We start from the raw sequence: 57,671 nt of genomic DNA, 5'->3' as shown, positions 1-57,671 counted from the left end.
GGGACGGCAGGACGCGGTGAGGGGAATCCCATCATTTACGACGCCTCCCGGCTCGAGCTGCTGGACTGGGAGCAGTTCGCGCTGTCAAAGAGACCGCGGAAGGCGGGATCCAGATCCTGGGGGAGCGTCTACCCCAGGATTATGGTGTCCGCCACCTTCCGCGACCTCTCTACTGGCCGAAGCTTCTTGGCCATCAATACGCACCTGGACCATATCTCTGCACCCGCGCGGCTGAGGGCGGCCCGGATGCTGCGCAAGGCCGTCACCGGCTCCGGACTGCCAGTGATCATCACCGGGGACTTCAACGCCGCAGCTGAGGCTCCACCGTTGCGCGAGCTGCAGTCCGGTGAGCTGCTGCTCGACACATGGGCTGCGGCCCGCCGCCACCTCAGTCCGGAGTGGGACACCCTGGCCCGGTATCACCCGCCCACGGTGAGCGGGGCGCGCATCGACTGGATCCTGTGCTCGCCGTCGTTCCAGGTCTCTAGTGCGGCGATCAACGCCGTACGGCACTGCGGCGGCTGGGCTTCCGACCACCTGCCGGTTCAGGCGGTGCTGCGCCTAGCTGGCTGGCCTCGCGGATCTCGCAGCGGCTGTTCGAGGTCCTGGTGCTGATCCGCACTGCCGTGGGAGCGTTGCACCTGGTGGTCCCGGGTGCCTCGTAGAGTGGAGGCCATGACAGACCCGAGGCCCCAGCCCACGCGGTGGATGACGGAGACCGCCGCTGGCCACTCCCAGCGGTACGTTGACCGTTTCCGCACTATGGCCGCCCAGGGCGAGGACCTGGTGGGGGAGGCGCGGCTTGTCGACGCCATGCTGCCGCGCCGGGCGCGCGTGCTCGACGCCGGATGCGGCACCGGCCGTATTGCCGGGGAGCTGCACCAACGCGGACACACCGTCTACGGGGTGGACGCCGACCCGGTGCTCCTTGCCGCCGCAGCGCAAGACCACCCCGGCCCGCACTACGCGGTGGCCGATCTGACCGAGCTGGAACTGGCCAAAATGGGAGCCGATCACCCCGTCGACGCTGCGCTGCTGGCCGGCAATGTCATGGTCTTTCTCGCGCCCGGTACCGAAACTCAGGTACTGCGGCGGATCCGTGCGTGCGTGCGGTCCGAGGGGTTCATCATCGTCGGGTTCCACACCAACCGACACCTGTCGCTGACAGAATTCGACCAGCAGGTGGCCCAGGCGGGTCTGCGCCTTGAGCACCGGTTCGCTACGTGGGACCTTCGACCGTGGGAGGCTGAGGCGGATTTTGCGGTCTCGGTCCTGCGGCGAACAGGCGAGCCCGGCGCAGCCGGGGAATGAGCCGCAGTGAGGCAATAACAGCACCCGGTGTCGTCGATACTAGGGCCAGCACCCCGTAGCCCACCGCGACTCGGACTCCCTCGGCGGCGGAGAGACCGCTCAGGGTGAAGCTCCAGGCTGCCGCCATCTCCCGCGCGCCCCACCCGCCCACACCCACCGGCACCGACATCCCGGCCAGGGCCACGGCGGCGGAGGTCGGAAGCACCGCCGTGGGAGTGGTGGGGGCCAGCACCATCACACAGAGCATGAAGAGACTGGCGAAGCACATCCACCCCAGTACCGACAGCATCACCACCCGCAGAATCTCTGCTGCGGCCAGCCGCCTCAGCCACCGGCTGGCTATACCCGCAGCGATCAGCGCGGCACCAAGGCAGCCCAGCCCGGCCATCGGCACATAGGGCAGCAGCGCGATGCCCCCGGCGCTGAAGACCACCGCGGTGCCGGCCAGCCGCTCAGCCGCCATGGAGGCGAACCCCCTGGCCAGAGCCCGGCGCCGTGTGGGCACTGAGGCATCTGTGCTGTCATCTGCGGCCCGCAGCGCATCCCCGGCCAAGCCTCCGGGCAGCACACTGTTGAGAAAGGCCGCCTGCCAGCACCGGGCGACCGCGGCGCCGAAGCGCACCTCAATAGCGTGATGCCGAGCCACGATCCGCCAGCGCTGAGCCTGCACCAGCACCCCCGAGCCGCCCAGCGCGCCGGCTGCCAGAAAGGTCCACCAGGGAAGCCCCCGCAGCGCGGAGCTGAACGTCTCCATCCCCCACCACGCTGCGATGAGCCCCAGCAACGACACAGTGACGAGCACCTGCAGCGCTCCCACCGCCAGGCTCCGCCACGGCACGCTGCGGTCCGGCCCGGATCCGGCAGGGGCACAACCGCTCACCGGTCAGCCTGCGGGTTCAGGGGATGCAGCCTGTGGCACACACACCAGGTCCAGGTGACCCACCCGGACCCTCAGTTCGCCCGTCTCCAGCTGGTCCAGGCGCCGTCGTACCCACTGCTCAGCTGGCTGCCGCAGCGCCTCATCCTGTTCCACCGCGGCTGCAGCACGGTCAGTCAGATACCGTGCCAGCAGCTGCGGCTGGGAGCTGTCCAGCACCCAATCGGTGGGCACCACCTCCACCGCTGTGCGGTGCTCGCGCAGTCGAGCAGCCACCGCCTCCGCGGCGTCCGGGCCCAGTAACTCGTCCCGGCGCTGATGGGCGTCGAAGGCTGCGGCAATCTGGTCATCCAGCGGGTCAGCGGGGTCCAGCGCCACCTCTCCGGTGACGGTCAGGCTCAGCAGGGCTGCGGAGCCCCTTGCAGCGACCGTGGCCGCGATGAGCGAGGCCTCGCGTGGGGAGAGCAGATCCAGCAGGGCGGCACACGTCACGACCGTCGGGGAGTCTGCGGAGATCAACTCCGGCAGCTGATCCACTGAGCCGACGCTGCGCTCAGTGTCCACCACCTGCTCGACCTCGGTAGAAGTGCTGACCTCAAGCAGCTGCGCATCGTGGTCCAGCAGCAGCCACCGCTGCGGGAGGCTCAGCCGGGGAGCCAGCCAGGCCTGATTCGATCCTGTGCCCGCCCCCAGATCGATGACCTGAACAGCTTGGCCAGGCCCCAATTGGGCGCCCGCCCAGGCCTCGATGCGCTGGATTCCCGCCATGGTGCTCTGCCGCGCCTGGTGATCCGCCTCCCGGCGCAGGCCCAGCCAGTCAGCGGCCACCGGGCGGGTCACCAGCGCAGTGCCCTCCGGAGAGTCGTCGCGGTCTCGCTCCATGGTCGGAGTCTATCCCGGTCGGTGACCGCATTGCTGCGCCAACGGCGGCGCAGCGTCTGGTCACTGAGCCACTCTCGCAGCACAGCGGTCCAGGCCGGGACATGGTGGGGATCCACCGCGGTCCCTGGCAGCTGCTGGGGGCCCACGCGGTCCGGGGGCCGGTGGGCTGCGGCCAATGCTTCGGCGGCCCCGGTACCGGCCCCCACCACTGCGGGGATGCCCCGTGCCACGGCTTCAGTCACCACCATCCCGTACGTCTCCGCCAGCGAGGGCAGCACCAACAGGTCCGTGCGCTCCCACAGCCGTTCCAGTGCGTCCCCGGTGAGCGGACCAGGCAGCTCCACACGGCCGGGGAACAGGTCGGCTGCGGCTGTGACCGTCTCCACGTACTGCGGGTCTGGCCCTGCAGGGCCGGCGAGGGTCAGGCTCCACTGCATGTTGCTCACCGGCTCCAGGGCCTTCAGCAGCAACAGGGGGTTCTTCCGCTCCGAGACGGCCCCCAGGAACAGCAGCTGCGGGGGAACGGACCCGGCAGCCAGAGGTGCGGGATCGGCACCGGGCGGCGCTACGGCGGTTCGCATGGCGCCGTAGCGGCGGATGATGTCCCGGCGGGCCCATTCGCTGGTGCAGATCACCCGGTGAGCGTGTTTCAGGGCGCGGCCCTCACCAGTGGCCAGCTTCCGCTGCTGGGCCGGGCCCAGACCAGCCTCAGCAGGCAGCGGAAGATGCATCAGCACCGAGATCTCCACCCCGGCAGCCTTCGCCTGGGCTAGTTCATCAGCGGCAGCGGAGGCGATGATCCCGTCAACCAGCGCCGAGCGGCAGCTGCCCAGGCGCTGGACCAGTTCCCGGCGAGCCTGGGGGTCCGGAGTCGGCCAGGTGCCCCCGACCGGCACCTCGGCGACCACCAGGTCCTGAGCGTGCCAGCTCTCCAACACACGGCGGTTGTACTGCAGTCCTCCGCTGGGGCCCGGCAGATCTCTTGGCACCACGAACGCGCGCTCGGCTGCGGGTCCCATCAGGGGTCCTGCCTCCAATCCTGGGTCTGTTCCAGCCACACCACGTCGCGGCCGAACGACCACAGCAGCACTGCCAATGCGACCGCCGCCGACCCCGCCGCCAGCGGCACGGGCACCACCGGTCCCAGCCCAACCACCACCACCGCGGCCTGAACGCCGGCCACCACCCTGCGCGCACCGCTGTAGGGCAGCTGCTGCCGCCAGGCCCGCCGTAGGCGAGTCCCCAGGGCGAAGGCGTACCGCAGCAGACCGATCAGCAGGACCCACCAGCCGACGGTGAACGCCAGCAGCGCCGAGAGCACCAGCAGCGCCGCAGCATCGGCCTCTGCGTCCAGCCGGGCTCCGGCGCCGCTGCCTCCATTGGAGCGCCGGGCGACCCAGCCATCTGCGGCATCCAGCACAGCGGCACATGCGGCGATCACCAGTACCGTCCAGGTGCGGGCGGGCATGGCTCCGGCGAAGACCAGCACCACAGCGGCAGTGAGCACGCCGATCAGTACCACCCGCACCAATGTCACCCGGTCAGCTGGGGTGATCAGCCGCGGGCGACGGCGGGCAACGGACCATCCGGCGATGCCCGGAACAATGCCCGACGCCGCCACACTGATCCCGCTCACCACTGCCCCTGCGGGAAAGGCCACATTCAGCGCAGCTGCGGCGCCCAGCGCGGCAGTCACCGTCACCGCAGCATCCCACCGGCCGGTGGCTGCTCCTGGGCGGTTCATCAGTCAGGGAGTCTCTCAAGAGGGGATCCCAATGCCACCAGGGCGGCGAAGGTCACCGCCACCCCGGTCAGCAGCACCAGGCTGCTCACGATGGGTCGTCTCAGCACCAGGCGGAAGAGTCTGTCATGCCAGAGCTGATCGCGCGGATCGCTGGTGGGGGTATGCCTCCAGTCGCCGGTCAGGCGCCCGGTGCGGTTCAGCCACACATCTGCCGGGATCGTCGCATAGGGGATAACGGCGCTGATGACTGCCACTGCCGCCGGCCAGCGCGGCATCCGCTGATTCTTCGCCACCAGCACCGCGGTGACGGCATAGGCCAGAAACACGAACCCGTGGATGCCTCCGCCGACGGTGACCGCGATGTCCATTCCGGCCGTGGCGCGCAGGACAATCCCGCCCAGCAGCAGCGTCCACGACACTGCCTCAGCGATGCCCATGACGCGGAACAGCAGGTGCGGACTCATCAGTGGCGGCACTCCTTGGAACGGTGGCTTTTCAAGCGACAGTTCAGTCTACCGACCCCCGCGGCCCACCTTGTTGACTTCTCCGGGGCAGCAGCTCAATCGGCAGACGGTGCAGGGATTGGCTACTGTAGGACCTTATGTTCCAGTGCACCTTCGCAGCGCCGTGCGCCTGGGTTGGTTATGCCCACCATGCCTGGAAGCGGACCGCCATGGGCTGGTCCGGACGCGAGCCTTAGCGCCGCTTCGCCTTCGCCGCACCGCACTGGAGCTGACTCCAGAAAGCCATGCTCTCCACGCAGCGCCACGAGACTGCCCGCAGCAGTACAGGCACGTGGAGGCCGCACCAGACTTGAAGGGATCCCACACGTTATGACCGAGACCAGCGAACCGCCCAGCCGGAGGACTGTCGGAGGTGAGGCCCGACGGGCCGGCCGCCGAGCGGGCGAAGCTTTCGAAACACTCGACTACCGCCGGCCGAAGTACCCACACAATATGCACCCGGCGCTCGTCCCGGGCATCGGAATCGACGAGCAGCGCCGGCGCTATGGCATCGACAAGGTCGTCTTCTTCGTCGCCGGGACTCTGACAGTCGCTTTCGTGCTGTGGGGTGTCACCAGGCCTGCCCAGGTCTCGGCGGCCGCCGATGCAGCGTTCACCTGGGTGACGTACAACATCTCATGGCTGTTCATCATCACCGCCGCGGTCATCTTGATCGCCATGCTGACGCTGGCGGTCTCCCGTTACGGCCGAATCCCGCTCGGCACTGACGGGGAGACCCCGGAGTTTTCGACTTTCGCCTGGATCTCCATGCTGTTCGCCGCCGGTCTGGGGATCGGGGTGCTGTTCTTCGGCCCCTCGGAGCCGCTGACCCACTTCACCGCGCCGCCGCCACTGACCCATGAGGCAGAGTCCACCGAGGCGCTGCACTATTCACTGGGTCAGACCTATTTCCATTGGGGATTCCACGCCTGGGCGATCTACGCCCTGGTCGGAGGGGCTGTGGCATATGCGGCCTACCGGCGCGGACGGGTGCTGCTGATGTCTTCCATCTTCCGGTCGCTGTTCGGCAAACGCCACTCTGAGGGTCTCGCCGGCCAACTCATCGATGTTTTCGCCATTATCGCCACCCTCTTCGGCACCGCAGCCACCGTCGGTATCGCCGCGATGCAGGTGGGGCAAGGGGTCACTATCGTCGCTGGGTGGGATGACCTCGGCAACACGGCTTTGGTAATCATCATGGCTCTACTGACCGTCGGGTTCATCATCTCGGCAGTCTCCGGGGTGGCCCGAGGCATCCGTTACCTGTCCAATGTGAACATCGTGATGACCCTGGGCATTGTGGGCATCATATTCCTCGCCGGCCCGACCCTGTTCCTGGCCAACCTCGTGCCCTCGGGTCTGCTGGAATACGCGGGCAACATGTTCGACATGATGTCCCGGTCCGCCTCCTGGGGCGAGGAGACTCAGCAGTTCCAATCCTGGTGGACGGTGTACTACTGGGCGTGGTGGATCTCCTGGTCGCCCTTCGTCGGGATCTTCATTGCCCGCATTTCGCGCGGCCGGACAATCCGCCAGTTCGTGCTGGGGGTGACCATCGTTCCGACTGCCCTACTGGTCCTCTCCTTCGGTGTGATGGGCGGCACCGCGATGTGGATGTACCGCGAGGGGTACCCCGGATTCAGCGCTGACATGGCACCCCCCGAGGTGTTCTTCGCCATTGTGGAGAACATTCCACTTCTGGCCACGTGGGTTCCCTTCGTGGCGATTGCCGTCCTCGCGGTCTTCGCGATCACGGCATTGGACTCGGCCTCCACCGTGATGGGAATCCTCAGTTCCCGGGGCAGTCAGTCCCCCAAAGCCGGCGTCGTCGTCTTCTGGGGCCTGGTGATGACGGGTATTGCCGTGGTGATGCTGCTGCTGGGCGACGCCGTGGCGCTGGAAGGCCTGCAGCAGCTGGTGATCATCACGGCGGTGCCGTTCGCGATCATTATGCTGCTGATCATCGTGGCGTGGTTCAAGGAACTGCGCACCGATCCGCTCACACTGCGCCACAAGTACGCTGACACGGCCGTCAGCAACGCCGTGCTCCGAGGCGTGGAACAGTACGGCGACAACTTCGCCCTCGGGGTGGTGGATGCCGGGCCCGGTGATGGTGCCGGCGCAGATGTGGACTCTGCGCACTCGGACTACACCGACTGGTACCAGCGGACTAACGCGGACGGTGAGCCGGTCGGCTACGACTTTGAGACCGGCCAGTGGGCGGACAACTATGACCCCGAAACGGGTGAGATCAGCACGGTGGACGCCGCATCAGCTGATGAGAAGCCCTCCGGCTGAGCCAGTGTCACTAAGTGCTCAGCGCCACCCGGAAACCCGTGTGCCCCAGCGAGGTTTCCGCGGTGGTGGCGCTGCGGGCAGAAGTGGTGTAGCGCCGGCAGTACGAGTCGTGGCAGAGGTAGGAGCCTCCGCGCATGACCGGGCGAGCGTCGCTGACACTGAAGGCCCCGGAGGTCCACTCCCATACGTTGCCGGTCATATTGTGCAGGCCGAAGCCATTGGGGGCGTAGGCGTCCACCGCTACCGGTCCTACTGGCCCCGCGGGGTGGTGCGGGAACTCTCCGTCGAACGTGTTCATCATCGGCACACCCCTGGGTTCGCGGTTTTCACCCCATGGGTAGGGCTGCTGCTGCAGTCCGCCCCGGGCGGCGAACTCCCACTCGTCTTCGGCAGGCAGCCGGGCACCAAGCCACAGGGTGTAAGCCACGGCGTCACGATGCGAGATATGAGTGACCGGGTGCTCAGGCTGCAACGTCCTGCTACTGCCGGGGCCCGCGGGGGCGCACCATGCGGCTCCAGCGACCTGGAGCCACCACGGGGTCGCCGCTACGGCGGGCGAGGTTCGCCGCAGTCGGCTGGGCGCAAGTTCCTGAAAGACCAGCGAGTTGCCATAGCGTTCGGCGTCGGTGCGGTAGCCGGTGCTGAGCACGAACGCAGCGAACTCTGCGACAGTCACCGCAGTGGCCGAGATGGCAAAGGGGGCCACCTCCACCGACCGGACGGGCCCCTCCCTGTCCTCCGGATAGGCCTGCTGGCTGTCACTGCCCATGAGGAAGCGGCCCCCGCGCAGCCCCACCAGGTGAAGGTCGTCTGCGGCGGCTCCCGCCAGGCACCTCAGCGCCTCCGGGTCGATCCCGGCGGCGGGGCCCGGCGTGCCGTCCGCAGCTCGTGCGGGACCGCAACACGATGCCATCCCCGGGCTCCTCTCCGCAACGATTGATGAAAGGTACTCCACGCGCTATGAAACCTCCCAACATCGTAGTGATCCAAGCTGACCAGTTGGCCGCCCAAGCTGTGGGCGCCTACGGGGCCAGTGCGGCACGCACGCCCGAGATGGACCAACTTGCCGAGCAGGGAGCAGTATTCGACCGCGCGTACTGCAATTCACCGTTGTGCGCGCCGTCCCGGGCGTCCATGATGACCGGCAGAATGCCCTCCGAAATCGACTGCTTCGACAACGGCGATGATTTTCCTGCCTCGGTGCCGACGTTCGCGCATCGTCTCCGTCAGGCGGGGTACCACACGGCACTGATCGGTCGGATGCATTTCATCGGCCCCGATCAGCACCACGGTTTCGAGGAGCGGCTCACCACCGATGTCTACCCCGCCGACCTCGACATGATTCCGGACTGGGAGCGGCCGCTGGCAGAGCCGCTGCAGTGGTATCACGACGCGGAGACGGTCTTCACCGCCGGGGTGGCGAAGACCTCGGTACAGCAGGATTTCGACAACGAGGTCTGTTGGCGCACGCTGCGCCACCTCAATGACAGGGCTCGGGTCAACCAAGCCGCAGGGGAGCCGCTGCCGTTCCTGATGGTCACCAGTTTCATTCATCCCCATGATCCATATGAGCCGCCGCGGGAGCACTGGGACCGATTCGCCGAGGTGCCGATTCCGCAGCCCAGCCATCCCGAGCCCCCACACCCCGCCGACGACCCACATACCCACCGACTCCGCACCATGAGCGGATTCGACCGGAAGTCACCTACCCCCGATCAGGTCAGCCGCGCCCGACGGGCGTACTACGCGGCGGTCAGCTACATCGACGACGGCATCGGCAGGATCCGCACCCGGCTGGAGGAACTGGACCTGGCGGACAACACGGTGATCATCGTCACCAGCGACCACGGAGACATGCTGGGCGAAAAGGGCCTCTGGTACAAGATGTCCCCGTATGAGGAATCCTCGCGGGTGCCCTTGATCCTCTCCGGCCCCCCAGCCGCGGTCCCACACGGACGCTGGGCCAATCCGGTCTCCCTGGTGGACCTGATGCCGACGCTGCTGGAGCTGGCCGGGGTGACCTCGCCGGGAGAAACCATTCCGGAGGCCGCAGGCATCTCTTTGCTGGAGAGTGCGCGTCGGGAAAAGTCGGGGCAGGCCGGACCCCGGGACCGGGATGTGATCATCGAGTATCTGGCCGAGGGCACCTACGCTCCGCAGCTGACCCTTGTCCGGGGCGAGCACAAGTTCATCCTCTGCCCCGGCGACCCGGATCAGCTGTTCGATCTCAAGGCTGATCCGTACGAGCTGCATAATCTGGCTGCCGATCCGGCACACGCGGCGCTCGTCCGGCGTCTGCGCCGCGCCATACTGGCTGAATACTCCCTGGAGGACCTGGATGACCAGGTGCGCAAGAGCCAACGACGCCGCCAGCTGGTCAGCAGCGCCCTGGCACGCGGCAAGCCCAGGCCGTGGGACTTCACTCCGGACCCAGAACAGCGTTATGTGCGCGGTGACTTCTGGAACGCGCTGCGCTACGGCACTGTCCCTGACACCTCCCGCTGACGCTGTGCCAGTTGCGGCACCCGGGAGCTCGAGGTGAATCAGTGGTTGACCGCCGAACCCCTAGCGGTGAATGCCGAGACGTCGAGGTGGAGGAGCTCAGCGTGCTGAAGCGGCCAAGGCTCGTGATGGTTCCGGCAATAGAGGGTGTGTCCTCGACGGCGTTCGTGGAACCCCCACCGGGCTGTCAGGAAGGTCGAGATCGGATCGGGGAGGGTCTCTGCGCTGTGTGCTGCCTCGGCTCCGGTTTGGATAATGAAGTGTGAACGTGCCTCGGCCTGGCCGTGGCGCCTGGTGAGATAGGCGACCTGATTGCCTCGCTTGTCCAACTTCATGGAGGCCCACTGGTACCTCAGCCCGAAAGCTGCCCGTGCCGTCAGTACAGGTATCAGATGTGAGGCTTCCAGGCTGCGGAAGACCACGCCACGCTGGCCCTGGTCGTCAATGGAATACAACCGAACGTTCACTTCCGGGAAGTTTCCCAGCCAGGGGATGTTTGGGCTGCCGAAGAATGAACTCTGCGACATCTGAAAACCGATGAGCCCGATCCACGAGCTTCCGTCTATCACGTCAGGGGAGCAGCCGAGGGGCATATAGGGCTCTGCGGCGCTGGGGTCGATCCTCCAGTGGAGGAACGCCACGTCGCTCCAGCGTTGCCGGAGGATGGGCTTGCTGCTCAACGCAGGAGCTTCATCCGGCGCGTGCGCCGAGTGAGGCGGTGCCTGCGCCGGTGCATACCGTGGTGAATGACGTCTACGAAGAATTTTCACGCAACCGGTTTCCCGTCCTCCAGCAGCTTCCTCTTAGGAGACACAATCATAGGCGGAAAAGCTGGCCGGGCCCACTAGTGTCTTGGCCTCAGCGGTGGGGCGCAGTTCCACGGATGAGCTGTGCGCACCGCTCGCCGATCATCATGGTGGTGATGTTGGGGTTGACCGTGGTCAGCTCGGGCATCACCGAGGCATCAGCGACGCGAAGACCCTCCACACCTTTGACGCGCAGCTGCGCATCCACCGGTGACATGGGGTCCTCAGGTGCGCCCATCCGCATTGTGCCCGCCGGGTGGTAGACGGTGTTGTGCGTGCGGCTCACATACTGCGCCAGTTCCTGGTCAGTGTGAACGTCCCGTCCGGGGAAGAGCTCTTCGCCTGCCCACTGCGCCATCGCTGGCTGCGCCACGATCTGCCGGGCGAGCTTGATGCCCTCCACCGCCACGCGCATGTCGTGGCCCTCAGGGTCTGTGAAGTAGCGGGGGTCCACCCGCGGTTTGTCCCGATAGTCACGCGAGCGCAGCCGCACCGTGCCCCGAGACTTCGCGTGGGTGACATTGGGCGTCAGACAAAAGGTGTTCTCGGCGGTGGGGTAGCCGTGGCGCAAGGTGTGCATATCGAACGGCACCGAACCGTAGTGCATCATCAGGTCCGGTCGGTCCAAGCCATCCCGGGTGGTGGCGAAGATCCCGATCTCCCACCACTGATAGGAGTCTTCCACCATGGGCTGTTTGGCCTCCCAGGCGATGACCGCCTCCGGGTGATCCTGAAGGTGCTCGCCCACGCCGGGGGAGTCGACGCGGACCTCGATGCCGTGCTCGGCCAGGTGCGCCGCCGGCCCGATCCCGGAGAGCATCAGCAGCTTGGGGGAGTCGATAGCACCGGCAGAGACAATGATTTCCGCAGTCGCGCGGAGGCGCTGGGCGCGGCCGAAGGCGTTATTGACCGCATCCACACCCACGGCCCGGTCCCCATCAAACACGATCTCCCGCACCCAGTGGTCGGTGAGGATCGTCAGATTCTGCCGGTGCAGCACCGGGTGCAGGTACGCCACGGAGGAGGAGGACCGGGTCCCGTCCGCCTTGCGGTTGATCTGGAAAAAGTTCGCCCCCGTCAGGACCGTCTGGCCGGTGTTGAACTCCACCCGCGGGATGCCTTGTTGCTCGCAGGCGTCCAGCAGGGCTACCCCGCAGGGGTCATGGGGCGGGATGGTCATCAGGTGCACTGGCCCGCTGCGGCCGTGGTGATCCCCTGGGGCATCGTTGGTCTCCAGTTTCTTGAACAGTGGGTAGGTGCTCTCGGCGTTCCACCCGGCTGCTCCCATGGCCTCCCACTCGTCCATATCCTCACGCGGGGCCCAGAAGGCGATGCACGAATTGTGGGAGGAGCATCCTCCGAGCACTTTGGCGCGGGCCTGACGCATAAAGGAGTTGCCATGTGTCTGCGGTTCGATGGGGTAGTCCCAGTCATAACCGGATTCCAGCAGTTCCATCCACCGGTTCAGCTGCAGGATCTCGTCCTTGTCAACATCGGTGGGACCGGCCTCCAGCAGGGCGACACTCACCTCGGGATCCTCCGAGAGCCGGGCGGCTACGGCGGCGCCGGCGGAGCCGCCGCCGATGACCAGATAGTCGAAAGTCGTCTTCTCCACAGAGCTCCTTATTCCTCGGGCATGCTGAACCAGCCGGTGACGGCAGGTTCGGTGTTTTCATAGATGTGCTTGGCTTCGCGGTACTCCTCGAAGCCCATGTGTCCCAGTTCCCGGCCGATGCCTGACTGTTTGAACCCGCCCCACTCCGCCTGCGGGAGATAGGGATGGTAGTCATTGATCCAGATCGTGCCGTGGCGCAGCCGGGAGGAAACCCGACGGGCAGTACCGGCATCGGAGGTCCACACCGCACCCGCCAGGCCGTAGATGGTGTCGTTGGCGGTCTCGATGGCTTCCTGTTCGGTGGTGAAGGTCTCCACCGTGATGACCGGACCGAAAGACTCTTCGGTGACTGCGTGCATGCCGCGTGCTGCGCCGTCGAGCACGGTGGGCGCGTAGAAGAATCCTCGCTCGTGCTCGGGGCCGCCGAAGTGCCCCCCGGTGCGCAGGGTGCACCCTTCCCTGATGCTCTGCTGGACATAGGCGTGAACTTTCTCCCGGTGCTCCGCGGAGATCAGCGGACCGGTCTCCGCGTGGTCATCGAACGGACCGCCCATGCGGATGTGCTCGGCGCGGCGGACCAGCTCGTCGACGAACTTCTCCTTGATCCGCTGCTCCACAATGAGTCTCACCCCAGCAGAGCAGACTTGTCCGGAGTCGGTGAACCCGGCGTTGAGGGCGTTGTCGACTGCGGCGTCGAAGTCGGCGTCGGCGAAGACCACATTGGGATTCTTCCCCCCGAGCTCCAGGGCGATCTTCTTCACCGTGGTTGAGGCGGCGGCGGCGATCTTCCGTCCGGTCACCACCCCTCCGGTGAACGAGATCAGATCCACATCGGGGTGCTCGGACAGGGGCGCGCCGGCGCTCACGCCGGGTCCGGTCACCAGGTTGGCCACACCGGCAGGCAGCCCGAGCGAGTCGAAGACGTCCATGATGAGGATCGCGGTGTGCGGGGTCAGCTCGGCCGGTTTCAGGATGAGCGAATTTCCTGCCGCCAGGGCGGGGGCAAGTTTCCAGGCGGCTTGGAGCAGCGGGAAGTTCCAGGGCGTGATCATCCCGCACACCCCCACCGGCTCGTAGACCACTTCGGAGCGGACTCGGGGATCTCCGGCGTCGACCACGCGGCCGGGGTTGGCATCGGCGAGCTTCGCGAAGTGCTGGAAGCAGGCGATGATGTCATCCATGTCGATCTCGGCTTCGACAAGTCGCTTGCCTGTGTCGAGAGCTTCGGCGCGCGCGAACTCTGCCTTGCGTGCCGTGAGTTGAGCAGCCACCTGGCTCAGGAACTCGCCCCGGTCTGAGGCCGAGGTGTCCGCCCACACGCGGGACTCGAAGGCCCGCTTCGCCGCTGCGATGGCTGCCAGAGTGTCCGCCTCGGCCGCTTCGGAGACCCGCCCGACGTCGCTACCGTCAGCGGGACAGGTGATGAGCCGTGTCTGGCCGCTCTGACTGGGAACCCAGGCGCCGTCGATGAACAGCGTGGCGGTCTGCTGGGCGGTGGTGGTCTCGCTCATGAGTCTCCTTCAGTGGGTCGGGACGTCTCGCCGGGGCGCGTGCGGTCGTGATCCCACTGGTCGGGGACCTCCCCGACCTCCATGGTGACCGGGCTGCCGGCTTCCTCATTCATGGTCAGTACTGCCAAGTGCCGTTCGTAGGCGTCGATCACGTCGGTGATGATCTGTTCCCGGGTGTAGCCAAAGATGTCATGTCCCAACGATCCGGTGGCGGAGAAGATTTCCACTTGGTAGCAGATCTCATCTCGGGGCCGCAGCCGCGGCGCGAAGCTGGGCACCGAATGGGCGATCGGGTAGGCCTGGTACTTGAACTCGGGCTGGTCACCGAAGTACACGTGCAGGTCCATGTGCGGGATTTCTGTGCCCGGCACGGTCCCACGACTGCAGCGCACCTCAGCGCCTTGGCTGTCCAGCTCGGCAGCCACCTCCTCAATGGCTGGGGCGGCCACAGTGTTCATGAACTCGGTCACCTCGGCCTCGGTGGGGTAGTGCATATGCCGGGCCAGGCGCCGGCGCCATTGGCCCCGGACTCCCTCGCCGCTGGCCACGATTCGCTCCGAGAGCGCAGAGGAGAGCGTGAACTGGTGGGAGTCAGCGGCATAGTTCTCCAGACGCAGCGCTCGCCAGACTCCGGCCATCAGCAGGTACAGAATGATTGACAGCGGCAGCCCCACAATGACGGTGCCCATCTGCAGGGTATAAATGCCGTCCAGCAGCAGCATCACCAGGGTCAGCCCACCGATGATGAAGCTCCATACGATGCGCAGCCAGGGCGGACCGTCCGAGGTGGTGTCCCGGGTCTTGGAGGTGAAGTTGGCCAGCACCAGGGCACCGGAGTCGGCGCTGGTGACGTAGAACAGCAGACCCACCAGGACAGAGACACCGATGATGAAGGTCGCACCTGGGTATTCGGCCATCAGCGCGAAGTAGCCCGAGCCTTCGAAGTCCTCTGCCTGATCTGCGAAGTCGGTATCTCCACCACGGATCCTCGACACGGTGGCGTTTCCAAAAATGGAGATCCACACGGCGATGAAACCGAAGGGCACCACCAGGACCCCGATGATGAACTGCCGCAGGGTCCGCCCCCGGGAGATCCGGGCGAGGAACAGCCCCACGAATGGCGCCCACGCCATCCACCAGGCCCAGAAGAAGATAGTCCACCACTCGACCCATCCCTCGTCCAGCCATGCCTCAGAAGTGTCATAGGCAAAGGTCTCTGTCAGCATGCCGGGGAAGCGAGCGACGAAGTCACCGAAGTTCTTCACCAGAGCGTTGAGCAGCTGGACGGTTTGCCCCGAGATCAGCACGTAGAGCATCAGCAGGATCGCCACCAAGACGTTGAGCTCTGAGAGCCGGCGGATGCCTCGGTCCACACCGGAGACGGTGGAGAACGTCACCACAACTGCCGCGAGAATGATCAGTGCTACTTGCGTTCCGGTCCCGGCCTCGACGTCGAAGACCCACCCGATGCCGAAGCTGAGGAAGACCACCCCGATGCCCAGACTGGTGGCGATGCCGAAGACGGTGCCGATCACCGCCGTCGTTTCAATCACGTCACCGGTGGCGCCGCGGGCGCGACGCCCAATGATAGGAAGCAGGGCGCTTCGAATGCTCAGTGGGAGGTGGTAGCGGTAGGCAAAGAGTCCGAATGCCATGCCCATCAGGGCATACATGGCCCAGCCGGGTATGCCGTAGTGGAACATGGTCCATAGGGCAGCCTCTTCGGCGGCCTGCAGCGTGCCCTCCGCCGCGCCCGGTCCCACGCGCAGGTTGGTCGCCGGTCCCACCACGGCGAAGAACATCAGGTCCACACCGATTCCAGCGGCGAAGAGCATCGCGGTCCAGGTGAAGAGGTTGAATCGCGGTTTGGAATGGTCAGGGCCCAATTTCACCCGACCGGATCGGGAGAACGCCACGATGAGAACGAAGATGACGACGATGGCGGCGGTGAGGATGAAGTACCAGCCAAGCGTGCCGCTGATCCAGGTGAAGGCTCCCTCAAGGACCTCGTAGGCCGGTCCGGGAGCGGCCGCGGCCCATGCGGTGAAGGCCACAATGATCGCGGCGGAGATTGTGAAGACCGGCCAGTTGACTTTCGATGCGGCCCCGGCAGGTGGTGCTGCGGTCATTGAGTCCCTCACTCAGGTCAGTAAACGTGTCAGTGATCCAAGCTCTGCCGCAGCATCACACACGCAGCGGCCTCCTTACTGTGCCACATACTGACCACCACTGTCTGGTTCTCCCGGCCAAGATAAGACGTCGAGATCTCCCATCCAACACGCCGTGGGCGCCGAACTCTCAGTACGAAGGACGCTCCCACCCCCCCCCGGAACAGGCCTAGGCAACTCGTGATCAGCACCACTCCATGGCAAGCTGGGACCATGCCCCGTCCCAGACCTGCTGCTGAGCGCCTCCCGGACTCGGGGCAGTCGGAAACCTCCGGCGACGCCTGTGCCGCCCTGCTGGTGAGGATTCAACACCATGACGAACAGGCTTTCGAAACTCTCTACCGGGAACAGAGCAGCATTCTGTTGGCGACCATTCTGCGCCTGGTGCGGAACAGGTCCCTCGCCGAGGAGGTGCTGCAGGAGGTGTTCCTTGAAGTGTGGACCAGGGCCGAATCTTTCCGCCCCGACGCGGGGTCAGGCAGGGCCTGGCTGATCACTATGTGCAGACGCAGAGCCATCGACCGGATCCGTTCGGTTCAGGCGCAGCAGAACCGAGACTTCACGGAGGGTCTGAAGAGCGCCCACGGGACGGAGCCGGATACACAGACTGAGGTGCTGCGCCAGGTGGAGGCGGTTCGGCTGAACACGGCGCTGCGTCAGCTTCCCGCCGAACAAGCGACCGCCATCGCGATGGCCTACTATCAGGATTTGTCCCACAGGCAGATCGCCTCGGTGCTGGATACACCTCTCGGAACTATCAAGTCCAGAATCCGCGATGGGATGAGACGCTTGCGAGCTCAGTTGGAGGTGAACGATGCACGCTGATCACGAGTACTTGGCAGCCGGTTACGTGCTCGGCGGCCTCGCCCCTGACGAGAGTGAGCTGGCAGAGTCCCTGTACGAGACGGATCCGGATTTTCGCGCTGAGGTCGCATCGTTTGCCGAAACCATGGCCGCCGTGGCGGAGGCTGATGAGCCGGTGACGCCATCTGCCCAGACGGAAGCGGCGATCTTGGGGATCCCTCACGCCTCCCGTCACGCCGCTGTCGGCGAGTCCCACAGCCCTGCGGGGAGGGGCGAAGCCGCGCCGCGCCGCGCCCGTCCCGGCCGTGGGCGTCTCACGCAGACGATGTTGGCGCTAGCCGCCTCCACATTGCTCATTGTGGCGGCAGTCTTGGGAACCTTATTGCTCCATCAGGTGCAGCAGGTCCATGAGATAGAAGCGTCATTGACGGCCGCGGAGCAGGAGCGTGAACAGCTGGCGCAGCTGCTCGGCGCACCCGATCTGGCCGCCGCGCACGTGGAATCGGCCGCCGGGGGAAGCGTGACCGTCACCTACTCCATGAACGCGCAAATGATGCACGTGGTGCCTCACGACGTGCCGTCGCCCTCGTCGGAGGAGTCGATGCAGATGTGGCTGATCGACGAGGAGGGCCCACACAGCCTCGGCCTCATGAGCGCAGAGGAGCCCGAGATGCTCTCAGCGGTGGGGCTGGCTGAGGGCGTAGCCTTCGGAGTGACGATCGAGCCTTCCGGCGGATCTCCGGAGCCCACTGATGACCCCATCATCGTTGCCGAGCTCTGATGCTCGCTGCTCAGCCCTCCTGGGCGGTGTCTCCTGCAGTGGTCGACTCCAGAGCGGCGCTCCAACTGCCATAGAAATTACGGATGGCCGGACCGGAGGGAATGTCTGTGCGGCCGCGTTTCAGCAGATGCTTTCTCCACTCCACATAGTGCTGAAGTTTGGTGGAGTAGTTGCCTCGAGCGGCGTCGGAGGTGAATGACCGCATTGCTGCGGCGAATTGTTCCGGGCTGAACTTGGCGGAGCCGAACCCCTGCGGCACCTGATGTTTTGAGGTGGAGAACCCGGCTGTGCGCAGGGCCTCGTTCCAGGATCCGCCAGCGCGTTTGAGGATGGTGGTGGCGCCTACCGGCCAAATCTGCTTGCCTTTGCTGGAGCGGATGTGATGGGCGGCGATGAACTCGTTTCTGATCTCGGCGTATCTCTTGGCAGAGATGGTCAGCTCCGGGTCCCGCTGCAGGCTCTGCGCTCCGGCCTGTAGCGCTTCCTGGACCTGGGGGATCAGGTGCGCACTGCCCTGGTTGCTGAGCATCGTACTGACAGCCTCCACCATCTCGGAGTCCAGCTCCGGAGCCGGTTCCGTAGGCCGCTTCCCCTGCCCCACCGCGAAGAGCAGACTGGCGTGGAGGGCACTGTCGGGGACTAAGGGGGCAACCATCGCTCTACCGTCCGAACTCGTTGGGATGCGGACCGCGCCGGCCGGCTTCACCACGGTCCAGGGAGTCCAGTTCAGCCATCTCCTGGTCGGAAAGCTCAAATCCCCATACGTCGAAGTTCTCCTGCATCCGGGCCGGGGAGTCAGTCTTGGGGATTACCACGTCACCGCGCTGCAGGTGCCAGCGCAGCACCACTTGGGCCGGGGTTCTGCCCAGCCGTTGTGCGATAACGCTCAGCACCGGATCGCTCAGTTCGTCGCCTTTGCCCAAGGGGCTCCACGCTTCCACCGCGATGCCCTGTGCCTTGCTGTAGGCGCGGAGCTCATTATTGGCGAAGTACGGGTGGACCTCAATCTGGTTGACCGCCGGAACCACCGCAGTGGCGTCAATGATGCGCTCGAGATGTTCCTGCTGAAAGTTCGACACACCGATGGCCGAGGCGCGCCCGGCATCCCGGAGCTCAATCATCGCCTTCCACGTGTCCACATAATCGACCTCGAGCGAGGGGACAGGCCAATGGATCAGGAACAGGTCTACTGTTTCCAACCCCAACCGGTCCAGCGATTCGGCAAAGGTGCGGTGGACCTCGGCTGGCGCGTGGAACTGGTTGTTGAGCTTAGTGGTGATGAAGACTTCTTCACGCGGTACCGCTGAGGCGCGCAGTCCCTGACCCACCGCTTCCTCATTGCGGTACATCTGAGCGGTGTCCACCGCCCGGTAACCAGACTGCAGAGCCGCGGCCACGGCTTCCGCCGGGTCGTGCAACGCTGAGGTCCCGAACCCGACACGAGGGATCTCGTGCCCAGAATTCAGCTCAAAAGTGGATGTCATAGTGACTACTCTAAAGCCAGTCCTGCAGTGCGCGGAGGTGGGTCCCAGCGGAGCCTGCCGTAGGTATGGACGTCGATGCGCTGCCCATCGATCAGCAGTTTGCGCCGTTCGGTGCCCTCCCGGAGGAATCCGGCCGCTCGGGCCACGGCCCCGGAGGCCGGGTTGTCAGCGCGGTGTCCCAGCTCGAGACGCTCGAACCCGCCGCCGGCACGCTCGCGGCTGGTCAGGGCCCAATTTGCCACGCTGGCTGCGGCAGCCGAGGCGAGCCCGCGTCCCCGCACCAGGGGGTGGGTCCAGTAGAAGAACCACCCGAGCCGATGCTGGCTCGCGGCATTGATGCCCACCACTCCCACGCAGCGTCGCCCCACATCCAGCGCGAAACCGCAGTTGCCTTCAGCAGAGTCGGTGAGCAATTCGATGTAGGTGCAGGCTGAGCGCCGATCGGTGACCTCGCCTTGGAGCGCCATGTGAGCGGGGTCGGCCTGGAAAGCGGCCAGCACCGAGGCGGCGTCGTCGCAGCTCAAGGCTCTCAGGTGGGGGGAGCTCACGGTCTCAGCCTAGCTCTCGGAATGCCCAGCTCTCGGAATGCCTGGCACGGTGGTGACGTTGGCCGAGGTATGCGTGCAATGGCTTATGAGCAATATGGAGATCCGCACACCCTTCAGCTGATGGATCTGCCCACACCCAAGGTGGGGCCTGGGGAGGTGCTCATCCGTGCCGAGCGGGCCGCTGTCAATCCGGTGGACTGGAAGCTGATGAGCGGTGCGCTCGATCCCATGATGAATACTTATTTTCCTGTGATACCGGGTTGGGACGTCTATGGTGTGGTCGACGACGTCGGCCCTGACGTGCCTGAATTCTCCGCAGGGGACCGGGTGGCCAGCTATGCGCGGAAGGACTTCGTGCAGGGCGGCACCTACGCGGAGTATGTGTCTGTCCCGGCGGCGTCAGTGGCGCATGTGCCAGATGAGGTCAGTGCCGACGCCGCGGCTGGGCTGCCTCTGGCGGGGCTGACCGCACTGCGCTGCCTGCAGACTTTGAGCGTCACCGAGAAGGACATCGTGCTGATTCACGCCGCCTCCGGGGCGGTGGGCCGGGTGGCCTCGCAGCTGGCGCGCGAACTCGGTGCTCGGGTCATCGGGACTGCCTCGGAGGTCAATCACCAGCGCCTGCGGGACTGGGGAGTGGAGCCGGTCAGCTACGGCGAAGGCCTCACCGGCCGTGTCCGTGAAGTGGCTCCCGACGGGGTGACCGCAGTGGTGGACTGTGTCGGTGGTGTCCTGGAGCAAACCTTGGAGGTGCTCACCGGCGGAGGCCGGCATGTCTCGATCGCCGATCCCACGGTATTGGAGCACCAAGGCCGCTGGGTGTGGGTCCGCCCCGACGGCACCCGGCTGGAAAGCCTCCTGGAGCGCGTGGCTGAGGGTCGGCTGTCGGTCGATGTTGACTCTGTCTACCCGCTGGAGCGGGCCGCTGAGGCAATGCAGCACAACCAGCGCGGCGCCCGGGGCAAGGTCCTGCTGGATCTCACCGCCTGAGTCGGCAGTGCTGGGGACCTAACACTCGACGACGTTCACTGCCAGGCCACCGAGCGCCGTCTCCTTGTACTTGTGGGACATGTCTTTCCCGGTCTCGCGCATCGTGTTGATCACCTCGTCGAGGCTGACCCGGTGCTCGCCGTCGCCCATCAGCGCCATCCGCGCGGCGTTGACAGCTTTTGTGGCAGCGATGGCGTTGCGTTCGATGCAGGGAACCTGCACCAGGCCTGAGATGGGGTCGCAGGTCAGCCCGAGGTTGTGCTCCATGGCGATCTCGGCGGCATTCTCCACCTGGGTGGGAGTGCCGCCGAGCACCTCGCACAGGCCGGCTGCGGCCATGGATGAGGCCGAGCCGACCTCGCCCTGACAGCCGACTTCGGCCCCGGAGATGGACGCCTGCTCCTTGTACAGCACGCCTACGGCTGCGGCAGTCAGCAGGTAGGTGGTCACGATCTGCCGGAGGTTCTTGGGGTCGGCAAAGGTGGAGCCGGCGCCGTAGTGGGTGGCGTAGAAGCCCACAGCGGGGATGATGCCGGCGGCCCCATTGGTGGGGGCGGTGACGACTCGGCCTCCTGAGGCGTTCTCCTCGTTGACCGCCAGAGCCACCAAGTTCACCCACTCCTGCCAGTAGGCGTGGGAACGGTCCGGGTCTTCCCGCCAGAGCTTTGCGTGCCAGTCCGGGGAGCGGCGACGCACCTTCAGGCCTCCGGGCAGCGTGCCTTCCCGGGTGAGGGCCTTGTCCTTACACGCCTCCATGACTTCCCACAGGTGCCAGATGCCCTCGCGCACGTCCTGCTCAGAGCGGTGGGCGCACTCGTTGGCCATCATCACCTCGGAGACCGCCAGTCCTGACGTGCGGCAGTGCGCCATCAGCTGAGCCGAGGTCCGGAACGGATACGGCACGGCGGCATCAGCCTGGGCCAGCTCTGATTCCGGGGAGTCCGATTCCGCGACGACGAAGCCCCCTCCAACGGAGTAGTAGGTCTCCTCGGCCAGCAGCTCGTCCTGGGAGTCCACCGCGCGCAGCACCATGGCGTTGGAGTGCCGCTCCAGGTGCGTCAGGGGACGCTGGATAAAGTCTTCAACACGTAGGGTCACATCTGTGCGGTGACCCAGCTGCGCGGCGACCTGCACTGTGCCCGAGGCCTCGATGGCAGCCTTGCGCTCGTCCACCTGCTCGGGGAGGATCTCATCGGCCGCCCAGCCTTCGAGGCCGAGCAGCACAGCGTCGAAGGTGCCGTGGCCCTTACCGGTGGCCGAGAGCGACCCCAGCAGTTCGACTTGGATTCCGCCCAACTGCTCAATGTTGGGTACCACATGCTCGGCGACGAACCGGCGGGCGGCCCGCATCGGCCCCACGGTGTGGGAGGAAGAGGGCCCCACCCCGACGCTGAAGAGGTCAAAGACACTGATCATGGGGTCAGCCTACGCTCTGTACCGGCCGGGCCGATGGTTCAGTGCAATAATCAGATTCATAATGACGGCCCCGCCTGCGGAGAGCAGGACATTTTCCGGCGGGAGCACGGTGAAGGCCAGCAGGATGACCGTGATGTCCAGGCTCATCTGGACGTAGCCGCCGCGCAGGTGGAGCTGTTCCTGCGCGATCAGCGCCAAGATGTTGAACCCGCCCAGCGAGCTGCCGTGCCGGAACACGATCAGCAGTGCCACGCCCAGTAGCACGTTCCCGGCGAAGACACCGAAGACCGGATTGATGTCCGGCACGGGAAGGAACTGCTCGCACACGGCAGCGAATGCTGACACCACGCCCACCGAGACGGTGGTGCGCAGGGTGAAGCGCCACCCTTTGCGCCACAGCGCCAGAGCGAAGAAGGGGATGTTGACCAGGAAGAACAGCCATCCCACGCTCAGTGGAGTGCCGAAGGTCAGCAGCAGGGCGACTCCCGCGGTGCCGCCGCTGACAGCTTCCGACTGCTCCAACAGGTACAGTCCCAGCGCCGCCATAAAGGTTCCGGTCAGGACGCCGAGGACGTCTTCGGCGGCGGTATGCGGAAGGATGGCTCCGGCAAAGGGTTGAACATTAGCGCCATTGCCCCTGGGATCGCCGGGACCCTGCGGTTCGTCAGGATCCGGTTCAACCTCTGGAGTGGACATGCGCAATAGCGTACTGCGACCGCCCGCCGCGTGGGGGCGCTTGCTATCCTGGAGTAGGCGATCGTGTGTCGCTGAGCGTTCTCATTTATGTTTCGGTGACCCTGCTCAGGTCCCGGTCTGGAAGGGCGTCGCTGCGCGGACCCGTGGTGTGCCGAATCGTATTTGACCTGTGCGGTAGTACCTCGGAGGTGAAGTGTGGGTTGGAATGCGGACCACATGGGCTGGTGGCCCATGGTGTGGGGCTGGTTTTTCTTAGCGTTGATCGTGCTCGGCATTGTGGTGTTGGTGGTGGCCCTCGTCAGACTCTTGGGTGACCGGCCTCAGCAGCCACGTGCTCGGACTGCGGACCGCAGTCGGGCACGCGAAGTGTTAGACGAGCGGTATGCCCGGGGTGAGATCGATACCGCCGAGTACGAGGAGCGCCGCCACCGGTTGGAGAATGAGATTTAGACCATGAAGCCCATCAGCCGGCGTCAGGCGCTGGGGCTCGCGGGCCTGGGTGGACTGAGCGTCGTCGTTGGGGGAGTGGGCCTCTCCCGCACCCACCTGGCCCGGCAAAGTACCACTGGCGGCGGTGAGGTCACTTTTGTCGAACCTGAGGTGCTGCGCAGCCGAGAGGGCCGCCTGAGTGTAGAGCTCGTTGCCGCCCCTCATGAGGTGCACATAGCCGGGCAGCAAGCCCAACTGTTAACCTACAACGGCTCTGTTCCGGGGCAGACCTGGCGGGTGCGGCCAGGTGACCGGATCGAGGTGCGGCTCATCAATGATCTGGACACCCCAACTAACCTGCACACCCACGGCCTGGAAGTTTCCCCACGCGACAACGGGGACAACCCCTTCATTTCCATTGACCCAGGCCAGAGTTTCGATTACCGCTTCGATCTGCCTGAAGACCACCCACCCGGAGTCTTCTGGTATCACCCACACCGGCACGGCACCGCCACCGGCCAGTTATTCGGCGGCCTCTACGGAGCGCTGATTGTCGAAGGTGACGAGGTGCCCGCCACCCGGGAACGAGTCCTGGTCATCTCGGACCTGTCCCTGGATACCGAAGGGGAGCCCGCCTCAGTGTCGGCTCCGGAGGTGATGATGGGAAGGGAGGGAGAACTTCTGCTTGTCAACGGTCAGCATCGTCCCCATTTGGCAGCGCGTCAGGGGCAGAGAGAACGCTGGCGAGTGGTCAATGCATGCACATCCCGCTACTTACGGTTGGCGCTCACCGGGCAGCAGGTCGTACTGATGGGGATCGACCGCAGCCAGGAGCCGGTTCCGCGTGGCGTCGAGGAGGTCACCCTGGCACCGGGGAACCGTGCAGACTTGCTGGTCACTATGAGTGCTGGCACCAGTCAGCTTCGCACCCTGAGTTATGACCGCGGCGGGATGGGAAGAATGGGCCGCGGAGGTCTGTCCGGGGCAGCTACTTTGGCCTCACTGACAGTCAGCGGAGAATCCGCGACGACGCCGCTGCCTCCCGTACCTCGCCGGCCCCCGGTACCGGATCTGCGGGGCCAGCCGGTCGACGCGCAACGGGAGATCACATTCACCATGAATATGGCAGCGATGATGAGCTCGACCCGGTCCATGATGGAGATGGGGTTCGACGGGCGCAGTTTTGACCCCGACAGGATCGATCAGCAGGTGGGACTCGGAACAGTTGAAGAATGGGTGATCGTGAACCCGACACCCATGGATCACCCCTTCCACCTGCACATCTGGCCGATGCAGGTCATTGAGGAGGCTGGGCAGACGGTGAGTGATCCGACATGGCGCGACGTCGTCAATGTTCCTTCGCGAGGGCGGGTCAGCGTCCTGGTCGACTTCGCCCGGCATCCCGGGCGCAGTGTCTACCACTGTCACATCCTTGACCATGAGGACTCCGGCATGATGGCCAGCGTTGAAGTTGGCTGAGGGGCCTCACCGGTTCTCTCATCATGTTGTGAGAACGTACTTGGCAGTCGTCGTCTCAGATCCAGCCTGCACCGTCAGATGTTGACGTGACGCAGGGTGCGCATTATTGAAAGGTGATCATGAACAACTGGTATGTCATCACAGGAGGTCCCAGTTCGGGGAAGACGACGACAGTACAACTGCTGCAACAGCTGGGTTACACGACCACCATCGAACACGCTCGCCATTACATTGATCTCAAACGAGCCGCCGGACGAACTGTTCTAGAAACTCGAGCTAATCAGGCGGAGTTTCAGCGCGGTGTCCTGGATATGCAGCTGCAGCAGGAGGCTTCCCTGAATCCGGAGAAGGTTGTCTTCCTGGATAGAGCGTTGCCTGATTCTCTTGCCTATTACCGCTTCCTCGGACTAGAGCCGGACCCACGCCTACTGGAGGCGATTCAGGAGGTCTCCTACAGGAAGGTCTTCATTCTTGACCTGCTTCCACTGGCATCGGACTATGCCCGCACAGAGGATGTACCAGCGCAGAGGCGCATCCACGACCTGCTGACCGAGGTGTATTTGTCTCTCCCGGTGCCAGTTCAGGCTGTGCCGGCACTGTCTCCTCAGCAGAGGGTCGAGTTCATCCTCGACCATCTCATTCCCGTGGACGGCTGAAGGCGCGGGGGTGTCTCCTGCGTGGACTCTAAGCTTCTCAGCCTCCTGCATGGAAGACGCGTGCAGAAGCAGTGAGGAGGGCTTCTGCACGCGCCGCGCTTCCCATCGCGCACTCATATTAGAACACGTCTTCTACGCCAGCGCAAGAGTTGGCAGAGTAAAACCGAACACACATTCGACTGAGAGTTTCTGTGCGGAAACTGTCAGAATGAACATTCGAAGTCCGGTTGCCGCCTGCCCACAGTCATGCTCAGCCCGTCGACTCGCGCTGGCGCAGGTGGAGTCCGGTCAGCGACTCCTCCGCGCTGAGCAGGGCCTGGGCCGGTCCTGAGAAGATCACCCGGCCGCCCTCGTGACCGGCACCGGGGCCGAGGTCAATCACCCAGTCAGCACAGGCGACCACGTCGAGGTTGTGCTCGATGACGATCACGCTGCGACCGGCTTCGACGATCCTCTCCAGCATGGCGACCAGGTGCGCAGTATCGGCCATGTGCAGTCCGGAGGTCGGCTCATCAAGGATCAGCACCGCAGCATCCGAGCCAATTTCGATGGCGAGTTTGAGACGTTGGCGCTCCCCGCCGGACAGCGTGCTCAGTGGCTGACCAAGGGTCAGGTATCCCAGCCCGACGTCGCGGAGTCGGGTCAGAATGCTGCCGGCGGCGGGCAGTTTCGCCGCAGGATGCGGACCGCTGAAGAACCTCAGGGCTTCAACCACCGGCATGGCGAGGATGTCGGTGATGTTCGCGCCGCCGAGGGTGTACTTCAGAACAGAGGATTGGAAACGGTTGCCCTGGCATTCCTCGCACATGGTGGAGATCCCGGCCACGATGCCCAGGTCCTGATAGATCACCCCGGCGCCGTTGCAGTTCGGACATGCCCCTTCCGAATTGGCGCTGAATAGGGCCGGCTTGACTCCATTTGCCTTGGCGAATGCTTTGCGGATGGGTTCCAGCACCCCGGTGTAGGTGGCCGGGTTGGACCTTCGGGAGCCGCGAATCGGAGCCTGGTCCACCGCCACGACGTCCTTGCGCTGGGCCAGTGAGCCGTGAATGAGCGAGCTCTTGCCAGATCCTGCCACCCCGGTGACGGCGACGAGCACACCCTGCGGGATGTCGACATCGACGTCGCGGAGATTGTTCGTGTCGGCACCCCGGACGGCAATGAAGCCTGCCGGGGCGCGTGGCTGCCGCTTGATCGGCTGGCGCGTGTCGAGATGTTCGCCCGTCACAGTGCCCGAGCTCCGCAGCCCGGCGAAGTTGCCGGTGTAGACCACTTCTCCACCCTGGTTTCCTGCAGCTGGTCCCATGTCAACGATGTGATCGGCGATGGCCATCACGTCCGGGTCGTGCTCAACCACCAGCACGGTATTGCCCTTGTCACGGAGCTTCAGCAGCAGATCGTTCATCCGTGCGACGTCGTGGGGGTGCAGGCCGATCGTGGGCTCGTCGAAAACATAGACATCCCACGCCAGTGAGGTGTCAAGCTGCTAGTTCCACCGGGGTCAGCTCAACGGAGGGCCATGCAGCGTACTCGTCCCAGTTGATGTTGTGCCGCAGGCACCACCACAGGCGGCCCAAGAGTTTATTGGCAAGATGACGTAGCGCGGCGTTGTGGTGATCACCTGCGGCTCTGCGCCGATCATAGTGCGCCCTTGCCCCTGGGGAGTGTGTAAGGCTTGCAAAAGCCCACCAGTGGCAGGCGTCAGCGAGCCGTTTGTTCCGCACTCGCCGTGCCTTGACGTAGTGTGAGCGTCCTGAGGCCCGAGTGACCGGGGCGGTGCCGGCGTAGGCCCGCAGACTCGAGGCCGAAGCGAACCGGTCCGGGTCATCTCCGATCTCGGCTAGTATCCGTGCCCCGGTCACTGGACCGAGTCCGGGAATATTCTGCATGGTTTTAGACGCGGGGTGCGCTGTGAATGCGGTATCGAGTGCTTCTTCAAGTCGAGCGATGCCTTGATGCATCTGGTGCAGAATGCCAACCAGCGTCTGAGCCGTAAGCGCCAAAGCCTCCTCAACTGGTTCAGGCTGTTCGATCCCTGCACCCCGGAGCGTCGATCTGATCCTCTCAGCCAGGCCCGCACGGTTTCCGCGGCCGCTGGAGCGTAGCAGTGAGACCGTCCGTGACATCGTCAGTCGACGTGCGCGCCTGGGTGAGGGAAAAGCCTCCAGGAAGGTCAGCGCCGCACGGTGTTGCAAGTTCGGAAACGCCTCAAGGGCCTGCGGATAAAATTCCAGCAACACCGAGCGTAGCCTGGAGGTGGTTTGGTGCATCGCCCAAATAGCCTCCTGGTGCTGGCGCGCCAACACCTTGATTGCCCGGGCACTATCGGAGAGCTCAGGCAAAGGCCGGTGCAAGTGACCGTCGGTACGCAGAATATTTGCCAGTACAAGCGCATCGCCAGGATCGGACTTACCGCCCGACTGAGAGTGTCGCTCCCGATAGCGGGCACAAGCACGAGGGTTGATCGCGTATACGGTCACACCAGCTGCCTGCAAGCCAACGACGATGAGATTCTTCTCTGTCTCAATCGCCACCGGCACGGACTGTACCTGGCCTGCCTGCTCAGCCAGCAATTCCAGCAGGACCCTCAAACCGGCGGCATCGGCGCTGATTCGCCGATGCGCCAAAACCCTGCCGGTCTGGTCGATGACTGTGACGTCGTGGTGGGCCTCGGCCCAATCGACTCCGCAATAGATTTCCATGGAACTTCCTCTCATCTGGCCTGGACGAGCCCGGAGGAACGAGCGGCAACCTAATGGAGAGCACTCTGGCGGTGCAGCATCTCACAAGCCGTCAGGTTCCCTGTAACTGGCGGGGCCACCGTCTACGTTGAGGCCTCTCAAGGGCCGGCGTGATCAAGATGAGCGGACACCTGCCAGCGGCTCATACCCATCATCTCGCCTAGCCGGGCCAGTGAAATCTCAGTGGACCCCACCAGCAACAGATCGAGGAAACCGGACCCTCGACATCCCCATTAGGTGACGTCTGTCAGCGAGGAGCCGAGGTGACGGATCATCTTCACACGCTGGGCTTCTCCACCGGACAGCGTGCCGGAGGAGCGATCCAGGGACAGGTAGCCCAGGCCCACGGCAGTGAAGTTGCGCAGCCCCTCGGCCAAGGCTCTCAGCAGCGGTTCGGCGCCCCGGAGGCCCTCAGCCTCGGGCTGAAGTGCATCCAGCCAGGAGGCGAGATCGCTGATCTGCATGGCGCACAGACCGGCGATATTGTGGCCCGCAATCCGTGAGGCCAGGGCTTGGTCGGACAGGCGTGTGCCGCGGCAGTCCGGACACCGGGTGTATGCCACGGCGCGGTCGACGAATGCGCGGATGTGGGGCTGCATGCCATCCCGGTCTTTGGACAAGTACGTCTTCTTGACTGCGGGGACCAGACCCTGGAACGTCATATTGACGCCGGAGATCTTCACCTTGCCCGGCGGCCGGTGGAACAGGTTGTGCCGCTCCTCTTCGGTGTAGTCGCGGATGGGTTTGTCCGGGTCGAAGAATCCCGAATCGCTGTAGAACCTGACGGACCAGCCACCGGCTTTGTAGCCGGGGACGGTGATGGCCCCTTCATTGAGTGACTTGGTCTCATCCACCAGCTCGGTGATGTCTATGTCATTGATGTGTCCCCTGCCCTCGCAGCGGATGCACATCCCGCCGGTGACGCTGAACCCGGCGGCGCGCTGGGTGCCGTCGGCCTGCGTCAGGGTCCCGCTGCCTGAGGCCGAGGCAACATTGAAAGAGTAGGCCTGCGGTGAGCCGATCCGCGGCTGAGCGAAACGGCTGAAGAGGATCCGCAGCAGGGAGTTGACCTCCGTCGCAGTTCCCACCGTGGATCGCGGGTGGGGGGACATCCGCTCCTGGTCAATGAGAATCGCGGCGGTCAGCCCCTCCAGCGAGTCCGCCTCAGGCCTGGAGGCAGATGGCATGAAGCCCTGGATGAAGGCGTCATAGGTTTCGTTGATCAGGCGGCGGGACTCAGCGGCAATCGTCCCGAACACCAGCGAGGACTTGCCCGATCCGGAGACCCCGGTGAACACGGTGAGCTGACGTTTTGGGAGCTCGAGGCTGATACCGCGGAGGTTGTTCTCCCTGGCACCGCGAATGCTGATGCATTCCGGTGCGCCTGTTCCGGCCATCTTAGTGCTGCGGGGGTGCCTGGATCTTGGGGGAGTCGCCCCGTCGGATGGCCAGGTAGCCCAAGATGATCAGACCAGCGATGAGCAGCAGCAGCCCTCCGGTGCCGATGTTCAGACCGAAGCCGTGAATCGCGAGGAAGGCTACGGAGCCGGCCGCGATGCAGTAGTACAGGGTGATCCATACGGTTTTTCGCATGACATCGCCCTCGCGGTTGAACAGGCCCACTGTTGCCGAAGCCGCCACAATATTGTGAATGGCAATTGGGTTACCGCCGGCCCCACCGACCGCCTGTGCTGCCACGACGGTCTCCGGGCTGACCCCGATAGTGTCTGCTGTCGACCACTGGAACTGGGCGAAGGTCAGATTGGCCAGCGTATTGGATCCAGCGACAAAGGCCCCCAGGGCGCCGATGAACGGCGCGAAGAACGGCCAGGTGTCACCGGCCACGTTCGCCACGCCCTGGGCCAGGACCACTGGCATGGACTCCAGGCCGGATTCATTGATGCCGGACTGGATGAGCACCCGGACCATGGGCACGGCAAACAACAGCGCGACGGCGGTGGCCGCAATCTGTTTCCCGGAGACTTTCCAGGTGGCCGCAATCTGCTTACCGCTCATCCGATAGATCAGGTAAGAGATCACCGAGACAAAGATCAGGACGAAACCGGGGGAGTAGAAGAGGTCCACATTGGCCTCGATGCCCTCGACTCCCAGGATGTCAGTGAAGGCCAGGCGGGTGAGACCCGGGGTGGTGAGGAACTCCGTGAGCGGCTCGATCAGGCGGGTCAGCACCAGCAGAGCGGCCAGGATGACGTAGGGGGACCAGGCGCGGACCTTTGTCATCTTCGGTGGCTCGTCGGTGTCCTTGACCTCGCCGGGAGCGATCCGGCCCATCCAGCGCTCCTCCCACGTGGCCCGTGGGCCGAAGTCGAAGGTCTCTTTGGGCATGAGGAAGCCCTTAGAGGAGGTGAACATCACCAGAGTGAGACCGATCAGCCCGCCGAGCAGGGAGGGGAATTCAGGGCCGAGCAGGTAGGCGACCGTCACCGAGGGGATGGTCATGGCAAGGGAGGCGTAGATGGCGAACGGCCATACCTTCAGGCCAAGTGCGAAGTTGCGCTTTTCGCCGAAGAAGCCGGTGAGCATGCAGACCAGGATCAGTGGGATCAGGATGCCGACCGTCATGTGGATCAGCGCGGTCTGGAAGCCGATGTGAGCGACGTATTCGGAGTAGCTCATGCCGAGCCCTTCGATGCGGTCTGGCACCCCGGGCAGGGTTTCGCCCAGCCCATTGCCGATGCCCACGAGGATGGGAGTGCCCACGGCGCCGAAGCTCACCGGGGTGGACTGGATGATCAGGCCCACTGCGACCGCTGCCATGGCCGGGAAGCCCAACGCCAGCAGCAGAGGCGCCACAATGGCGGCAGGAGTCCCGAAGCCCGAGGCCCCCTCGATGAAGCTGCCGAAGAGCCAGCCGATGATGATCGCTTGAATGCGGCGGTCCGGGGAAATGAAGTTGAAGCCTGCCTTGATGCGGTCCATGGCACCGGAGAGGGTGACTGTGGAGAGCAGCAGGAGGGCTCCGAAGACGATATAGAGCAGAGTGCCGGCAACGATCAAGCCTTCGATAGAGGCCGCCGCCAGTGCCGTAGGCTCCATCTCCCACACCAGCCAGGCAATCACCAGAGCGACCACGTAGCTCAGCGGCATTGCGTATTTCGCCGGCCATCGGAAACCCGCTAGGAGAATGCCCGCCAGAAGAATAGGTGCGATGGCCAAAATGCCGAGAAGCGCCAAGTTATCCACCCTGATAACGTCCTTTCAATGGGCGAGTTTTGTACCGCCGAGGTGCGCGATCACATCATCTCCATGAGTGTGACACAACCCACAAATTATTCGGTGCGGTTTTTCACATTGCGGACTCTCAGCGGCCGACTCTGCCGAAGAGGCTGGCCACCGGCGCGATGATGACCGGACGGGTCGCCAGGGCCGCACCGATGATGACGATCAGGGACAGGACGAAAAGCCAGAATCCGGTCCAGTTGGTGGCGTCCTGACCGGTGTAGATGTGATTGAGGTTCCGCAGTGCGCCGGTGGCGAAAACGAGGATGACATGCACGAGGATGAATGCCGTGAAATAGACCATCACCGGGAAATGCACCGCACGTGCCCACTCCACCGGGAATGCTTTGTTCAGGTTCGGCTTATCACTGGGCCACAGCCCGGACATTCGCACACCGGTGGTAATTGCTAGCGGGGCGGCAATAAAGATGGTGGCGAAGTACGCCAGTTCCTGAGCGCTGTTGTAATGTGCCCAGTCGCCCGCAGTGGGCCAATCCAGCGAGACATATTGCAGCGCCGCTGAGAGGGCGTTCGGGAAGACCTCCCAACTGGTGGGCACCACACGCGACCAGTACCCGGTCACCCCCAGCAGCACCACAAAGACCACACCGTTGAGCACCCACAGCAGGTCCAGCGCATTGTGGGTCCAGATGGTGAGGCTGATCCGCCGCTTCTTGTTCCACTTGGGAGTCCAATACGCTTCCGGTTTGGTCTCGCGCCGAATTTGGATGCCCGTCTTGATGATCAGCACCATGAGGAACGCATTGAAAAAGTGCGCCCAGTTCAACCACCACGGGTACCCGCCAAGCACCTCAGGCTTCTCATACTGGCCCGGGTAGCGGCTGAGAAAGCTGCTCCCAATGTCTGTGCCCACAAACAACTGCGCGGCCAGCACCAGTATCCCGGCCAGTACCACGACGCCGCCGAGACCGGCAGCTGCCCAGAGGGCAGTGCGGCGTACTCCGGAGGAAACGCCGGGTGCAGGGGGCTTACCCGGTGCATGCGACTCCCCGCGTGCAGGGCGCGCGGACGACGCTGGGGCCGCCGGTGTGCGCTGTTCGGCCCGGGGTGCTGGGGCTCCCGCTGGCACGTCGGCTGCCGCTGGTGCGGAACTGGCAGCGGGTGCGGGCTCAGAGGTGGGCCCGGAGGGGGTGCGCGGTGCTGGGCTGCTGCCCAGGCCAGTGCGCCTGCGACCCCCCGGTGGTGCCGCATCCGGGGTCTCAGCCGGGGTCTCTGCTGGGGTCCTCTGCGGTGCGGGGGCCTCTGCGGTGCGGGGAAGCCCGCCGCGGCGCCGTACCGGTGAAGGCGGGGGAGACGGCTCCGCAGGGGGTACCGGGTCGGCAGCAGGGGCCGGCTTGGCCGGTGGCTCCGGGGTCTGGTCCTGCGTTTCGGGTGCACCCGGCTGCTGTTCTGTGCGCGGCAGGCCGCGCCGGCGGTGGCCCGGATCCCTGCTCACGAATTCCTGGCCTGGAGCGTCTCAATCAGCTGCGGCACCACCTCGAAAGCGTCCCCGACGATCCCCAGGTCAGCGATGTCAAAGATGGGCGCTTCGGGATCCTTATTGATCGCCACCACAGTCTTTGCCGTTTGCATGCCAGCCAGGTGCTGGACCGCACCGGAGATCCCCAGCGCAATGTACAAATCCGGAGCCACGGTCACCCCGGTCTGACCCACCTGCAGGGAGTGCGGGGCGTAACCGGCGTCCACTGCTGCGCGGGAGGCCCCAAGACCAGCACCGAGCGCATCGGCCAATTGCTCCGCCAGGGCGAAGCCCTCTGCGGACCCCAGACCCCGGCCACCTGAGACGACCGTAGCGGCCCCGCGCAGATCGGGACGGGTCGATGCTTCCACTGACGCTTCGAAGCCGGTGATCGCTGCAGCGGGGCCGGTCAGCTCTCCGAGCTCCACTCGGTGAATCTGCGGTGTGACTGCCTGTCCCCGATGGTCCACGGCGCCCTCGCGCAGCGTGATGATCAGCGCACCATGGGTGGTGGCAGATTCGGTGGTGAAGGCAGAGCCGTAAACCGAGTGATGAGCGACAATACCCTCCTCGTCACGGTGGACTCCCACCGCATCGGAGGCAATGGGGCTGCGGGTGCGTACAGAAAGCCGGGCTGCGAGGTCTCGGCCGTCGATGTCATTGGGTACTAGCAGCGCTTCCGGCTGCGTGGTCTCCCACACAGTGCTGAACACATTCACTGCAGGTTCCGTCAGCGTGGTCCCCACCGCCTCATGCTCCGCCACATACACCGCGGCAGCACCAAGCTCGCCGGCGGCCCGTGCGGCGTCCTCAGCGGCACCAGGGCTGGTGACGATGACACCCACAGGTGTGCCCAGCTGGGCGGCAGCGCCCAGCAGTTCAGCCGCTGATCCCACCAGCTCGCCGGAGGGGAGGACGGGAAGGTAGGTCAGAATATTCTGTTCAGCCATATCTCACACCAGCTTCTTCTCAGTGAGGTATTCGGCCAGCCGCTTGCCGGCATCGCCCTCATCAGTGATCTTCTCACCTGCGGTCCGGGCCGGCGACTCGGTCACCGACAGCATGATCGAACGGGGCACATCGGCCTCCGCATCGATTCCCAGATCCGCCAAGGTGTAGGTCTCCAACGGTTTCTTCTTGGCGGCCATGATGCCTTTGAACCCGGGGAACCTGGCATCGGGCAGACGCTCGGTGACAGAAACCACCGCAGGCAGCTGAGCCTCGACAGTGACAGTTCCACCGTAGGCGGCGCGCTCTCCCGCCACCGTGGAGTCCGTGATGCTGAGCGTGTCTAGGCTGGTGGCATGGGCCGCCCCCATGCGCTCAGCGACCATAGTGGGAATCACCCCGCCGGTGCCGTCGGAGGAGACATCCCCGGCGATGACCAGATCGCAGCCGATGCGTTGCAGCACCCCGGCCAAGACCTCCGCGGTCAGTGTCATATCCGCTCCTGCCAGGGCGGAGTCGAGGACGTGATGAGCCGAGTCAGCACCCATGGCCAGTGTCTTGCGCAACGTGGCTTCCGCCGACTCCGGCCCCATGCTCACCAAGGCGACTTCCACGCCGTCGGCCGACTCCGCGTGAGAGACGGCGGCTTCTACAGCACGGCTGGTGATCTCATCGAGCACCTTGTCACTGGCTTCGCGGTCGGCCAGTCCGGTGGTGAGGTTCAGCCGCCGCTCACCGTAGCTGTCGGGGACTTCCTTGACCAGTACAGCAATCTTCATCCCGCATCTCCTACTGGTGCGGCGCCCAGCGCCTCAAGGACGGCAGCGGCGACCTTGGCGTCCTCCGCAGGAGGTCCGCCGGCCACACCCAGGCCACCGACCAGGACCCCGTCAAACACCAGCGGCACGCCGCCGGGGATCCGGGTCAGCAGCCCACCGGTGCCGTTCTCCATGGCGGTGGCCAGTTCGGCCGGAACCGCGGCGGAGGACTTGCGCGTGGAGGCCGCAGTCTGGGCCTTGCGCCGGGAGGTCTCTACACTGTGCGGGGTCATTCCATCAGCCCGCCCGTAGGCCACCAGTCCCAGGGCCGGGTCCACCACGGTGGCGCAGAGCTTCAAGCCTTGCTCGGCCCCGATGTCAAGGGTGTGGCGCACCGCCTCTGCGGCGGTGGCGTACGTGATGGTGGGGATCGTCGTATAGACAGACATGTTCTCTCCTTCAGGACTTCAGCGCCGCAGGGTCAAGGACTGCGCCGGGATTCAGCACGTTCTGGGGATCCAGTGCCATTTTGATGCGGTGATTGAGGTCCAGCGCATCCTCCCCGATATAGCCTGCCAGCCACGGGCGTTTGAGGCGACCGACGCCATGTTCGCCGGTGATCGTGCCGCCGAGCTCCACCGCGAGGTCCATCACCTCGCCGTAGGCTGTGTGCGCCCGTTCCTTCTGGTCCAGATCGGTGGGATCGAAGACCAGCAAGGGGTGGGTGTTGCCGTCGCCTGCGTGGGCGATCACCGCGATGACGATCTCGCGGCGTTGGGCGATCTGCTCAATGCCGCTGACCAAGTCGCCCAACTTAGGAAGTGGAACCCCGACATCCTCCAGCAGGAGGGCACCTTTCTGCTCCACAGCCGGAATCGCCATCCGGCGGGCAACGACGAATGCTTCGCCCTCATCCGCATCGGTGGTGGAGAAGACTTCGTCAGCACCGTGCTCCTGGCAGAGCGTCTCGATATTGGCGATCTCCTGGGCTGCGAACTCGGCAGGCTCATCGGATTGGACCACCAGCATGGCCGCAGCCTCCCGGTCCAGTCCCATGCGGGTGGCGTCCTCCACTGCGTTGATGGTGGGACGGTCCATGAACTCCAACATGGAAGGCCGCATAGAGGAAGAGATCGCCAGGATCGCCTCGGTGGAGGCCTCGAGTGACTTGAAGGTGGAGACCAGAGTGGTCGGCGGCCGTTGAGCGGGAATCAGCCGCAGGGTGATCTCTGTGATGACGCCCAGTGTGCCCTCGGAGCCGATGAACAATTTGGTCAGGTCCAGCCCCGCGACATCCTTCAGGCGTGGTCCCCCCAATTCCACTGCACGCCCATCGGCCAGTACCACCTTCAGGCCCAGGACGTAGTCGGTGGTCACCCCGTACTTCACACAGCACAGACCACCGGCATTGGTGGCGATGTTGCCTCCGATGGAGCAGAACTCATAGGAGGAGGGGTCCGGCGGGTACCAGAGCCCGTGCTCCGCAGCAGCGGCCTTCACCTCGGCATTGAAGGCGCCGGGCTGCACCACCGCTGTCCGGGTCAGCGGATCCACGGTGATCTCCCGCATCCGTTCCATGGACAGCACGATTCCGCCTTCGACCGCGGTGGAGCCGCCGGAGAGGCCAGACCCGGCACCGCGGGGCACCACGGCGATGCCGCGCTCGGCGGCATAGCGCACTACGGTCTGCACATCCTCGGTGGACTCAGCGCGCACCACGGCCAGCGGTGTCCCGGCGTCGGGGTCATTGGCACGGTCCCAGCGGTAGTTCTCCATAGTGGCCGGCTCAGTGATCACCCGGCCTTCAGGGAGTGCAGCAACTAACTCTTCACACGACATGACGGAGACTCCTCGCTAAGGGTTGTGGCGGCAGCGGCGTGGCCCGTGACCGGGTCGCTGGTGCGGTGTTAGGAAAGGTACCACCGTGCTGTGGGTCACAACGTCACCGAGTCTGCATACCGGACTTCATGGGCATAAACTGTCCGAGGATCTTTTCACCCCGGAGTCTGACGGAACCACGGAGCACCATGGCCCAAGAGCACGCCCCCGCACCTCACCCCCTGGACGAAACCGCTGTCGAGCAGTGCGTCACCGATGCCATCGCCGCCTTCGACGCCGCGGCATCGATCGAGGAGCTCAAAGCGGCGCGGCTGGCGCACACCGGCGACAAATCTCCGATGGTGCTGGCCAACCGTGGCATCAAGGATCTGGACAAGGACCAGAAGAAGCAGGCGGGCAAACTTCTCGGCGCAGCCCGCGGCCGGATTCAGCAGGCGCTCGCTGCTCGCACTGAGGTGCTGGAGGCCGAGCATGCCGCCAGAATGCTGATCGAAGAGACAGTGGATGTCACCACCGCCCCGCGGCGTCGTCCGCTGGGCTCGCGTCACCCGATCACCCGGCTGCAGGAGAAAGTGGCCGACGTCTTCACCGCCATGGGGTGGGAGATCGCCGAAGGCCCGGAGCTGGAGTCGGAGTGGTTCAACTTCGACGCGCTGAACTTCGCCCCCGATCACCCGGCCCGGGAGATGCAGGACACGTTCTTTGTGGAGCCTGCCGAGGCCCACTTGGTGCTGCGCACGCACACCTCACCGGTGCAGATCCGTGCGCTGCTGGAGCGGCCACTGCCGGTGTACGTCCTGGCGCCCGGCAAGGTCTTCCGGACCGACGAATTGGACGCCACCCACCTTCCGGCCTTCCACCAGTTTGAGGGGTTGGCAGTGGACAAGGGTCTGACCATGGCTGACCTGAAGGGCACCTTGGAGCACTTTGCCCGGCAGATGTTCGGTCCGGAGGCCGCCATCCGGCTGCGCCCCAGCTACTTCCCGTTCACCGAGCCCTCCGCGGAAATGGACGTTTGGCATCCGGGGGCTAAAGGTGGTCCGCAGTGGATCGAATGGGGTGGATGCGGCATGGTGAACCCCAACGTGCTCGCCGCCGCGGGGATCAAAGACCCGGACTACACCGGCTTCGCTTTCGGCATGGGAGTCGAGCGGACCCTGATGTTCCGCAACGCGGTACCGGATATGCGGGACATGATCGAGGGCGATATTCGCTTCAGCGCCCAATTCGGAATGGAGGTCTGAGCGGCATGCGTGTGCCCCTGTCTTGGATTCGTGAGTACACCCAGTTCCCCGCCGAGGCCACCGCAGAGGACCTCATGGCTGATCTGGTCCGCGTTGGGCTGGAGGAGGAAGAGGTCCACACCGGGGACCTGGCCGGGCCGATCGTGGTCGGTGAGGTGCTGGAGAAGCACCCGGAGCCGCAGAGCAACGGCAAGACCATTAACTGGTGTCAGGTGCGGGTGGTGCCTGAGGGCCAGCCGCAGACCCTGACCGGGGAGGGCATCGACCCCTCCGGAGTCCAGGGTGTGGTGTGCGGAGCTCATAACTTCGAGGTCGGGGACAAGGTAGTGGTGACCCTGCCGGGCTCCGTGCTGCCCGGGGGGTTCCACATCGCAGCGCGCAAGACCTACGGTCACGTCTCGGCGGGCATGATCGCCTCGGTGAAAGAGCTGGGCATGGGCGAGGACCACGCCGGCATCCTGGTGCTGAGCACCCTCGGGCTTGATCCAGAACCCGGCACAGACGCCCTGGAACTTCTGGGATTGAACGATTCGGCCGCCGAGATCAATGTGACACCGGACCGCGGTTACGCCTTCTCCATCCGAGGGGTCGCCCGGGAGTACAGCCACGCCACCGGCACCAGCTTCACCGACCCGGCCCACGGGGTCACCCTGCCGGAGAGCCCCCGGCCGGGCCGCACCATCACCCTCAACGACGAGGCCCCCATCTACGGCACCCCGGGATGCGACCACTTCGTCGCTCGGACGGTCACCGGGGTGGACGCCGCTGCCCCCACCCCGCCATGGATGGCTGCCCGACTGCGACTGGCCGGCCTGCGGCCCATCAGCATCGCGGTGGACATCTCCAACTACGTGATGTGGGAGCTCGGTCAGCCCCTGCACTTCTACGACGCCGAGAAGCTCAGCGGAGCGATTCAGGTCCGCCGGGCAGCCCCCGGGGAGACGCTGACCACCTTGGACGACAAGCAGCGCACCCTGGACCCCGAAGACCTGCTGATCACCGACGACAGCGGCGCGGTCGGTCTGGCGGGGGTCATGGGCGGCGCCAGCACGGAGGTGACCGAGGCGACCACCACAGTGCTGATTGAGGCCGCGCACTTTGACCCCATCACGGTCAGTCGCACCCGACGGCGGCACAAGCTGCCTTCCGAGGCTGCCAAGCGCAACGAGCGCGGGGTCGACCCGCTGCTGCCGGCGATTGCGGCTCAGCGGGCGGTGGATCTGCTCACCCAGTTGGCCGGCGGCACCGACACCGGGGAGCTGACCCAGGTCGGCGAGCCCCTGACCCCGGCCCCGATCTCGCTGGACCCGACCCTGCCGGAGCGGATCGTCGGTGTGCCGTTCGGGCTCCCGCAGGTCACCGAGGCGCTGACCGCAGTGGGCTGCTCCATCCAGGGGCAGGAGACCGGCATGCTGGAGGTGACCCCACCCAGCTGGCGGCCAGACCTCACCATCCCGGAGTCCCTGGTGGAGGAGATCGCGCGGCTGGTCGGCTTCGACACCATTCCCTCCCGACTGCCCATGGCACCTGCCGGACGCGGACTGACCGAGGCCCAGCAGCGGCGTCGCACGGTCTTCACCGGGCTTGCTGCTGCAGGCTACACCGAGGTGCTGACCTATCCGTTCTACTCGGCGGAGGCCAACCAGCTCTTCGGCCGCGCCACCCAGGAGCAGGCGCTGCCGATGGTGAGGCTGGCCAATCCCATCGCCAGTCAGTACCCCACGCTGCGCACCACACTGCTGCCCGGCATCCTTGATTCCTTGCGCCGCAACGTCTCCCGCGGCTTCACCGACGTCGCGCTGTTCGAGTCCGGCTCGGTGTTCCTGCCGGGGGAGAGCATGGGCAGCCCGGAGATCCCGGGCCTCGGCTACTACCCCGGTGATGACACGGTGGCCGAGCTGCAGGCCGGGATTCCCCACCAGCCGCACCACTTGGCGGTGGCGGTGGCCGGCCATGAGCCCGGTGACGCCGTCGGACAGCCCGGCCGGGCACGCGACTGGGCCGATGCGGTGGAGGCCGCGCGGAAGGTCGCACAGCTGCTGGGGCTGGAGGTCGAGATCCGCCAGGGCGCTCACCAGGCGTTCCACCCGGGACGGACGGCGCAGCTGCTGTTCGATGGGGCGCTGATCGGTTACGCCGGGGAACTGCACCCGAAGGTGGTTCAGGACTACGACCTGCCCGCCCGCACCAGTGTCATGGAGCTCAACGTCGGCAGTCTGATCGCTGCTGCGGTTGGCCAGACGAGTGCGGCGCCGATCTCCACGTTCCCGCCCACCACCCAGGATGTGGCCCTGGTGGTGGAGGAGGACGTCACCGCGGAGCAGCTGCGGCAGACCGTGGTTGAAGGCGCAGGTCAGCTGCTGGAACACGCCGAGCTGTTCGACGTCTACTCCGGCAATGGCATCGAAGCGGGCAAAAAGTCCCTGGCGTTTGCCCTGCGGTTCCGTGCTCCGGACCGGACGCTGACCGCGGAGGAAGCCTCCGCAGCCCGCGCCGGCGCGGTGGACCTCGCCGCTGCACGGCACGGCGCCCAGCAGCGGTAGCCCCGCGGCAGGCCCGGCGGCGGGCGCGGGTCAGCTGCCCAGCGCCTAGCGCACGTGGAACAGGGCCAGCTCCCAGGCCCCAGCTCCCAGGCCCCAGCGCCTAGGGGACCAGCAGAAGTTTGCCGGTGGTCCGGCGTCCTTCGAGGTCGTCGTGGGCGCGGCCTGCCTCCGCCAGGGGATAGGTGCCGCCGATCTCAAGCTTGAGGTCGCCTGAGGTCAGAGCGCCGAACAGCTCGGTGAACCGCCAGGTGCGCTCCTCAGCGTTGCGCAGGTACCACGGCACCGACGGCCGGGTGATGTAGAGACCACCGCGCTTGTTCAGATCCTGCAGGTCATAGGGCGGGACCTGACCGGAGGCTCCGCCGAAGAGCACCATAGTCCCGCGAACCGCCAGGGAGTCCAGCGACCCGACGAACGTGTCCTTCCCGACGCCGTCGTAGACCACCGGCACGCCCTCACCATTGGTGATCTCACGGACTTTCTCAGCGAATCCCTCGTACCCGAGCACATAGTCTGCGCCTGCGGCTTCGGCGATCTTGGCCTTCTCCGGGGTGGAGGTGGTGGTGATCACCCGGGCCCCGCGCGCCTTCAGCAGCTGGGTGAGGATCTGGCCGACGCCGCCGGCACCGGCGTGGGTCAGCACGGTCTCACCGGGGGAGACGCGGTACGTGGAGTTGATCAGGTAGTGCGCGGTCACGCCCTGCAATGGCAAAGCCGCCGCCTGCTCGTCGGAGACTTCGTCCGGCACATGCACCGCTTTGACGGCATCGACCAGAAAGTGAGTGGAGTATGTCCCGGTACCCTCAGCGGTGGCGATCCGCTGTCCGGGGCTGAAGCCCTCCACCTGGTCGCCCACCGCCACGATCTCGCCTGCGGCCTCCGCACCCGGGACAAAGGGGTACTGCACCGGGTAGACCCCGGAGCGCTGGTAGGTCTCGATGAAGTTCACCCCGGCTGCGGCAGTCTTCACCAACAGTTGCCCGGGGCCGGGGGCCGGAGCCTGTACCTCCACGGTTTCCAGCACATCGGTACCGCCGGCTTCACGGGCGCGCGTCACCAGCGCGGCATCTGGGAGGTCTTCTTCGAACATTGTCGGCTCACTCATTCTTCGCTCGCTTCCGTCATATGACATGTGGGCTGAGCCAGAGAGCCAGCCCACTCACCCCACGAGGGTACCGGAGCACTGGTCTCCAGCGGAACGCGCAGTCGAATTGCATAAATATTGGAATGTATGCATAAAACCACATAGTATGAGGTCTATGAGTCTTACAGCTGCTGTGTCAGGCGCCTCCGGATATGCCGGCGGAGAGGTCCTGCGTCTGCTCGCCAACCACCCAGAGGTCGAGATCGGCGCGGTCACCGCCCACTCCAGCGCCGGTGGTCGGCTGGGGGAGCTGCAGCCGCATCTGCATCCGCTGGCTGAGCGAGTGCTCACCGAGACCACTGCGGAGAACCTGGCTGGGCATGATGTGGTGTTCCTCGCGCTGCCGCACGGGGCCTCGGGGGAACTGGCCACACAGCTGGGTGAGGAGGTGCTGATCATCGACGCCGCCGCCGACCACCGATTGGAATCCGCATCCGACTGGGAGAGCTTCTACGGCTCCGCCCACCAGGGGACCTGGCCCTATGGACTGCCCGAGCTGCCCGGTCAGCGGGACCAGCTCATTGGGGCCCGGCGCATTGCGGTCCCTGGCTGCTACCCCACCACCGTCCTGCTGGGCCTGGCGCCAGCGTTCGCTGCCGGGACGGTGGAGCCCGACGACGTCGTCGTGGTGGCAGCCACTGGCACCTCAGGGGCGGGAAAGTCTCTGAAGCCGCATCTGCTGGGCAGCGAAGTCATGGGCGGAATGAGCCCCTACGGAGTCGGCGGAGTCCATCGGCACACCCCCGAGATCGAACAGGGTTTGACCCGGGTGGCGGGCCAGCCGGTGCAGGTCTCCTTCACCCCCACCCTGGCGCCGATGGCCCGAGGGATTCTGGCCACCTGCACTGCGCGGATCGGCCCCGGCGTCACCGCCAGCCAGCTGCGCGAGGCTTACGCTGCCCACTACGCTGCCGAACCCTTTGTGCACCTGCTGCCGGAGGGCCAATGGCCGGCGACCAAACAGGTCCTGGGCACGAATCACGTGACCCTGCAGCTGGCCGTGGACAATCGGGCCGGCCGAGTGATCGTGGTCGCCGCCTCGGACAACCTCACCAAGGGCACCGCCGGCGGCGCAGTGCAATCGATGAATCTTGCCCTCGGGCTGCCGGAAACCACCGGCCTGACCATGATCGGAGCAGCACCATGAGTGTCACCGCACCCCACGGATTCTCCGCCGCGGGGGTCACCGCAGGTCTGAAGAGCAGTGGCCGCGACGTCGCCGTGCTGGTCAACCACGGACCCACCAAACATGCCGCGGCCGTGTTCACCACCAACAGCTTCGCCGCAGCACCGGTGCTGTGGTCCCGCCAGGTGCTCAGCGACGCACGCACCGACGCTGTCGTTCTGAACTCCGGCGGCGCCAACGCCTGCACCGGCCCGGAAGGTTTCCAGGACACCCACGCCACCGCCGAGCGGCTTGCCGAGCAGCTCAGCACCACCGGGGCGGACGTCTCAGCCACCGACGTCGTGGTCTGCTCCACCGGTCTGATCGGCGAGCGGCTGAATATGGAAGCTCTGCTGCCCGGAGTGGATCAGGCCGTGGCAGAACTGTCGCCCACAGCAGCCGGCGGAATCGCCGCAGCCGAGGCCATCATGACCACCGACTCGCACCACAAAGTGGCGGAGGTCCGCCGCGAACACTTCACCGTCGGCGGTATGGCCAAAGGCGCCGGCATGCTGGCCCCAGGGATGGCGACCATGCTGGCCGTGCTCACCACCGATGCGGTCATCTCCCCGGCCGAGCTCGACGCCGCGCTGCGCAAGGCCGTCCGGGTCACTTTCAACCGAGCCGACTCTGACGGGTGCATGTCCACCAACGACACTGTGCTCGCTATGGCCTCCGGAGCCCACCCGCAGGCTGACCACGCCGGGGTGGACCTCACCGAATTCGAGAATGCGCTCACTGGTGTCTGCGCCGACCTGACCCGCCAACTGATCAATGACGCCGAAGGTGCCGCCCACACCATCGAGGTGCGCACGGTGGGCGCACCCAGCGAAGCCGACGCCGAGACCGTCTCCCGGGCCGTAGCACGGTCAAACCTGTTCAAGACCGCCATCTTCGGGCAGGACCCCAACTGGGGCCGGATCCTCTCGGCCGTGGGCACCACAGAGGTGGCCTTCGACCCCGGTGCCGTCAACGTCGCCGTCAACGGGGTGTGGATCTGCCGGGGCGGAGGCATCGGCGAAGACCGGTCACTGGTGGATCTGACCGAGCGTGGAGTGCACGTGCTGATCGACCTCGGCGCCGGTGACGCAGAGGCAACCATCCTCACCAATGACCTCACCCATGACTACGTCCACGAGAACAGCGCCTACTCCACATGACTGAGAACCCCACCGTGCTTCCACGCGACGAATCCACCCTCCTGGCTGCCGCAGAGAAGGCAGAGGTGCTGATTGAAGCGCTGCCTTGGATACAGAAGTTCGCCGGCTCCACCATCGTCATCAAGTACGGCGGCAACGCGATGGTCAACGACCAGCTCCGCCGGGCCTTCGCCGAGGACGTGGTGTTCCTCCGGCATGTGGGAGTCAACCCCGTGGTGGTCCACGGCGGCGGACCGCAGATCAACGCCATGCTGGACGCCCTCGGCATTGCCTCCGAATTCCGCGGCGGGCACCGAGTGACCACCCGCGCGGCCATGGACGTGGTGCGGATGGTGCTCACCGGTCAGGTCTCCCGGGAGCTGATCGGCCTGATCAACTCGCACGGACCCTACGCGGTGGGGCTCTCCGGGGAGGACGCCGCCCTGCTCCAGGCTCGCCGAAAGACGGTGGAGGTCCGGGGGGTCGCCACTGACCTGGGGCTGGTCGGCGAGGTCACCGGGGTCAACCCCGCAGCAGTGCAGGACCTCCTGGGCGCTGGGCGCATTCCGGTGATCTCCACCATCGCCCCGGAGTTCGACGCCGCCGGCAATCCCACCGGAGAAGTGCTCAATATCAACGCCGATGCCGCTGCCGGCGCGGTGGCCTCCGCCCTTGGGGCCTCCAAGCTGGTGATGCTCACCGACGTCGAGGGCCTCTACGCCGACTGGCCGGACAAGTCCTCGCTGATCTCCTCCCTCACCGCCGCAGACTTGCGCCGGATGCTGCCCACGCTGGAGTCGGGGATGATCCCGAAGATGACCGCAGCCCTGGATGCGGTCGAGGCCGGTGTGCCGCGAGCACATATTGTCGACGGTCGGCAGCCTCACTCCATGCTGCTGGAGATTGTCACCTCCGCCGGCGTCGGAACCCAGGTCGTGCCGGAGGAGGACACCGCATGAGCACCCGCGACGACGCCCCGGCGACCTCCGCAGAGATCGCCGAGCAGCTGCCCGCAGACACCGGAGCGGCCGAGCTGCTGGAGAGGTACCAGCGCTCGCTGACCGGGGTCTTCGGCACGCCGCAAGCTGTGCTGGTCCGCGGTTCCGGCGCCCGCGTCTGGGACGCCGCCGGAGGCGAGTACCTGGACCTGCTCGGCGGTATTGCGGTCAACGCACTGGGTCACGCGCATCCGGCGGTCTGTTCAGTGGTCAGCCAGCAGTACGCCACCCTGGGCCACATCTCCAACCTCTTCACCTCACCGACGCAGATTGCCCTGGCAGAGAAGCTGCTCAGTCTGGCGCAGGCCCCACCGGGGTCCAGCGTCTTCTTCGCCAACTCCGGTTCGGAAGCGAACGAAGCGGCGCTCAAAGCAGTGCTGCGCCACCGTCACTCCACCGCGAAGCCGCGCATCCTTGCCCTGGAGGGCAGCTTTCACGGACGCACCACCGGCGCACTGTCCCTGACCCATAAGCCGGCCTACCGGGAGCCGTTCGGAGAACTGGTCAGCGGGGTGGAGTTCCTGCCGTTCAATGACCTGGGCGCGCTGGAGACGGCCTTTGCCCAGGACGACGTCGCCGGCGTCTTCCTGGAGCCCATCCAAGGTGAAGCCGGAGTGCTGCCGCTGGATGAGGCCTATCTGACTCGGGCCCGTGAGCTCACCCGCCGCAGCGGAGCGCTGCTGGTGCTCGATGAGGTGCAGACCGGAGTGGGCCGCACCGGAGAGTGGTTCCGCTTCCAGACGGTGGACGGCGTCGTCCCTGACCTGATGACCCTGGCCAAAGGCCTGGGCTCCGGCTTCCCGATCGGCGCACTGATCTGCTTCGGTGAGCAGGCCGGCGGGCTGCTGCAGGCCGGCCAGCACGGGACCACCTTCGGCGGAAACCCGCCGGCGACCGCGGCCGCGCTGGCCACCCTGCAGGTCATCGAATCGGAGAGCCTGCTGGTGCATGCACGTCAGCTCGGGGCGCATATGGCCGCAGCGCTGCGTGCCCTGCCCCAGGTTGCTCAGGTGCGTCAATTCGGGCTCCACATCGGAGCGGATCTGGAGCCGGTGCACGGGGTGGAGGCCCCGGCCAAGGAGGTGGTGCAGCGTGCCCTGGACCGGGGGCTGATCATCAACGCCACCGGGCCCACCACTCTGCGGCTGGCCCCGCCGCTGAACCTCACCCAGGAGGAGGCGGACCAGGCACTGGCCCGGCTGGAGTCGGCGCTGCGCAGCGCCACGGCCGACTGGCCTCAGCCGCCCGGTGCCACCAGCTCCCCCGGCTCCACCGGCGAGTGGCCGAATATGCCGCCCCACAGCGCAGATTCTGCCCCATGAAGCGGCATACGAGGCCACTGAAGCTGCGCGAGACCCTGCACCAGAAACCCCATCGAGGCACGCACCTATGACCAGACACTTCCTCACCGACTTGGACCTCAGCCCCGACGAGCTGCACCAGGTGCTGGGGCTTGCGGCGTGGATGCGCAAGCACCCGTACGCCGTCAAAGCACTCGCCGGACCGCAGACTGCGGCGGTGATCTTCGACAAGACCTCCACCCGGACGCGGGTGTCCTTCAGCGCCGGGATCGCGGCCCTGGGGGGACACCCGCTGGTGTTCAACCCCGGCGAGGCCCAGCTGGGCCACAAGGAGTCCATCTCGGACACCGCACGGGTCCTGGACCGGCAGGTCAGCCTCATCGTCTGGCGCACCTACGCCCACGCAGGCCTGGACGAGATGGCTCAGCACTCGCGGGTCCCCGTGATCAACTCCCTCTCGGACGACTTCCACCCCTGCCAGCTGCTGGCCGACCTGCTGACCCTCCGCGACCACCTCGGCCCGCTCCAGGGCAAGGTCCTGGCCTACCTGGGGGATGCGGCGAACAACATGGCCAACTCTTACCTGCTTGCCGGTGCCAATGCCGGAATGCACGTCCGGATCGCAGGCCCCGAAGGCTACCTCCCGGCCGCTGAGGTGGTCAGTGCCGCTCAGCAGCGGGCGCGCACCACGGGCGGCAGCGTCACGGTCACCACGGACCCGGCAGCGGCACTGGAAGCGGCCGACGCCGTGGCCACCGACACCTGGATCTCCATGGGCCAGGAGCACGAGGAGACTGCCCGCCGGGGACTCTTCGGTGACTACCAGCTCAACGCCCAGGCGCTGAGCCACGCCCACGACCACGCCGTGGTGCTGCACTGCCTGCCCGCGTTCCGTGGTGCGGAGATCACCGCTGAGGTGATCGACGGGCCACGGTCGGTGGTGTGGGAGGAGGCGGAGAACCGCCTGCACACGCAGAAGGCGCTCATGGCCTGGCTGCTGGTGGAATCCGGTCTCGCCGATCAGGACACGGTCCGTACAGTGCGGCAGGTGCAGGGCCAGTGACTCCGACCACCAAGACCGCCCGCCACGCCAAGATCCGTGAGCTGATCTCCCGCTCCTCAATCAAGTCCCAGGCCGAGCTAGCACGGGACTTGGCCGCCGAAGGCGTGCGGGTCACCCAGGGGACCCTGTCACGGGACCTGGTGGAGATCGGTGCGGCTCGGGTGCGCTCCGGCGACGGCGGCCTCATCTACGCGGTGCCCACCGAGGGCCACGACCGCGAATTCCAAGCTGACATCACCGAGACCTCCACCGCGAAGCTGGCCTCGCTGTGCCGGGACCTGCTGGTCTCCGCCGAAGCCAGCGCAAATCTTGTGGTGCTGCGCACCCCACCAGGTGCCGCGCAGTTCCTGGCCAGCGCGGTGGACCACGCGGCCTCACGGGACATTTTGGGCACCATTGCAGGCGACGACACCATTATGGTGATCGCCCAGGACCCCGACGGTGGCCAGCAGGTCGCCGACTACTTCACCGCGCTGGCCGAGTCCCGAGGCTGAGAGCTCACCCCCGGGGGTGTCGCTGGTGGCTCACGCCGTGTCCGGGCGCTGAGCGAAGAGGGCGCGCATCGCGTCGAGCCCGAACATCTCGGTCACGGCGTAGGCGTTCTGCTCGCCTTTGCGCGGGTCGGCCCCGGCGGCCAGCAGCTCTTCTGTGATGGCATGGTTCTGGCGGAACACCGCGCATCCCAGGGCCGTCTGGCCGCGATCGTTGACCCGGTCCGGATCGGCCCGGCGTTCCAACAACCCGCGCACCAGCTCCGCATGGCCGTTGTAGGCGGCCAGTATCAGCAGCGAATCACCGTGCGCGTTGGTGAGGTTGACCGGGACTCCCTGATCAACGAAGCCCAGCAGCTCACCAGTCTTCCCCGCGCGGGCGAGGTCGAGCATGGAGTGCAGAAACTCCACCTGTTCATCAGTCAGCTCTGGTGGTGGCCCAGCAGGCCGGTCATCTGCCATGGCACCACCTTACGCGGCCGCCGCCGCAGCCACGTGCGGGAGGCTTCTCCGCGCCCCACCATCAGGGTGTTGTTGAGGCGTCAGCCCTCCAGAGGCACCTGAAGATGCAACAACCGCCTGATGCGTCCAGAGTATGCCGTGGCGGCGACCCTGTTTACGATAAGTATGCAAAGGTATGTATATTTATGTAGAATGGGCGGCGAGCTAAGCCGATCCGACTTCATATCTAGGAGCATCAGTGACCGATCGTATTGTTCTTGCCTATTCGGGCGGACTTGACACTTCTGTAGCCATCGGCTGGATTGCTGAGGCCACCGGGGCCGAAGTTATTGCCGTGGCCGTCGACGTCGGGCAGGGCGGGGAATCCCTGGAGACGGTGCGCCAGCGCGCCCTGGACTGCGGCGCGGTGGAGGCTTACGTCGCTGACGCGCGCGACGAGTTCGCCGAGCAGTACTGCATGCCCACCCTCCGCGCCAATGGTCTCTACATGGACGCCTACCCGCTGGTCTCGGCCATCTCACGCCCGGTGATCTCCAAGCACCTGGTCGCCGCTGCCCAGCAGTTCGGGGCCACCACTGTGGCGCACGGGTGCACCGGCAAGGGCAACGACCAGGTCCGCTTTGAAGTCAGCATCCAGACCCTGGGCCCAGAGCTGAAGTGCATTGCCCCGGTGCGTGACCTCGCGCTGACCCGCGACAAAGCCATCGACTACGCCACAGCGCACGATCTTCCCATCGAGACCACCAAGAAGAACCCGTTCAGCATCGACCAGAATGTCTGGGGCCGGGCGGTGGAGACCGGCTTCCTGGAAGACATCTGGAACGGACCCACCAAAGACGTCTACGACTACACAGACGACCCGGCCTTCGCACCGGCTCCTGATGTAGTGACCATCACCTTCGACCAGGGAGTGCCGGTGGCCCTCGACGGCGAGACCGTCACTGCGCTGCAGGCCATTGAGCAGCTCAATCGCCGGGCCGGCGCCCAGGGTGTGGGACGGATCGATATCGTGGAGGACCGCCTGGTGGGCATCAAGTCCCGCGAGGTCTACGAAGCCCCCGGGGCCATGGCGATGATCGCCGCCCACCGGGAACTGGAGAACATCACCCTGGAGCGCGAGCAGGCCCGCTTCAAGAAGACAGTAGACCAGCGCTGGACTGAGCTGGTCTACGACGGCCAGTGGTTCTCCCCGCTGAAGGCCAACCTGGATGCCTTCATCGACGAGACCCAGAAGTACGTCTCCGGCGAGATCCGCCTGGAGCTCCACGCCGGACGTGCCACCGTGCTGGGCCGCCGGTCGGAGACCAGCCTCTACGACTTCAACCTCGCCACCTATGACACCGGCGACACCTTTGACCAGTCCAGCGCGCGCGGGTTCATCGACATCTACGGCCTCTCGGCCAAGACGGCCTCGCAGCGTGAAGAGCGGCTGCACGGCAAGCCTGACCTCTCCGGAGCCGGAGTCCAGAAGTAACCTCCGCACCAGCAGGTGTGGGGTGGGCCACGGGCGGCTCACCCCACAGCTATGCTGGCGGGGCAGCAGCTACGGCGAACGAGGAGTATCAATGACTGAGAAGCAGGGGACCAATCAGGGTTCCCTCTGGGGCGGCCGGTTTTCCTCCGGGCCTGCAGACGTGATGGCCGCACTGAGCAAGTCCACGCACTTTGACTGGAAGCTCGCCCCGTATGACATTTCCGGATCCAAGGCCCACGCTCGGGTGCTGCACCGGGCGGGGCTGCTCAGCCAGCAGGAGCTGGCGGCTATGCTCTCAGCCCTGGGCCGCCTCGCCGACGACGTCGACTCCGGCAGTTTCCAGCCCGCCGAGACCGATGAGGACGTCCACGGTGCTCTGGAGCGGGGACTGCTCGAGCGCGCAGGGGAGGACCTGGGCGGGAAGCTGCGGGCCGGCCGCTCCCGCAATGACCAGATCGCCACCATGGTCAGAATGTTTCTGCGCGACGCCTCCGCGCACATCATTGAGGGCGTCCTGGACGTCGTCGAGGCGCTCATCACTCAGGCCGAGCAGCACCCGGCGGCGCCGATGCCGGGCCGGACCCACCTCCAGCACGCCCAGCCGGTGCTGCTGGCCCACCACCTGTTGGCCCACGCCTGGCCCCTGCTGCGCGATGTGGAGCGACTGCAGGACCTCACCCGCCGGCTGGCTCACTCACCCTATGGGTCCGGGGCGTTGGCGGGATCGTCCCTGGGATTGGACCCCGCTCATGTGGCGGCAGAACTCGGATTTACCGGACCCGTGGAGAATTCGATCGACGGCACGGCCTCGCGCGACTTGGTGGCCGAGTTCACCTGGGTGACGGCCATGATCGGGGTCGACCTCTCGAGGATCAGCGAGGAGGTCATCCTCTGGGCCACCAAAGAGTTCGGCTTCGTCACCTTGGACGATGCCTACTCCACCGGCAGCTCGATCATGCCTCAGAAGAAGAATCCGGACATCGCCGAGCTGGCACGCGGCAAGGCCGGGCGGCTGATCGGCAACCTCACCGGGCTCTTGGCCACCCTCAAAGCACTGCCGCTGGCGTACAACCGTGACCTGCAAGAGGACAAGGAACCAGCATTCGACGCCGTGGACACCCTGGGACTGCTGCTGCCTGCAGTGGCCGGGATGATCGCGACGCTGACCTTTCACCCCGACCGGCTGGCCGAGCTGGCTCCGCAGGGATTCTCGCTGGCCACCGACGTCGCCGAGTGGCTGGTCCGGCAGGGCGTGCCCTTCCGGGTCGCCCACGAGGCCGCCGGTGCCTGTGTGCGCGCCTGCGAACAGCACCACCCGCCCAAGGAGCTACACGAGCTCACCGATGAGGAGCTCACCTCCATCCACCCGGCGCTGACTCCGGAGGTTCGGGAAGTGCTTTCGGTGCCCGGCTCACTTGCCTCCAGGGACGCAGTCGGCGGCACTGCGCCGGCGCGGGTGTCCGAACAGCTGGCGGCAGCCAAGCAGCGTGTCGCAGACTTCCGCTCAGCGTAGGCGGCGCCGGCTCTACCCCCTGCTGGGCGGGGCTGCGGCTGTGGGCGTCGTCGTGCTGATGATCCGGGCCTGCGGCGCTGACGGCGAGCCAGACTCGCCGCACCCCACAGAGCTGGGCTTCCCGCCAGCTCCGGAGCAGGAAGCGCCGATGCTCAGCCCAGACCCCGGCGAACCCGACGCCGTGCCCATCACAGAGCTGGTGGACCCGGAGTGGACCGAGCGCACCGCCGAGCAGAATCGGATTCCGCACCGCGCCATGGAAGCCTATGCAGGAGCCGCCGCCTACACCCAGCTGACCGACCCGGACTGTCAGCTGGGCTGGAACACCTTGGCCGGCATCGGCCAGGTGGAGTCTGTCCACGGGGCCTTCGGCGGCTCCACCGTGGGTGAGGACGGCGTCGTCGACCCTCCCATCATCGGTGTCGCGCTGGACGGCAGCGAGGGTGTGATGGAAATCCCCGACACCGACGGCGGCGAACTCGACGGTGACGACGAGTGGGACCGGGCAGTCGGCCCCATGCAGTTCATTCCCACCACCTGGCAGCGCTACGGCCAGGACGGGAACCTCTCCGGGGAGGCTGATATCCACCAGTACGACGACGCCGCCCTCGCCGCAGCCATATACCTGTGTGACAGTGGTGACGACCTCACCGACGACCGTGGGTGGAACGAGGCTGTGGCCGCCTACAACCAGTCGGTGGAATATGCTCACGACGTCGCCGACTACGCACAGCGCTATCTCAACGACGAATGAGGAGCACGCCCCCGCCATGCCCAAATACCGCGAACCTGCTTCCCGCGAGCCCAGTTCCCGGCAGCTCAGCGCCCTGTTTGACCAGCATCCGGTGGAGCTCGCGCCCCACTTGCTGGGCTGCGCCCTGACCGTCACCACGCAGGAGGGTTCGGTCACGGTGAAGCTCACCGAGGTGGAGGCCTACGGCGACCAGGGGGAGGACCCCGGTTCGCACGCCTTCCGCGGTCTGACAGCCCGCAACGCCACGCTGTTCGGTCCTCCGCGTCAGGCCTATGTCTACCGCAGCTACGGCATCCACCGCTGTCTGAACCTCGTGGCCGGAGCAGCCCAGGCCGGCGGGGTCCTGCTCCGCGCCGGGGAGGTCCTCCGCGGCAGGGAGCTGGCCGTGGCACGCCGGGGCGGAAAGGACACCGGCGCCAAGCTCCTCTCCGGACCCGGTCGGCTCGGTGAAGGCCTGGGTATCACGCTTCAGATGGACGGCACACCGGTCCGCCTCACTGACGCGCACCCCAGCCCCGCATCCGGCCCGGCTGGAGTGCGGATGGAGCTGACGCCTGCAGCGGCCCCACCGGCGGTGCTCTCCGGCCCCCGTGTCGGGGTCTCCGGTGCGGGCGGCAGCACAGAGTTCCCATGGCGCTTCTGGGTGGAGTCCGATCCCACGGTCTCGCAGTACCGACCCGGGAAGCGGCTGGCCTCGCCGCAGTAACTGTGACTGCGCCCCAGCGACTCCGCGGCGGCTCCACCACTCTGATCCCGGTGCGGACCCTTCCCCGAGCCCCACACCCGGGACTAACCTGAAAGCATGAGTGCAGAGCAGTGGGCCGCGGTGGACGACTATCTGGCGCAGAAGTTGGTGGATGAGGACCATGCGCTGCGCACTGCGCGGGAGAGCTCCAGCGACACGCTCTACCCCGGCATCGACGTCACTCCCACCATGGGTGGTTTCCTCGCGCTGCTGGTGCAGATCACCGGAGCGGTCCGCATCTTGGAGATCGGCACGCTGGCAGGCTATTCGGCGCTGTGGATGGCGCGGGCGGCCGGCCCCGGGGCCCGGGTGATCACCTGCGAGCTCGAAGAGCGCAATGCTGACATCGCCCAGGAGAACATTGACCGCGCCGGGCTCGGCGAGCAGATTCAGATCCTCCGGGGACCCGCCGCGGAGACAATGCAGTCCCTGATCAGCCAGGGAGCCGAACCGTTTGACCTGATCTTCATCGATGCTGACAAGAAGTCCAACCCCGACTACCTCGACGCTGCCCTCCAGCTGAGCCGCCCCGGCAGCGTCCTGGTCATCGACAACACTGTCCGCGGCGGCGCGGTGATTGATGCCTCCTCCCACGATCCCGACATCATCGGCACCCGCCGACTGATGGACAGAATCGCTTCCGACTCCCGGCTCACCGCCACCGCGCTGCAGACCGTGGGTTCCAAGGGATGGGACGGCTTCACCCTGCTGCGCCGCACCTGAGTCCCCGACCCGCAGACGGGTCATGATGTCCGCGCCGCGGAGAGTTCACCCCGGGGGAGTAGTATTGACTGATCGTTTTGACCAAAACGGGAGAGTCACGCCACCGGATGAGTGAATCGAAGACCACGGCAGCAGCGGCCAGCCAGAACGGGCCCAGCCAAGACAGGCCCGTCCAGAATGGGTCCAGCAACGACGGGCCCAGCCCTGCTCCGCATAACAGTGCGCCGAGTGAAGCGACACCGCTTCCTGCGATCGACGCTGGGATTGACCAGGAGCGCGAATACGTCGCTGCCCTCTACCGGCGGCTCGACCAACTGCGCGAGGAGAATCACCGGCAGCTGGCGAAGGTGCGCGCCACCGGTGCGGTCGGCACCATGCAGAACATCTCCGAACGCGACGCTTTCGCCACTATGTACGAGGACCGGCTTGCTCAGCTCAGCGCCGTTGACGACCGGCTTGTCTTCGGGCGCCTGGATCTGGACAACGGTGACTGCCGGTACATCGGCCGCATCGGCCTGACCTCGGAGGCCAGGCAGCGGCTGATGCTCGACTGGCGAGCACCTGAGGCCGGGGTGTTCTATCAGGCCACGGCATTCGATCGTCACGGGGTGCGCCGGCGCCGGCACCTGCTGCTGAAGCGCCGCTCCGTCCAGGGTCTGGAGGACGAGGTGCTCGATGCCACGGTGCTGGATGAAGGCACCGAGAACCACGGCGACGGCGCGCTGCTGGCAGCGCTGAAAGCCCGCCGCACCGGACAGATGGGCGATATCGTCGCCACCATCCAGTCCGAACAGGACGGCATCATCCGCGCCGACCGCTCCGGGGTGCTGGTGGTCCAAGGAGGGCCGGGTACTGGGAAGACCGCTGTGGCGCTGCACCGCGCGGCTTACCTGCTCTATGCCCACCGGGAGAGGCTGAAGTCGGCCGGGGTGCTGATAGTTGGGCCCAACTCCACGTTCATGTCCTACATCGAACGGGTGCTGCCGTCCCTGGGCGAAACCGGAGTGGTGATGTCGTCATTGGCGGATCTCTACCCAGGCGTGCGCAGTGTGGAGGAGCCCGATCCTCAGGTCGCCGAGCTCAAGGGACGATTGGACTGGGTCCAGATCATCGGGGAGGCCGTCGCCCACCGCCGCCGGAACATCCCCCAGCCCCGCGAGGTGGTGGTCGAGGGCGTGAAGGTCACCGTCACCCCGAAGATGGTCAAGCGCGGAATCGACCGCGCGAAAGCTACCGGGAAGGCCTACAACGAGGCACGCTCCACATTCGTCAAAGTCATGGTCAAGGAGATTGCGGAGAAGGTGGAACGTGTGCTGCAGCAGCGCTCGGCCGGCAACGATGCCGATCGCAGCTATCTGGCAGAAGATGTCCGGCAGTCCCGGGATGTTCGGGTGCTGCTGAACCTCTGCTGGATGCCTCGAACCCCGCAGGCCCTGCTCGAAGACCTGTTCGCCAAGCCTGATTACCTGGCCGACGTCGCTCCCGGACTCACCGCTGCCGAGCGTCAGCTGCTGCGCCGGGAACCGGGCAGCGCATTTACCGTTGCCGACGCCCCGCTGCTGGATGAGGCGGCCGAGCTGCTGGGCGAGCTGGACGAATCCGCCGGACGCGATGAGGCCCGGCGGAAGCACACCCGCGAGAAGGACCTTGAGAACGCGCGCAAAGCCGTGGAGAATGCCGCCCCCCAGCTGGAAGAAATGGGAATTGAGGGGTTCCTCGACGCTGAGGCGATTGCCGATCTCAACGCCGACCGCGGTGTCCGGATGACCGCTTCCGAGCGTGCCGGGGTCGACCGCACCTGGACCTACGGTCACATTGTGGTCGATGAGGCCCAGGAGCTCTCACCCATGCAGTGGCATGTGCTGATGCGCCGCTGCCCGCTGAAATCGTTTACCGCAGTCGGGGACATCGCTCAAGGCTCCTCAGCATCGGCTGCGCGCAGCTGGGAGGCGGCTTTCGCGCCCTTCGTCGGAGACCGCCTGCGTGTGGAAGAGCTCACCGTCAACTACCGCACCCCGCGGAACATCGTGCAGCTCGCCGAGCAGGTGGCAGCGGCCAACGGGCTGGAGATCACCTCGCTGCGCACGGTGCGGGAAGGGGACCACGAGCCGATTATTGAACATTGCGACGACGCCGCGGCGCTGGTACCGGCTGCCACCGAGGCTGTGGCCGCCGAGCACTCCAGACTCGGTGAGGGCATCATCGCTGTGATCGCGCCGGTGACTGAAATCGGAGCCCTGCGTCGGTCGCTGCAGGAGACGTTCGGCAAACGTGTGGGTACCGGCGCCGGATCGATGACCCAAGATGTCGTGGCGCTGACCGCAGATGAGGCAAAGGGCCTGGAGTTCGACGGCGTCGTGCTGGTGGAGCCAGCGGGACTGCTCCAGGAGGCCGGGGGGCGGGTCGGCAGTCTCTATGTGGCGATGACGCGCTCGACCCAATCGCTGCGCGTGATCACCTCCCGGAGTCTGCCCGCAGGGTTCTGAAGCATCGGGGGAATGTGTGCGGTAACGTACTTCAGGTGACCGAAAACAGCCAGAATCCCGCGCTCGCCGGGCAGCGCAACGACCCCAGCTTTGAGAACATCTACCAGGAACTCTCCTGGCGCGGACTGATCCACGTCTCCACCGATGCCCCCGCATTGGAGAGCGCGCTTGCCGGACCACCGCTGACGTATTACGCCGGATTCGACCCCACCGCCGCCTCCCTCCACTTGGGGCACCTGGTGCAGCTGCTGACAATGCGCCGGATTCAGCTTGCCGGGCATAAGCCGCTGGGCCTGGTCGGCGGAGCTACCGGGCTGATCGGTGATCCCCGCGAATCGGGGGAGCGGGTCCTCAACACCCCTGAGATCGTCGGCGAGTGGGTGCGCAGATTGCAGAACCAGGTGCGCCACTACGTGTCCATGGAGGGCGCGAACGGCGCGCAGCTGGTGAACAACCTCGACTGGTGGCAGGGCGTGGGCGCCCTGGAGATGCTCCGGGATATCGGCAAGCACTTCCGGGTCGGCACCATGATCAAGAAAGACATTGTCGCCAAGCGCCTGAACTCCGACGAGGGCATCTCCTACACGGAGTTCAGCTACCAGCTGCTGCAGGGTTACGACTTTCTGCGCCTGCATCAGGATTACGGATGCACCTTGCAGTTCGGGGGCTCCGACCAGTGGGGCAATCTGACTGCCGGCACAGAGCTGGTGCGCAAAGCGGCCAATGCACAGGTCCATGCGCTGGGCACTCCGCTGATCACCAACTCCGACGGCACCAAACTCGGCAAGTCGGAGGGTAACGCCATTTGGCTCGACGCCACTCTGTGCTCGCCCTATGCCTTCTATCAGTACTGGCTCAACACCGCTGACGCTGATGTGGTGGACCGCCTGAAGGTCTTCACCTTCAAGACCCGGGAGGAGATCCAGCAGCTCGCCGATGCAGTGCGGGAGGCGCCGTTCAGGCGCGAGGCTCAACGCGCCCTCGCCTGGGAGGTGACCTCCTTGGTGCACGGTGAGGCAGCCACCAGCAAAGTTATCGCCGCGGCCGAGGCGCTCTTCGGCAAGGGAGAGGTCTCAGAGATCGATGAGGCCACCCTCCAAGCCGTCGCCGCTGAGGTGCCCACTGCGCAGCTCAGCGCGGAGGACTCGACTCCGGTGGCCCTCCTGGCTGAGACCGGCCTGGTCAGCGGCCGCGGTGAAGCGCGCCGGGCCATTGAGCAGGGTGGGGCCTACATCAACAACGTCAAGGTCGAGGACGGACTCAGCCCTGTCCCGCAGGGCAATTGGCTGCACGGACGGTACCTCTTGATCCGGCGGGGGAAGAAGAATTTGGCGGTGGTCACTCGGGCTTGAGGAGGCCCAACTGACCCCCGCGGGCGGGCTTCAGGAGAGGCCTGAATCCTGTGGTGAGGGTCACCTCCAAGGAGTTTGCGCCGCCGCTGAGAGTGTGTGTAAAGTAATCTCCTGTGCCCGAGGGAAACCGAGGGTCACGAATCGGGGTGAATACCCCAAAACTACTCCTCCAGGAATCGGTCCTCGAGTGGTGCGCTTCAAACACAGAAGAAACACTGAGTTTGACAGCCGCAGCGGGAACCGGTAAGGTTGAGAAGTTGCTTCGGAGCGATCCAGAGGGAAGTTTCTTCTGGTGGTGCCGGGGTGTTTGTAGCTTGAGAACTCAATAGTGTGCCAAGTTTGTTGAAAACCAATTATTTATTTATTTGGTAACTGCAGGACGTGCACCCCCGTGTACGGATCTGCGGATTGCCAGATCAACTTTTCATTTTTTGATGGAGAGTTTGATCCTGGCTCAGGATGAACGCTGGCGGCGTGCTTAACACATGCAAGTCGAACGATGATGCTGGTGCTTGCACTGGTGGATTAGTGGCGAACGGGTGAGTATCACGTGAGTAACCTTCCCTTG

At 65.7% G+C, this 57,671-nt stretch carries 49 protein-coding genes, 1 rRNA gene and 2 pseudogenes (1 of these 52 running past the window's edge); 26 read left to right on the top strand and 26 right to left on the bottom strand.

The window, feature by feature from the left end; all coding sequences use genetic code 11:
* Positions 1-615 carry the 3' portion of an endonuclease/exonuclease/phosphatase family protein gene (locus FEF27_RS09675; RefSeq protein ID WP_138170657.1) on the top strand. Its footprint begins 300 nt before the window's first position, so the window shows 615 of its 915 coding nt (coding positions 301-915); its start codon lies off the left edge, out of view; its stop codon occupies positions 613-615.
* Between the two features lie 60 nt (positions 616-675).
* Entirely contained in the window at positions 676-1,311 is a 636-nt protein-coding gene (locus FEF27_RS09670; protein WP_138170656.1) for a class I SAM-dependent methyltransferase, read from the top strand.
* On the opposite strand, the gene FEF27_RS09665 is transcribed toward FEF27_RS09670, so the two are convergent.
* From FEF27_RS09665 to FEF27_RS09645, 5 genes are read right to left on the bottom strand one after another with little or no spacing between them, the layout of a single operon-like run.
* Positions 1,220-2,191, bottom strand: a complete 972-nt coding sequence (locus FEF27_RS09665; RefSeq protein ID WP_138170655.1) for a lysylphosphatidylglycerol synthase transmembrane domain-containing protein — start codon at positions 2,189-2,191, stop codon at positions 1,220-1,222. The genes FEF27_RS09670 and FEF27_RS09665 overlap by 92 nt on opposite strands.
* A gap of 3 nt (positions 2,192-2,194) precedes the next feature.
* Positions 2,195-3,070, bottom strand: a complete 876-nt coding sequence (locus FEF27_RS09660; protein WP_138170654.1) for an SAM-dependent methyltransferase — start codon at positions 3,068-3,070, stop codon at positions 2,195-2,197.
* Positions 3,025-4,089: a glycosyltransferase family 4 protein gene (locus FEF27_RS09655; RefSeq protein WP_166429986.1), complete on the bottom strand. Its 1,065-nt coding sequence runs from the start codon at positions 4,087-4,089 to the stop codon at positions 3,025-3,027. The genes FEF27_RS09660 and FEF27_RS09655 overlap by 46 nt, the downstream gene beginning before the upstream one ends.
* The gene (locus tag FEF27_RS09650) at positions 4,089-4,814 is read right to left on the bottom strand and encodes a CDP-alcohol phosphatidyltransferase family protein (RefSeq protein ID WP_138170652.1); all 726 of its coding nucleotides are present in this window, start codon (positions 4,812-4,814) and stop codon (positions 4,089-4,091) included. The genes FEF27_RS09655 and FEF27_RS09650 overlap by 1 nt, the downstream gene beginning before the upstream one ends.
* The gene (locus FEF27_RS09645; RefSeq protein ID WP_138170651.1) at positions 4,814-5,278 is read right to left on the bottom strand and encodes a DUF3817 domain-containing protein; all 465 of its coding nucleotides are present in this window, start codon (positions 5,276-5,278) and stop codon (positions 4,814-4,816) included. The genes FEF27_RS09650 and FEF27_RS09645 overlap by 1 nt, the downstream gene beginning before the upstream one ends.
* A 369-nt stretch (positions 5,279-5,647) precedes the next feature.
* Here FEF27_RS09645 and FEF27_RS09640 point away from each other — a divergent pair, with 369 nt between their 5' ends.
* The gene (locus tag FEF27_RS09640) at positions 5,648-7,615 is read left to right on the top strand and encodes a BCCT family transporter (protein ID WP_138170650.1); all 1,968 of its coding nucleotides are present in this window, start codon (positions 5,648-5,650) and stop codon (positions 7,613-7,615) included.
* A gap of 10 nt (positions 7,616-7,625) precedes the next feature.
* Here FEF27_RS09640 and FEF27_RS09635 read toward each other — a convergent pair whose 3' ends face one another.
* Positions 7,626-8,528, bottom strand: a complete 903-nt coding sequence (locus FEF27_RS09635; protein WP_138170649.1) for an SUMF1/EgtB/PvdO family nonheme iron enzyme — start codon at positions 8,526-8,528, stop codon at positions 7,626-7,628.
* Positions 8,529-8,575: 47 nt separating this feature from the next.
* Between FEF27_RS09635 and betC the strand changes: the two genes are divergently transcribed.
* Entirely contained in the window at positions 8,576-10,120 is a 1,545-nt protein-coding gene (betC, locus tag FEF27_RS09630; protein WP_138170648.1) for a choline-sulfatase, read from the top strand.
* 38 nt (positions 10,121-10,158) lie between these two features.
* On the opposite strand, the gene FEF27_RS09625 is transcribed toward betC, so the two are convergent.
* From FEF27_RS09625 to betT, 4 genes are all read right to left on the bottom strand, one after another.
* On the bottom strand, positions 10,159-10,797 hold the full coding sequence (locus tag FEF27_RS09625) for a YqjF family protein (protein ID WP_243729187.1): 639 nt from the start codon (positions 10,795-10,797) through the stop codon (positions 10,159-10,161).
* Positions 10,798-10,975: 178 nt separating this feature from the next.
* The gene (locus FEF27_RS09620; RefSeq protein ID WP_138170647.1) at positions 10,976-12,538 is read right to left on the bottom strand and encodes a GMC family oxidoreductase; all 1,563 of its coding nucleotides are present in this window, start codon (positions 12,536-12,538) and stop codon (positions 10,976-10,978) included.
* Between the two features lie 8 nt (positions 12,539-12,546).
* The gene (locus tag FEF27_RS09615; protein WP_138170646.1) at positions 12,547-14,049 is read right to left on the bottom strand and encodes an aldehyde dehydrogenase family protein; all 1,503 of its coding nucleotides are present in this window, start codon (positions 14,047-14,049) and stop codon (positions 12,547-12,549) included.
* Entirely contained in the window at positions 14,046-16,178 is a 2,133-nt protein-coding gene (gene betT, locus FEF27_RS09610) for a choline BCCT transporter BetT (protein WP_138170645.1), read from the bottom strand. Before betT ends, FEF27_RS09615 begins: the two co-directional genes overlap by 4 nt.
* Before the next feature lie 252 nt (positions 16,179-16,430).
* Here betT and FEF27_RS09605 point away from each other — a divergent pair, with 252 nt between their 5' ends.
* Together FEF27_RS09605 and FEF27_RS09600 are read left to right on the top strand one after the other, a co-directional pair.
* Positions 16,431-17,042: a sigma-70 family RNA polymerase sigma factor gene (locus FEF27_RS09605; RefSeq protein WP_138170644.1), complete on the top strand. Its 612-nt coding sequence runs from the start codon at positions 16,431-16,433 to the stop codon at positions 17,040-17,042.
* The gene (locus FEF27_RS09600) at positions 17,032-17,802 is read left to right on the top strand and encodes an anti-sigma factor (RefSeq protein WP_138170643.1); all 771 of its coding nucleotides are present in this window, start codon (positions 17,032-17,034) and stop codon (positions 17,800-17,802) included. Before FEF27_RS09605 ends, FEF27_RS09600 begins: the two co-directional genes overlap by 11 nt.
* 10 nt (positions 17,803-17,812) lie before the next feature.
* Here the strand turns inward: FEF27_RS09600 and FEF27_RS09595 are convergent, their stop codons facing one another.
* The 3 genes from FEF27_RS09595 to FEF27_RS09585 are packed head-to-tail and all read right to left on the bottom strand — an operon-like array spanning position 17,813 to position 19,834.
* The gene (locus FEF27_RS09595; protein WP_138170642.1) at positions 17,813-18,457 is read right to left on the bottom strand and encodes a hypothetical protein; all 645 of its coding nucleotides are present in this window, start codon (positions 18,455-18,457) and stop codon (positions 17,813-17,815) included.
* Between the two features lie 4 nt (positions 18,458-18,461).
* Positions 18,462-19,286: an aldo/keto reductase gene (locus FEF27_RS09590; RefSeq protein ID WP_138170641.1), complete on the bottom strand. Its 825-nt coding sequence runs from the start codon at positions 19,284-19,286 to the stop codon at positions 18,462-18,464.
* Positions 19,287-19,291: 5 nt separating this feature from the next.
* Positions 19,292-19,834, bottom strand: a complete 543-nt coding sequence (locus tag FEF27_RS09585; protein ID WP_138170640.1) for a GNAT family N-acetyltransferase — start codon at positions 19,832-19,834, stop codon at positions 19,292-19,294.
* Between the two features lie 78 nt (positions 19,835-19,912).
* Here FEF27_RS09585 and FEF27_RS09580 point away from each other — a divergent pair, with 78 nt between their 5' ends.
* A complete protein-coding gene (locus tag FEF27_RS09580; RefSeq protein ID WP_341805717.1) occupies positions 19,913-20,824 on the top strand; it encodes an NADP-dependent oxidoreductase in 912 nt (303 codons plus the stop codon).
* A gap of 18 nt (positions 20,825-20,842) precedes the next feature.
* Here FEF27_RS09580 and FEF27_RS09575 read toward each other — a convergent pair whose 3' ends face one another.
* Positions 20,843-22,240, bottom strand: coding sequence for an L-serine ammonia-lyase (locus FEF27_RS09575; protein WP_138170638.1), 1,398 nt, complete (start codon positions 22,238-22,240; stop codon positions 20,843-20,845).
* Between the two features lie 9 nt (positions 22,241-22,249).
* Entirely contained in the window at positions 22,250-22,936 is a 687-nt protein-coding gene (locus tag FEF27_RS09570) for a YitT family protein (RefSeq protein WP_138170637.1), read from the bottom strand.
* A gap of 195 nt (positions 22,937-23,131) precedes the next feature.
* On the opposite strand from FEF27_RS09570, the gene FEF27_RS09565 reads away from it, so the two are divergent.
* The 3 genes from FEF27_RS09565 (at position 23,132) to FEF27_RS09555 (ending at position 25,500) form a co-directional block, all read left to right on the top strand.
* Positions 23,132-23,386 (top strand): DUF4381 family protein, encoded by a 255-nt coding sequence (locus FEF27_RS09565; protein WP_243729186.1) that lies wholly within the window; start codon positions 23,132-23,134, stop codon positions 23,384-23,386.
* A 3-nt stretch (positions 23,387-23,389) separates the two neighbouring features.
* Positions 23,390-24,844, top strand: coding sequence for a multicopper oxidase family protein (locus FEF27_RS09560; protein WP_138170636.1), 1,455 nt, complete (start codon positions 23,390-23,392; stop codon positions 24,842-24,844).
* A 119-nt stretch (positions 24,845-24,963) separates the two neighbouring features.
* Positions 24,964-25,500: an AAA family ATPase gene (locus FEF27_RS09555; protein WP_138170635.1), complete on the top strand. Its 537-nt coding sequence runs from the start codon at positions 24,964-24,966 to the stop codon at positions 25,498-25,500.
* A 250-nt stretch (positions 25,501-25,750) separates the two neighbouring features.
* On the opposite strand, the pseudogene FEF27_RS09550 reads toward FEF27_RS09555, so the two are convergent.
* The 9 genes and pseudogenes from FEF27_RS09550 to FEF27_RS09510 all read right to left on the bottom strand — a co-directional run.
* Positions 25,751-26,983: pseudogene (locus FEF27_RS09550) on the bottom strand (ATP-binding cassette domain-containing protein); the annotation flags it as partial.
* Positions 26,979-28,202 carry an IS110 family RNA-guided transposase gene (locus FEF27_RS09545; RefSeq protein WP_138170633.1) on the bottom strand — a complete coding sequence of 408 codons (1,224 nt, stop codon included), beginning with the start codon at positions 28,200-28,202 and terminating at the stop codon, positions 26,979-26,981. The pseudogene FEF27_RS09550 and the gene FEF27_RS09545, both read right to left, overlap by 5 nt.
* 275 nt (positions 28,203-28,477) lie before the next feature.
* Positions 28,478-29,638, bottom strand: a pseudogene (locus FEF27_RS09540) (excinuclease ABC subunit UvrA); the annotation flags it as partial.
* A gap of 1 nt (position 29,639) precedes the next feature.
* Positions 29,640-31,445 (bottom strand): L-lactate permease, encoded by a 1,806-nt coding sequence (locus FEF27_RS09535; RefSeq protein WP_138170631.1) that lies wholly within the window; start codon positions 31,443-31,445, stop codon positions 29,640-29,642.
* Positions 31,446-31,563: 118 nt separating this feature from the next.
* Positions 31,564-32,937 carry a cytochrome b/b6 domain-containing protein gene (locus FEF27_RS09530; RefSeq protein WP_208009778.1) on the bottom strand — a complete coding sequence of 458 codons (1,374 nt, stop codon included), beginning with the start codon at positions 32,935-32,937 and terminating at the stop codon, positions 31,564-31,566.
* Positions 32,934-33,911: an electron transfer flavoprotein subunit alpha/FixB family protein gene (locus FEF27_RS09525; protein ID WP_138170630.1), complete on the bottom strand. Its 978-nt coding sequence runs from the start codon at positions 33,909-33,911 to the stop codon at positions 32,934-32,936. The genes FEF27_RS09530 and FEF27_RS09525 overlap by 4 nt, the downstream gene beginning before the upstream one ends.
* A 3-nt stretch (positions 33,912-33,914) precedes the next feature.
* Positions 33,915-34,688 (bottom strand): electron transfer flavoprotein subunit beta/FixA family protein, encoded by a 774-nt coding sequence (locus FEF27_RS09520; RefSeq protein ID WP_138170629.1) that lies wholly within the window; start codon positions 34,686-34,688, stop codon positions 33,915-33,917.
* Entirely contained in the window at positions 34,685-35,116 is a 432-nt protein-coding gene (locus FEF27_RS09515) for a GlcG/HbpS family heme-binding protein (RefSeq protein ID WP_138170628.1), read from the bottom strand. The genes FEF27_RS09520 and FEF27_RS09515 overlap by 4 nt, the downstream gene beginning before the upstream one ends.
* A 10-nt stretch (positions 35,117-35,126) precedes the next feature.
* The gene (locus FEF27_RS09510) at positions 35,127-36,506 is read right to left on the bottom strand and encodes an FAD-binding oxidoreductase (protein ID WP_138170627.1); all 1,380 of its coding nucleotides are present in this window, start codon (positions 36,504-36,506) and stop codon (positions 35,127-35,129) included.
* Positions 36,507-36,694: 188 nt separating this feature from the next.
* Between FEF27_RS09510 and pheS the strand changes: the two genes are divergently transcribed.
* Positions 36,695-37,750: a phenylalanine--tRNA ligase subunit alpha gene (gene pheS / locus FEF27_RS09505; RefSeq protein WP_138170626.1), complete on the top strand. Its 1,056-nt coding sequence runs from the start codon at positions 36,695-36,697 to the stop codon at positions 37,748-37,750.
* Between the two features lie 5 nt (positions 37,751-37,755).
* Positions 37,756-40,293: a phenylalanine--tRNA ligase subunit beta gene (gene pheT, locus FEF27_RS09500; protein WP_138170625.1), complete on the top strand. Its 2,538-nt coding sequence runs from the start codon at positions 37,756-37,758 to the stop codon at positions 40,291-40,293.
* 100 nt (positions 40,294-40,393) lie between these two features.
* On the opposite strand, the gene FEF27_RS09495 is transcribed toward pheT, so the two are convergent.
* Positions 40,394-41,398: a quinone oxidoreductase family protein gene (locus FEF27_RS09495; RefSeq protein WP_138170624.1), complete on the bottom strand. Its 1,005-nt coding sequence runs from the start codon at positions 41,396-41,398 to the stop codon at positions 40,394-40,396.
* Between the two features lie 154 nt (positions 41,399-41,552).
* On the opposite strand from FEF27_RS09495, the gene argC reads away from it, so the two are divergent.
* The 6 genes from argC (at position 41,553) to FEF27_RS09465 (ending at position 47,597) form a co-directional block, all read left to right on the top strand.
* The gene (gene argC, locus FEF27_RS09490; protein WP_138170623.1) at positions 41,553-42,584 is read left to right on the top strand and encodes an N-acetyl-gamma-glutamyl-phosphate reductase; all 1,032 of its coding nucleotides are present in this window, start codon (positions 41,553-41,555) and stop codon (positions 42,582-42,584) included.
* Complete coding sequence (gene argJ, locus FEF27_RS09485) at positions 42,581-43,762, top strand: bifunctional glutamate N-acetyltransferase/amino-acid acetyltransferase ArgJ (RefSeq protein WP_138170622.1); 1,182 nt, start codon at positions 42,581-42,583, stop codon at positions 43,760-43,762. The genes argC and argJ overlap by 4 nt, the downstream gene beginning before the upstream one ends.
* The gene (gene argB, locus FEF27_RS09480) at positions 43,759-44,700 is read left to right on the top strand and encodes an acetylglutamate kinase (RefSeq protein ID WP_138170621.1); all 942 of its coding nucleotides are present in this window, start codon (positions 43,759-43,761) and stop codon (positions 44,698-44,700) included. The genes argJ and argB overlap by 4 nt, the downstream gene beginning before the upstream one ends.
* The gene (locus tag FEF27_RS09475) at positions 44,697-46,061 is read left to right on the top strand and encodes an acetylornithine transaminase (RefSeq protein WP_138170620.1); all 1,365 of its coding nucleotides are present in this window, start codon (positions 44,697-44,699) and stop codon (positions 46,059-46,061) included. Before argB ends, FEF27_RS09475 begins: the two co-directional genes overlap by 4 nt.
* A gap of 67 nt (positions 46,062-46,128) precedes the next feature.
* Positions 46,129-47,103, top strand: coding sequence for an ornithine carbamoyltransferase (argF, locus tag FEF27_RS09470; protein WP_138170619.1), 975 nt, complete (start codon positions 46,129-46,131; stop codon positions 47,101-47,103).
* Positions 47,100-47,597, top strand: a complete 498-nt coding sequence (locus tag FEF27_RS09465) for an arginine repressor (protein ID WP_138170618.1) — start codon at positions 47,100-47,102, stop codon at positions 47,595-47,597. Before argF ends, FEF27_RS09465 begins: the two co-directional genes overlap by 4 nt.
* A gap of 30 nt (positions 47,598-47,627) precedes the next feature.
* Here FEF27_RS09465 and FEF27_RS09460 read toward each other — a convergent pair whose 3' ends face one another.
* Positions 47,628-48,056 carry an ankyrin repeat domain-containing protein gene (locus tag FEF27_RS09460; RefSeq protein ID WP_138170617.1) on the bottom strand — a complete coding sequence of 143 codons (429 nt, stop codon included), beginning with the start codon at positions 48,054-48,056 and terminating at the stop codon, positions 47,628-47,630.
* A 238-nt stretch (positions 48,057-48,294) separates the two neighbouring features.
* On the opposite strand from FEF27_RS09460, the gene FEF27_RS09455 reads away from it, so the two are divergent.
* The 8 genes from FEF27_RS09455 to FEF27_RS09420 form a co-directional block, all read left to right on the top strand.
* A complete protein-coding gene (locus tag FEF27_RS09455) occupies positions 48,295-49,530 on the top strand; it encodes an argininosuccinate synthase (RefSeq protein ID WP_138170616.1) in 1,236 nt (411 codons plus the stop codon).
* 91 nt (positions 49,531-49,621) lie between these two features.
* The gene (gene argH, locus FEF27_RS09450; protein ID WP_138170615.1) at positions 49,622-51,043 is read left to right on the top strand and encodes an argininosuccinate lyase; all 1,422 of its coding nucleotides are present in this window, start codon (positions 49,622-49,624) and stop codon (positions 51,041-51,043) included.
* The gene (locus tag FEF27_RS09445; protein WP_243729185.1) at positions 51,018-51,797 is read left to right on the top strand and encodes a lytic transglycosylase domain-containing protein; all 780 of its coding nucleotides are present in this window, start codon (positions 51,018-51,020) and stop codon (positions 51,795-51,797) included. The genes argH and FEF27_RS09445 overlap by 26 nt, the downstream gene beginning before the upstream one ends.
* Positions 51,798-51,813: 16 nt before the next feature.
* Positions 51,814-52,503 (top strand): DNA-3-methyladenine glycosylase, encoded by a 690-nt coding sequence (locus FEF27_RS09440; protein WP_138170614.1) that lies wholly within the window; start codon positions 51,814-51,816, stop codon positions 52,501-52,503.
* 96 nt (positions 52,504-52,599) lie between these two features.
* A complete protein-coding gene (locus FEF27_RS09435) occupies positions 52,600-53,265 on the top strand; it encodes an O-methyltransferase (RefSeq protein WP_138170613.1) in 666 nt (221 codons plus the stop codon).
* 107 nt (positions 53,266-53,372) lie between these two features.
* The gene (locus FEF27_RS09430; protein WP_138170612.1) at positions 53,373-55,751 is read left to right on the top strand and encodes a HelD family protein; all 2,379 of its coding nucleotides are present in this window, start codon (positions 53,373-53,375) and stop codon (positions 55,749-55,751) included.
* Between the two features lie 35 nt (positions 55,752-55,786).
* Complete coding sequence (gene tyrS / locus FEF27_RS09425; RefSeq protein ID WP_138170611.1) at positions 55,787-57,103, top strand: tyrosine--tRNA ligase; 1,317 nt, start codon at positions 55,787-55,789, stop codon at positions 57,101-57,103.
* Between the two features lie 431 nt (positions 57,104-57,534).
* Positions 57,535-57,671: ribosomal RNA gene (locus FEF27_RS09420) — 16S ribosomal RNA — on the top strand; the annotation flags it as partial.

Source organism: Nesterenkonia sphaerica (genome assembly GCF_005771565.1).
Lineage (GTDB): Bacteria > Actinomycetota > Actinomycetes > Actinomycetales > Micrococcaceae > Nesterenkonia > Nesterenkonia sphaerica.
This window is presented reverse-complemented; position numbering and strand designations above follow the sequence as displayed.

Bases quoted from the DNA above. Each gene is read 5' to 3' on its own strand.
- FEF27_RS09670 (WP_138170656.1), top strand. From the start codon at position 676: ATGACAGACCCGAGGCCCCAGCCCACGCGGTGGATGACGGAGACCGCC.
- FEF27_RS09660 (WP_138170654.1), bottom strand. From the start codon at position 3,070: ATGGAGCGAGACCGCGACGACTCTCCGGAGGGCACTGCGCTGGTGACC.
- FEF27_RS09655 (WP_166429986.1), bottom strand. From the start codon at position 4,089: ATGGGACCCGCAGCCGAGCGCGCGTTCGTGGTGCCAAGAGATCTGCCG.
- FEF27_RS09650 (WP_138170652.1), bottom strand. From the start codon at position 4,814: ATGAACCGCCCAGGAGCAGCCACCGGCCGGTGGGATGCTGCGGTGACG.
- FEF27_RS09645 (WP_138170651.1), bottom strand. From the start codon at position 5,278: ATGAGTCCGCACCTGCTGTTCCGCGTCATGGGCATCGCTGAGGCAGTG.
- FEF27_RS09640 (WP_138170650.1), top strand. From the start codon at position 5,648: ATGACCGAGACCAGCGAACCGCCCAGCCGGAGGACTGTCGGAGGTGAG.
- FEF27_RS09635 (WP_138170649.1), bottom strand. From the start codon at position 8,528: ATGGCATCGTGTTGCGGTCCCGCACGAGCTGCGGACGGCACGCCGGGC.
- betC (WP_138170648.1), top strand. From the start codon at position 8,576: ATGAAACCTCCCAACATCGTAGTGATCCAAGCTGACCAGTTGGCCGCC.
- FEF27_RS09615 (WP_138170646.1), bottom strand. From the start codon at position 14,049: ATGAGCGAGACCACCACCGCCCAGCAGACCGCCACGCTGTTCATCGAC.
- betT (WP_138170645.1), bottom strand. From the start codon at position 16,178: ATGACCGCAGCACCACCTGCCGGGGCCGCATCGAAAGTCAACTGGCCG.
- FEF27_RS09605 (WP_138170644.1), top strand. From the start codon at position 16,431: ATGCCCCGTCCCAGACCTGCTGCTGAGCGCCTCCCGGACTCGGGGCAG.
- FEF27_RS09600 (WP_138170643.1), top strand. From the start codon at position 17,032: ATGCACGCTGATCACGAGTACTTGGCAGCCGGTTACGTGCTCGGCGGC.
- FEF27_RS09595 (WP_138170642.1), bottom strand. From the start codon at position 18,457: ATGGTTGCCCCCTTAGTCCCCGACAGTGCCCTCCACGCCAGTCTGCTC.
- FEF27_RS09590 (WP_138170641.1), bottom strand. From the start codon at position 19,286: ATGACATCCACTTTTGAGCTGAATTCTGGGCACGAGATCCCTCGTGTC.
- FEF27_RS09580 (WP_341805717.1), top strand. From the start codon at position 19,913: ATGGCTTATGAGCAATATGGAGATCCGCACACCCTTCAGCTGATGGAT.
- FEF27_RS09575 (WP_138170638.1), bottom strand. From the start codon at position 22,240: ATGATCAGTGTCTTTGACCTCTTCAGCGTCGGGGTGGGGCCCTCTTCC.
- FEF27_RS09570 (WP_138170637.1), bottom strand. From the start codon at position 22,936: ATGTCCACTCCAGAGGTTGAACCGGATCCTGACGAACCGCAGGGTCCC.
- FEF27_RS09560 (WP_138170636.1), top strand. From the start codon at position 23,390: ATGAAGCCCATCAGCCGGCGTCAGGCGCTGGGGCTCGCGGGCCTGGGT.
- FEF27_RS09555 (WP_138170635.1), top strand. From the start codon at position 24,964: ATGAACAACTGGTATGTCATCACAGGAGGTCCCAGTTCGGGGAAGACG.
- FEF27_RS09545 (WP_138170633.1), bottom strand. From the start codon at position 28,202: ATGGAAATCTATTGCGGAGTCGATTGGGCCGAGGCCCACCACGACGTC.
- FEF27_RS09525 (WP_138170630.1), bottom strand. From the start codon at position 33,911: ATGGCTGAACAGAATATTCTGACCTACCTTCCCGTCCTCCCCTCCGGC.
- FEF27_RS09520 (WP_138170629.1), bottom strand. From the start codon at position 34,688: ATGAAGATTGCTGTACTGGTCAAGGAAGTCCCCGACAGCTACGGTGAG.
- FEF27_RS09515 (WP_138170628.1), bottom strand. From the start codon at position 35,116: ATGTCTGTCTATACGACGATCCCCACCATCACGTACGCCACCGCCGCA.
- FEF27_RS09510 (WP_138170627.1), bottom strand. From the start codon at position 36,506: ATGTCGTGTGAAGAGTTAGTTGCTGCACTCCCTGAAGGCCGGGTGATC.
- pheS (WP_138170626.1), top strand. From the start codon at position 36,695: ATGGCCCAAGAGCACGCCCCCGCACCTCACCCCCTGGACGAAACCGCT.
- pheT (WP_138170625.1), top strand. From the start codon at position 37,756: ATGCGTGTGCCCCTGTCTTGGATTCGTGAGTACACCCAGTTCCCCGCC.
- FEF27_RS09495 (WP_138170624.1), bottom strand. From the start codon at position 41,398: ATGAGTGAGCCGACAATGTTCGAAGAAGACCTCCCAGATGCCGCGCTG.
- argC (WP_138170623.1), top strand. From the start codon at position 41,553: ATGAGTCTTACAGCTGCTGTGTCAGGCGCCTCCGGATATGCCGGCGGA.
- argJ (WP_138170622.1), top strand. From the start codon at position 42,581: ATGAGTGTCACCGCACCCCACGGATTCTCCGCCGCGGGGGTCACCGCA.
- argB (WP_138170621.1), top strand. From the start codon at position 43,759: ATGACTGAGAACCCCACCGTGCTTCCACGCGACGAATCCACCCTCCTG.
- FEF27_RS09475 (WP_138170620.1), top strand. From the start codon at position 44,697: ATGAGCACCCGCGACGACGCCCCGGCGACCTCCGCAGAGATCGCCGAG.
- argF (WP_138170619.1), top strand. From the start codon at position 46,129: ATGACCAGACACTTCCTCACCGACTTGGACCTCAGCCCCGACGAGCTG.
- FEF27_RS09460 (WP_138170617.1), bottom strand. From the start codon at position 48,056: ATGGCAGATGACCGGCCTGCTGGGCCACCACCAGAGCTGACTGATGAA.
- argH (WP_138170615.1), top strand. From the start codon at position 49,622: ATGACTGAGAAGCAGGGGACCAATCAGGGTTCCCTCTGGGGCGGCCGG.
- FEF27_RS09440 (WP_138170614.1), top strand. From the start codon at position 51,814: ATGCCCAAATACCGCGAACCTGCTTCCCGCGAGCCCAGTTCCCGGCAG.
- FEF27_RS09435 (WP_138170613.1), top strand. From the start codon at position 52,600: ATGAGTGCAGAGCAGTGGGCCGCGGTGGACGACTATCTGGCGCAGAAG.
- FEF27_RS09430 (WP_138170612.1), top strand. From the start codon at position 53,373: ATGAGTGAATCGAAGACCACGGCAGCAGCGGCCAGCCAGAACGGGCCC.